This window comes from Georgenia sp. G2120 (assembly GCF_055326485.1).
In genome coordinates, this window is sequence record NZ_JBUZNL010000007.1 from 1 (window position 1) to 57,671 (window position 57,671).

Annotated in this window: 44 protein-coding genes, 1 pseudogene and 1 riboswitch (1 of these 46 running past the window's edge); of the genes and pseudogenes, 5 read left to right on the forward strand and 40 right to left on the reverse strand. The window is 72.9% G+C overall.

The features are described from left to right. A partial coding sequence (locus ACZLMO_RS09250; protein WP_463653558.1) for a PQQ-dependent sugar dehydrogenase occupies positions 1-3,619 on the reverse strand: 3,619 nt, incomplete at its 3' end. A gap of 297 nt (positions 3,620-3,916) precedes the next feature. Here ACZLMO_RS09250 and ACZLMO_RS09255 point away from each other — a divergent pair. After that, positions 3,917-4,741, forward strand: a complete 825-nt coding sequence (locus tag ACZLMO_RS09255; protein WP_463653559.1) for an aldo/keto reductase — start codon at positions 3,917-3,919, stop codon at positions 4,739-4,741. Positions 4,742-4,759: 18 nt separating this feature from the next. Here ACZLMO_RS09255 and ACZLMO_RS09260 read toward each other — a convergent pair whose 3' ends face one another. From ACZLMO_RS09260 to tatA, 11 genes are all read right to left on the reverse strand, one after another. Continuing rightward, positions 4,760-5,401: a DUF2625 family protein gene (locus ACZLMO_RS09260; RefSeq protein WP_463653560.1), complete on the reverse strand. Its 642-nt coding sequence runs from the start codon at positions 5,399-5,401 to the stop codon at positions 4,760-4,762. A gap of 10 nt (positions 5,402-5,411) precedes the next feature. Continuing rightward, on the reverse strand, positions 5,412-7,808 hold the full coding sequence (locus ACZLMO_RS09265) for an ATP-binding cassette domain-containing protein (protein WP_463653561.1): 2,397 nt from the start codon (positions 7,806-7,808) through the stop codon (positions 5,412-5,414). Between the two features lie 197 nt (positions 7,809-8,005). Next, positions 8,006-10,003: an ABC transporter ATP-binding protein gene (locus ACZLMO_RS09270; protein WP_463653562.1), complete on the reverse strand. Its 1,998-nt coding sequence runs from the start codon at positions 10,001-10,003 to the stop codon at positions 8,006-8,008. Beyond that, positions 10,000-11,757, reverse strand: a complete 1,758-nt coding sequence (locus tag ACZLMO_RS09275; RefSeq protein WP_425713459.1) for an ABC transporter ATP-binding protein — start codon at positions 11,755-11,757, stop codon at positions 10,000-10,002. The genes ACZLMO_RS09270 and ACZLMO_RS09275 overlap by 4 nt, the downstream gene beginning before the upstream one ends. 466 nt (positions 11,758-12,223) lie before the next feature. Next, positions 12,224-12,577 (reverse strand): RNA polymerase-binding protein RbpA, encoded by a 354-nt coding sequence (locus ACZLMO_RS09280; RefSeq protein WP_425713460.1) that lies wholly within the window; start codon positions 12,575-12,577, stop codon positions 12,224-12,226. A gap of 343 nt (positions 12,578-12,920) precedes the next feature. Further along, positions 12,921-13,697, reverse strand: coding sequence for a polyprenol monophosphomannose synthase (locus ACZLMO_RS09285; RefSeq protein ID WP_463653563.1), 777 nt, complete (start codon positions 13,695-13,697; stop codon positions 12,921-12,923). Positions 13,698-13,729: 32 nt separating this feature from the next. After that, a complete protein-coding gene (gene lnt / locus ACZLMO_RS09290; protein WP_463653564.1) occupies positions 13,730-15,301 on the reverse strand; it encodes an apolipoprotein N-acyltransferase in 1,572 nt (523 codons plus the stop codon). Between the two features lie 426 nt (positions 15,302-15,727). Beyond that, the gene (locus ACZLMO_RS09295) at positions 15,728-18,607 is read right to left on the reverse strand and encodes a DEAD/DEAH box helicase (RefSeq protein ID WP_463653565.1); all 2,880 of its coding nucleotides are present in this window, start codon (positions 18,605-18,607) and stop codon (positions 15,728-15,730) included. 9 nt (positions 18,608-18,616) lie between these two features. Further along, complete coding sequence (locus ACZLMO_RS09300; RefSeq protein ID WP_463653566.1) at positions 18,617-19,618, reverse strand: diacylglycerol/lipid kinase family protein; 1,002 nt, start codon at positions 19,616-19,618, stop codon at positions 18,617-18,619. Then, a complete protein-coding gene (gene tatC, locus ACZLMO_RS09305; RefSeq protein WP_425713465.1) occupies positions 19,615-20,427 on the reverse strand; it encodes a twin-arginine translocase subunit TatC in 813 nt (270 codons plus the stop codon). Before tatC ends, ACZLMO_RS09300 begins: the two co-directional genes overlap by 4 nt. Positions 20,428-20,430: 3 nt before the next feature. Beyond that, positions 20,431-20,724 carry a Sec-independent protein translocase subunit TatA gene (gene tatA, locus ACZLMO_RS09310; protein WP_463653567.1) on the reverse strand — a complete coding sequence of 98 codons (294 nt, stop codon included), beginning with the start codon at positions 20,722-20,724 and terminating at the stop codon, positions 20,431-20,433. Between the two features lie 28 nt (positions 20,725-20,752). On the opposite strand from tatA, the gene ACZLMO_RS09315 reads away from it, so the two are divergent. After that, a complete protein-coding gene (locus ACZLMO_RS09315) occupies positions 20,753-21,670 on the forward strand; it encodes a glycerophosphodiester phosphodiesterase (protein WP_463653568.1) in 918 nt (305 codons plus the stop codon). Here the strand turns inward: ACZLMO_RS09315 and ACZLMO_RS09320 are convergent. After that, on the reverse strand, positions 21,637-23,808 hold the full coding sequence (locus tag ACZLMO_RS09320; protein ID WP_463653569.1) for a helix-turn-helix transcriptional regulator: 2,172 nt from the start codon (positions 23,806-23,808) through the stop codon (positions 21,637-21,639). The two genes, ACZLMO_RS09315 and ACZLMO_RS09320, sit on opposite strands and share 34 nt — an antisense overlap. Before the next feature lie 34 nt (positions 23,809-23,842). Between ACZLMO_RS09320 and ACZLMO_RS09325 the strand changes: the two genes are divergently transcribed. After that, a complete protein-coding gene (locus ACZLMO_RS09325; RefSeq protein ID WP_425713469.1) occupies positions 23,843-24,976 on the forward strand; it encodes a DUF3866 family protein in 1,134 nt (377 codons plus the stop codon). A gap of 148 nt (positions 24,977-25,124) precedes the next feature. Here ACZLMO_RS09325 and ACZLMO_RS09330 read toward each other — a convergent pair whose 3' ends face one another. The 22 genes and pseudogenes from ACZLMO_RS09330 to pyrR all read right to left on the reverse strand — a co-directional run. Beyond that, a complete protein-coding gene (locus ACZLMO_RS09330; RefSeq protein WP_425713470.1) occupies positions 25,125-25,544 on the reverse strand; it encodes a PH domain-containing protein in 420 nt (139 codons plus the stop codon). A 143-nt stretch (positions 25,545-25,687) separates the two neighbouring features. Continuing rightward, positions 25,688-26,533 (reverse strand): ATP phosphoribosyltransferase, encoded by an 846-nt coding sequence (hisG, locus tag ACZLMO_RS09335; RefSeq protein WP_425713471.1) that lies wholly within the window; start codon positions 26,531-26,533, stop codon positions 25,688-25,690. A 35-nt stretch (positions 26,534-26,568) separates the two neighbouring features. After that, complete coding sequence (locus ACZLMO_RS09340; protein ID WP_425713472.1) at positions 26,569-26,832, reverse strand: phosphoribosyl-ATP diphosphatase; 264 nt, start codon at positions 26,830-26,832, stop codon at positions 26,569-26,571. 4 nt (positions 26,833-26,836) lie between these two features. After that, the gene (locus ACZLMO_RS09345) at positions 26,837-27,964 is read right to left on the reverse strand and encodes an ABC transporter substrate-binding protein (RefSeq protein ID WP_425713473.1); all 1,128 of its coding nucleotides are present in this window, start codon (positions 27,962-27,964) and stop codon (positions 26,837-26,839) included. Positions 27,965-27,966: 2 nt separating this feature from the next. Then, a complete protein-coding gene (locus ACZLMO_RS09350; protein WP_425713474.1) occupies positions 27,967-28,782 on the reverse strand; it encodes an ABC transporter permease in 816 nt (271 codons plus the stop codon). A gap of 77 nt (positions 28,783-28,859) precedes the next feature. Then, positions 28,860-29,000: riboswitch (FMN riboswitch) on the reverse strand. A 78-nt stretch (positions 29,001-29,078) separates the two neighbouring features. Then, the gene (locus tag ACZLMO_RS09355; RefSeq protein WP_463653570.1) at positions 29,079-31,628 is read right to left on the reverse strand and encodes a hypothetical protein; all 2,550 of its coding nucleotides are present in this window, start codon (positions 31,626-31,628) and stop codon (positions 29,079-29,081) included. A 55-nt stretch (positions 31,629-31,683) separates the two neighbouring features. After that, positions 31,684-32,010 (reverse strand): hypothetical protein, encoded by a 327-nt coding sequence (locus ACZLMO_RS09360; RefSeq protein ID WP_463653571.1) that lies wholly within the window; start codon positions 32,008-32,010, stop codon positions 31,684-31,686. Positions 32,011-32,309: 299 nt separating this feature from the next. After that, positions 32,310-32,978: a ribulose-phosphate 3-epimerase gene (gene rpe / locus ACZLMO_RS09365; protein ID WP_425713477.1), complete on the reverse strand. Its 669-nt coding sequence runs from the start codon at positions 32,976-32,978 to the stop codon at positions 32,310-32,312. Between the two features lie 106 nt (positions 32,979-33,084). After that, complete coding sequence (locus ACZLMO_RS09370; protein WP_425713478.1) at positions 33,085-34,608, reverse strand: RsmB/NOP family class I SAM-dependent RNA methyltransferase; 1,524 nt, start codon at positions 34,606-34,608, stop codon at positions 33,085-33,087. Next, the gene (fmt, locus tag ACZLMO_RS09375; protein ID WP_425713479.1) at positions 34,605-35,552 is read right to left on the reverse strand and encodes a methionyl-tRNA formyltransferase; all 948 of its coding nucleotides are present in this window, start codon (positions 35,550-35,552) and stop codon (positions 34,605-34,607) included. The genes ACZLMO_RS09370 and fmt overlap by 4 nt, the downstream gene beginning before the upstream one ends. Before the next feature lie 180 nt (positions 35,553-35,732). Further along, positions 35,733-37,919: a primosomal protein N' family DNA-binding protein gene (locus tag ACZLMO_RS09380; protein ID WP_463653572.1), complete on the reverse strand. Its 2,187-nt coding sequence runs from the start codon at positions 37,917-37,919 to the stop codon at positions 35,733-35,735. A gap of 194 nt (positions 37,920-38,113) precedes the next feature. Then, the gene (gene metK, locus ACZLMO_RS09385; protein WP_463653661.1) at positions 38,114-39,319 is read right to left on the reverse strand and encodes a methionine adenosyltransferase; all 1,206 of its coding nucleotides are present in this window, start codon (positions 39,317-39,319) and stop codon (positions 38,114-38,116) included. A gap of 5 nt (positions 39,320-39,324) precedes the next feature. Beyond that, on the reverse strand, positions 39,325-40,758 hold the full coding sequence (locus tag ACZLMO_RS09390; RefSeq protein WP_463653573.1) for a bifunctional phosphopantothenoylcysteine decarboxylase/phosphopantothenate synthase: 1,434 nt from the start codon (positions 40,756-40,758) through the stop codon (positions 39,325-39,327). Positions 40,759-40,765: 7 nt separating this feature from the next. Further along, positions 40,766-41,029, reverse strand: a complete 264-nt coding sequence (rpoZ, locus tag ACZLMO_RS09395; RefSeq protein ID WP_425709471.1) for a DNA-directed RNA polymerase subunit omega — start codon at positions 41,027-41,029, stop codon at positions 40,766-40,768. A gap of 60 nt (positions 41,030-41,089) precedes the next feature. Continuing rightward, complete coding sequence (gene gmk, locus ACZLMO_RS09400; RefSeq protein WP_425713482.1) at positions 41,090-41,719, reverse strand: guanylate kinase; 630 nt, start codon at positions 41,717-41,719, stop codon at positions 41,090-41,092. A 36-nt stretch (positions 41,720-41,755) separates the two neighbouring features. After that, complete coding sequence (mihF, locus tag ACZLMO_RS09405) at positions 41,756-42,067, reverse strand: integration host factor, actinobacterial type (RefSeq protein WP_425713483.1); 312 nt, start codon at positions 42,065-42,067, stop codon at positions 41,756-41,758. Between the two features lie 160 nt (positions 42,068-42,227). Next, entirely contained in the window at positions 42,228-43,196 is a 969-nt protein-coding gene (gene pyrF / locus ACZLMO_RS09410; protein ID WP_425713484.1) for an orotidine-5'-phosphate decarboxylase, read from the reverse strand. After that, positions 43,193-46,540, reverse strand: coding sequence for a carbamoyl-phosphate synthase large subunit (gene carB / locus ACZLMO_RS09415; RefSeq protein ID WP_425713485.1), 3,348 nt, complete (start codon positions 46,538-46,540; stop codon positions 43,193-43,195). The genes pyrF and carB overlap by 4 nt, the downstream gene beginning before the upstream one ends. After that, positions 46,540-47,745 (reverse strand): glutamine-hydrolyzing carbamoyl-phosphate synthase small subunit, encoded by a 1,206-nt coding sequence (gene carA / locus ACZLMO_RS09420; protein ID WP_463653574.1) that lies wholly within the window; start codon positions 47,743-47,745, stop codon positions 46,540-46,542. The genes carB and carA overlap by 1 nt, the downstream gene beginning before the upstream one ends. Continuing rightward, positions 47,746-49,077, reverse strand: coding sequence for a dihydroorotase (locus ACZLMO_RS09425; protein WP_425713487.1), 1,332 nt, complete (start codon positions 49,075-49,077; stop codon positions 47,746-47,748). Next, on the reverse strand, positions 49,074-50,081 hold the full coding sequence (locus ACZLMO_RS09430; protein WP_425713488.1) for an aspartate carbamoyltransferase catalytic subunit: 1,008 nt from the start codon (positions 50,079-50,081) through the stop codon (positions 49,074-49,076). The genes ACZLMO_RS09425 and ACZLMO_RS09430 overlap by 4 nt, the downstream gene beginning before the upstream one ends. 194 nt (positions 50,082-50,275) lie before the next feature. Further along, positions 50,276-50,818 (reverse strand): annotated as a pseudogene (gene pyrR / locus ACZLMO_RS09435) (bifunctional pyr operon transcriptional regulator/uracil phosphoribosyltransferase PyrR); the annotation flags it as partial. A gap of 653 nt (positions 50,819-51,471) precedes the next feature. Here pyrR and ACZLMO_RS09440 point away from each other — a divergent pair. Further along, positions 51,472-52,194, forward strand: coding sequence for an ABC transporter ATP-binding protein (locus ACZLMO_RS09440; RefSeq protein WP_425714051.1), 723 nt, complete (start codon positions 51,472-51,474; stop codon positions 52,192-52,194). Next, positions 52,191-54,482: an FtsX-like permease family protein gene (locus ACZLMO_RS09445; RefSeq protein WP_425714052.1), complete on the forward strand. Its 2,292-nt coding sequence runs from the start codon at positions 52,191-52,193 to the stop codon at positions 54,480-54,482. The genes ACZLMO_RS09440 and ACZLMO_RS09445 overlap by 4 nt, the downstream gene beginning before the upstream one ends. 44 nt (positions 54,483-54,526) lie before the next feature. On the opposite strand, the gene nusB is transcribed toward ACZLMO_RS09445, so the two are convergent. The 5 genes from nusB to ACZLMO_RS09470 all read right to left on the reverse strand — a co-directional run. Then, complete coding sequence (nusB, locus tag ACZLMO_RS09450; protein ID WP_425714053.1) at positions 54,527-55,240, reverse strand: transcription antitermination factor NusB; 714 nt, start codon at positions 55,238-55,240, stop codon at positions 54,527-54,529. Next, positions 55,241-55,798, reverse strand: coding sequence for an elongation factor P (gene efp, locus ACZLMO_RS09455; RefSeq protein WP_425714054.1), 558 nt, complete (start codon positions 55,796-55,798; stop codon positions 55,241-55,243). Positions 55,799-55,904: 106 nt separating this feature from the next. Next, positions 55,905-56,396 (reverse strand): hypothetical protein, encoded by a 492-nt coding sequence (locus ACZLMO_RS09460; protein WP_425714055.1) that lies wholly within the window; start codon positions 56,394-56,396, stop codon positions 55,905-55,907. After that, positions 56,393-57,001: a hypothetical protein gene (locus tag ACZLMO_RS09465; RefSeq protein ID WP_425714056.1), complete on the reverse strand. Its 609-nt coding sequence runs from the start codon at positions 56,999-57,001 to the stop codon at positions 56,393-56,395. The genes ACZLMO_RS09460 and ACZLMO_RS09465 overlap by 4 nt, the downstream gene beginning before the upstream one ends. 32 nt (positions 57,002-57,033) lie before the next feature. Beyond that, positions 57,034-57,671, reverse strand: the final stretch of a protein-coding gene (locus tag ACZLMO_RS09470) for an HNH endonuclease (protein WP_425714057.1). 940 nt of this gene lie beyond the right edge of the window; only the last 638 of its 1,578 coding nucleotides appear in the window; its start codon lies off the right edge, out of view; it ends in the stop codon at positions 57,034-57,036.

Sequence of the window (57,671 nt, forward strand, 5' to 3'; positions counted from 1 at the left end):
ACCCACGACCCGGGGTCGGGGGAACCGGCTCGGGGTCGGGGTCCGGCGTCGTGCTGTCGTCGAAGGTGTGGCTCCACTCGGTGGTGGCGTCCTCGGCCAGCTCGTACCCGTCGGCGGCGCGCGCCGTCACGGTCACGGTGCCCTCACCGGGGTGCGTGCCCGCCTCGACGACCTCGTCGCCGACCAGGTACTCCACGCCCTCGACCTCGGGAACCGTGAAGGTGTCCGCGTCGGTCCCGTCCTCGTCCGTGAACACCACGTCCTCAGGAGTCACCACCACCGGCGGCTCGGGGTCGTCCCCGACCACGGTGAAGCGGTCGAAGGTGACCGTGGTCGGCTCGGCCTGCTGTGCACCGAGCGCGTAGATACCCGGGCCGGCGTCGCCGACCTGGTCGTTGGTCACCGCGCTGGGCAGGTCGGTCCAGTTCTCGCCGTCCGTGGAGTAGGCACCCGTGAAGGTGTCGCCGTCCCGGGTGAGGCGGACGTGGTACTGGTCGGCCAGCGGCAGGTCGGTGAGGTCGTCCTGCGGGTTCTGCACCTCACCGCCGACCTCGCTGCGGAGCTCGACCCGCAGCGGGGTGTCGCTGCCGTTGGTGGCGTAGACGGGGTCGATCTTGACGTAGTTGTCCTCGTCCCCGTAGACGATGATCCCGCCCTGCTGATAGGCGCTGGCGAGATCCGCGCTGAACGTCGTCTCGACCGTCCACTGGTCACCCGTGACGACACGCGACCGCAGGATGTTCGGCACCGGCGAGTTGTCGGTCCCGTAGAAGTCCGTGTCGGTCGTGGTGACGTTGTAGCCGCCGTCGGAGACCTGGGCGAGCTCCGGGTCGTAGTCGATGATCTCCCACCGGCACGTGTCGACGGCCGTGCCGTCGAACTCGTCGTCGGCCGAGATCTCGGCGTCCGGGTCCTCGCAGACCGGGGGCTCCGGCTGCTCGGGCTCCTCGCCGCCGGAGGCGGTGAAGTGGAGCTGGTCGACGTCGACGCCACCGGTGGAGGTGACGTAGACGGTGCCGGACCCCTCGGGGATCGTCTCGAGGGTCGTGGCGATCTCCTGCCAGCCCTCGCCGGAGACGGCGATCTCGGCGAACGGCTCCGCCTCGACGTCGTCCCAGCGCAGCGAGAGGGTGCCCTCGCCGGACGCCGTCGTGGTGACGGTGTCGATGGCCGCGCCCGTCGCCGCGTGCGTGAACGCGATCGGCGTGAAGGCGATGTGGTCGCCCTCGTCGAGCGAGGTGATGTAGGCACCCGCCCCGGCGGCGGAGTCGTTGACCCGCTCGGTGCCGGACTGGGCGTCGAACCACTCGGCCTGCTGGACCTCGGGCTTGACGATGAGCGTCGCCTCACCCGTCGTCGACGGGACGTCGCCCTGGGGGTTGTCCGTGTAGGTGGCGACGAGGGTGCCGTAGATCTTCTCGCCCTCGCCGTGCTCGACCGCACTCTCGTTGGTCTCGATCGTGAAGTCGCACCCGCGGCCGCTGACCTCGGGGTGGGCATGCTCGTTGTGGCCCAGACCGAAGGTCCAGTTCACCCGGTTGCAGTCGATGTTCTCGCCGTCCTCGACGTCCGTCACCGTGACGTTCAGCGGGATGTCGTCGCCCCAGTCGAAGATCGCGCCGTCCGGCACGCTGAGGTCGAGCTCGGGCTGCGTGTTGCCGACCGTGATGACGGTGTTGGCGAGACCCACCTTGCCCTCGGCGTCGGTCACGCGCAGCGTGACGTGGTACTGGCCGAGCTCCTCGAAGGTGTGCGTGACCTGGGCGCCCTGCGCGTCTGACTCACCGTCGCCGTCGAAGTCCCAGTCGTACGTGAGGTCGGTGCCCTCGGGGTCGCGGGAGCGCGAACCGTCGAAGCTGACCTCGAGCGGCGCCTCGCTGCTCGCGGCGGGCTCGGCGTCGATGTACGCCTGCGGCGTCTTGTTGTCGGGCGCGTAGTCCACGCGGTACAGGCCCGCGTCGGGGTTCTGACGGAAGAAGCCGTCACCGTAGTCGAGGACGTAGAGCGAGCCGTCGGGCCCGAACTCCATGTCCATCACGTTGTCCCAGATGGGCTGGTTGGCGGTCTCGAGGTGAGCGTTCGGGAGGAAGTCCGTGATGCCCGTGACCGAGCCGTTCGAGCCCAGCTCGTCGACCCCGAAGGCGACGACGTAGTCCTGCGAGAACTCCGCCATGAGCGGCATGCCGTCCCAGATCTCCGGGAACGGGGACTGGTCCGCGATCGACTCGTCGTAGCGGTAGACCGGGCCACCCATGGGGGCCTGGCCGCCGCCGCCGAGCGTGACGAGAGCGTCCCACTCCGCGGGCTGGTCGCCCGGGTTGTCGCCGTACCAGATCTGCGGCTCGGTCACCGGGGGAAGCTGCTCGAGCCCGGTGTTCCAGGTGGAGTTGTTGACCGGACCCTCGGCGCAGTTGAAGAACTCGCCGGGGGCCGACGCGGCGAAGTCCCACTCGTTGTAGGCGCCACCGTCGTTCGGGCCGTGGCAGTAGGGCCAGCCGCCGTTGACCGGCTCGGAGGTCATCTGCCACTCGACGAAGCCCATCGGTCCACGCTCCGCGTTGGCCGCACCCGCGTCGGGGCCGTAGTCGGCCCAGATGAGGGTGTCGGTCTCCTGGTCGTAGTCGATCCGGAACGGGTTGCGCAGACCCATCGCGTAGATCTCCTCGCGCACGAGGTCCGGGTCGTACTCGTCGGAGTCGAAGAGGTTGCCGGCGGGAATCTCGTACGTGGTGCCCGGTCCGGGCTCCGCGCCGTCGGCGATCTCCTCGAGCGGGTCGATCCGGAGGATCGCGCCGCGAAGGTCGTTCGTGTTGCCGGCGCCGCGACGCGAGTCGAGGCCCGGGTTCATTCCCGGGGCGTTGTTGTTCGGCGCGTAGCCGTCCGCCCCCGGGGTGCTGGCCGGGGTGTTGTCACCCGTGGAGAGGAAGAGGTTCCCCTCGTCGTCCCATGCCATGTCCGCACCGACGTGGCAGCACTGCCCGCGCTGGGCCTCGACCCGGATGATCTCCTCCTCGGAGTCCAGGTCGAGTGTGCCGGTCTCCGGGTCGAACTCGAACCGGGACAGCACGTTGTAACCGAGCCACTCGTCCCAGTCCTCGAGGGCGTCGGTGCCCTCGACCTGCTCGGGCGCGCTGCCCTGGGGGGTGGTCTCGGGGTACGGGATGCCCGACGGCGAGACGCCGTCCATCACTCGCGGCGCGTAGACCATGTAGACGAGGTGGTTCTCCTCGAAGTTCGGGTCGAGCGAGATGCCCTGGAGCCCGTCCTCGGAGTTGATGTAGACGTCGAGCTCGGCGATCTGCTGCGTCGATCCCGTGTCCGGGTCCGTCAGCCGCACCACGCCGTCGCGTGCGGTGTGCAGGACCCGCGAGTCCGGCAGGACGGCGAGGTCGATCGGCTCGCCCGTGTCCTTCGAGAGCAGCACGCGCTCGTAGTCGTTCCAGTCGACATCCATCTCCTGGTCCGGCGCCGGCGCCGGCACCGATGGATCGTCGTCCGCCGGTGGATGATCCGGATGAGCGCTGGCCGCACTGAGCGTCAGCGGCGCCACGAGGACGCCGGCGAGCAGGGCGCCCGCTGCTCGGGGCAGCCAACGGCCGCCGGTTGATCGTCTGGTCACGATTTCCCCTCCGATATCGCACACCTGACACGTCGCCTCGGTGCGACGCGCGAACCCGGTGGCGACGGCTGCCTCGCCGTGCGCCGCCCGGGCTCCGCGGCCGACCGGGGACCTGGTCCCCGTCCGGGCGGGGTCGCCCGTCGTCCGCGGATAAGGGCAGTAGACCAGGGCGTGAGGCCGAGCACAAGGGGTTTCGATCAACTAGAAAATAAGTCGAGCGTCATTTCAGGCCGGAGGCGGGGCACGACGGCCGGGCCCGGCTCACGCGGGATGGCGGCGCTCCGTAGCGTTGTGGCCATGTCCTCTCTCCCGGACGGCAGCTCGTTCCCCGCGGTCGGTCTCGGCACCGCGTCTATCGCCGGCGAGGACGGCGTCGCCGCGATCGCCTCGGCGCTCGATGTCGGGTACCGCTACGTCGACACCGCCATCAACTACGGCAACGAGAGCGAGGTGGGCGAGGCGCTCGTGCGCAGCGGTGTCCCTCGCACCGAGGTCCTCGTGGCCAGCAAGATCCCCGGCCGCGCCCACGAGCGCGCGAAGGCGATCGCCGCAGTCGAGGGCTCGCTCGAGCGACTGGGTGTCGACCACGCCGACGTCATGCTCGTGCACTGGCCCAACCCGTCGGTCGGCCGGTACGTCGAGGCATACGAGGCACTGCTCGAGTGCCGTGAACGCGGACTGGTCGCCCATGTCGGCACGAGCAACTACACCGAGGCCCACCTGCGCGAGATCGTCGCCGCGACCGGTGTGGCCCCGGTCCTCAACCAGATCGAGTGCCACCCGCTGCTCCCCCAACGCCGGATGCTCGAGGTGCACCGCGAGCTCGGTGTGCTCACGCAGGCGTGGAGCCCGCTGGGGAAGGCGTCCGCTCCGTACGAGTCCGAGCCGGTCGCGGCGGCGGCCCGCGCGCACGGCGTCACCCCTGCCCAGGTCATCCTGCGCTGGCACCTCGAGCGCGGCATCATGCCGATCCCGAAGTCGACCCACGCCGATCGGCAGCGAGCCAACCTCGACGTGGAGGGGTTCACCCTTACCGCCGTCGAGGTGGACGAGATCTCCGCCCTCGGGGTGGCCGACGGCCGCCTCTTCGGCGGGGACCCGGAGACGCACGAGGAGATGTAGCGGTCCCGGCGGGTCCGCTCAGTACAGGTCGAAGAGCTCCGTGATCGGCACGGTGGACCGGCTCGCCGCGCCGATGTGCCGCCCCTCGGTGGTCGAGAGCCAGGGGTAGACGAGGATGCCGTCGACAGGGTGGAGCTGCTCCACCTCCGCCTCCCACCCCTGCCATCGGAGGTCGGCGAACGCGTCCCCCGCCGCACCGGAGAGCACCGACTCCACGAAGGCAGCGTGCCCGCCGCCCAACGGCTCCCAGCTCGACGTGGCGGGCGAGTAGTAGCAGACCTCTCCGGGGTCGGCGCCGAGCCCGCCCCGGTCGACGGCGAATCGTCCGCCGAGGACGTCGTGCCCGACGAGCAGTCCACCCGGTACCTGCCGGTCGCCCGTGAGATCGCCTCGGCCGTTGATCGTCGCCAGGTCCGGGAGCCCCGCGGCACCGCCGCCGTACAGTCGGAACCACCCCCGGTCGGCCACGACTCCGCCGCACTCCAGGGCCAGCGCACCGAGGACGGATCGAGCGGTCACCTGCATCCGGCACAGCACCTCGCGCCCTCGGACGGGCTCGACGGGGAGCACCCGGACCGGCCACGGGGCGGCCGCGACCATTCCCTGCACGACCGGCCAGGCCGGGTCGTCGACGTCCACCAGCTCGTCGACCGTTCGCATCGGATGCCTCTTACGCCCCCACGTACTCGGCGAGGTGTTCCCCCGTCACGGTCGACCGGCCGGCCACGAGCTCGGCCGGCGTCCCCTCGAAGACCACTCGGCCACCGTCGTGCCCGGCCCCGGGGCCGAGGTCGATGATCCAGTCGGCGTGCGCCATCACGGCCTGGTGGTGCTCGATGACGATGACCGACCGGCCCGAGTCCACGAGCGCGTCGAGCATGTCGAGCATCTGCTCGACGTCGGCGAGGTGGAGGCCGGTCGTCGGCTCGTCGAGGATGTAGACGTCCCCGGCCTCCCCCATCTGGACCGCGAGCTTGAGGCGCTGCCGCTCGCCGCCCGACAACGTCGACAGCGGCTGCCCGAGCGTGAGGTAGCCGAGTCCGACCTTGACGAGCCGGTCGAGGATCTTCGCCGCGGCCGGCACCTTGGCCTCGCCGGACGAGACGAGCTCGAGGGCGCCCGTGACCGGGAGCTCGAGGACGTCGGCGATCGAGTGCCCGCCGAGGGTGTGCTCGAGGACCTCGGGCCGGTAGCGGCGACCGCCGCACTCCTCGCAGACGGTCGACACGGTGTCCATGAAGCCGAGCTCGGTGAAGATGAGTCCCGCGCCGTTGCAGGCGGGGCACGCGCCCTCCGAGTTGGCGCTGAACAGGGCCGGCTTGACCCCGTTCGCCTTGGCGAACGCCTTCCGCAGCGGCTCGAGCGCCCCGGTGAAGGTGGCCGGGTTCGAGCGGCGCGAGCCCCGGATGGGGCTCTGGTCCACGGCGACGACGCCGTCGCGTCCGGTCAGCGCGCCGTGGATGAGCGAGCTCTTGCCCGAGCCGGCGACCCCGGTCACGGCTACGAGCACGCCGCGCGGCACGTCGACGTCGACCGAGCGCAGGTTGTGCGTGTCCGCGCCGCGGATCTCGAGGACCCCGGTGGGCTCCCGGACGGCGTCCTTGAGCCGGGCGCGGTCGTCGAGGTGCCGGCCGGTCAGCGTCCCGGACGACCGGAGCTCCTCCACCGTGCCCTCGAAGACCACCTCTCCCCCGGCGGATCCCGCACGCGGGCCGATGTCGACGACGTGGTCGGCCACGGCGATGGTCTCCGGCTTGTGCTCGACGACGAGGACCGTGTTGCCCTTGTCCCGCAGCCGTCCGAGGAGGTCGTTCATCTGCCGGATGTCGTGCGGGTGCAGCCCGATCGTCGGCTCGTCGAACACGTAGGTGGCGTCGGTGAGCGCTGAGCCCAGGTGGCGGATCATCTTCGTCCGCTGCGCCTCTCCCCCGGACAGCGTCCCGGAGGGACGGTCGAGGGAGAGGTAGCCGAGCCCGATCTCGACGAAGGCCGCGAGCGTCTCCCGCAGCCCCTCGAGCAGAGGCCCGGCGCCGGGCAGGTCGAGGCCGTCGACCCACGCGGCGAGGTCCGAGATCTGCATCGCGCATGCGTCGGCGATCGAGGTGCCGTCGATCGTCGAGGTCCGGGCGCCCTCGGCGAGCCGGGTGCCGCCGCACTCCGGGCAGGTGCCGAAGGTGACGGCCTGGTCGACGAAACGGCGCAGGTGCGGCTGCAGCGAGTCGCGATCCTTCGAGAGGATCGACTTCTCGATCTTCGGGATCAGGCCCTCGTACGTGATGTTCATGCCCTCGGCCTTGATCTTCCGGGACTCGGCGTAGAGCAGGTCGTGCCGCTGCTTCTTCGTCAGGTCCTTGACCGGGACGTCGAGCGGGATGACGGCGCCGACGAGCTTGGCGTACCACCCGTCGGCCTTGTAGCCGGGCACGAGCACCGCGCCGTCGGAGAACGAGAGCTCCTCGTCGACGACCGCGGCGAGGTCGATGTCGGAGACCGATCCCGTGCCCTCGCAGTGCGGGCACATCCCGCCGACGATCGTGAACGTGGCCTTCTGCGCCGTGGTCCGATCGCCCTTGTCGACCGTCAGCGCGCCGGACCCCGTGGCCGAGGGCACGTTGAACGAGTACGCCTGCGGCGAGCCGATGTGCGGCGTGGCGAACCGGCTGAAGAGGATCCGCAGCACGGCGTTGACGTCACTCACGGTGCCGAGCGTGGAGCGGATGTTGGCGGCCAGCCGCTCCTGGCCGACGACGATCGCGGTCGTCAGACCGTCCAGCGCGTCGACCTCGGGGCGGTCGAGACTCGGCATGAAGCCCTGGACGAACGCGGGGTAGGTCTCGTTGATCATCCGCTGGGACTCCGCGGCGATCGTGTCGAAGACGAGCGAGCTCTTGCCCGATCCCGACACCCCGGTGAAGACGGTGAGGCGCCGCTTGGGGATCTCGAGCGAGACGTCCTTAAGGTTGTTGACCCTGGCCCCGCGCACGCGGATGAGGTCGTGCCGGTCGGCGGGGTGTCCGTCGCCCGCGCGGCCGGTCGTCCTGCTCGTGCTGCTCGCCGTGGTGGCCATGCCTGTCCTCCGTCGGTCGTTCCAGGTCGGGACGCGGTCCGCCGCCGCGGCGGCGGCTCACGCTACACGCGCGGGCCGACGACGGGGCCGCCTCGTCGTCGGCCGGCAGTGCGCGTATCGGGGCCGGCGCGCGGTGCGGGCGTCGCGGTTCGCCCACCGTGCGCGATCGGAGCCGGCTCACCGGGCGCGGGTCACGGTCAGCCGGCGGCGCCCTGCCCGGCGTCGTCCGCGCTCTCGGGTGCCGGGGCACTCGACGCCGGACCCGCCGCGGGCTCGAGCACGGCGTCGTCGGCGTCGGGGTCGATCCCCTCGGAGAACTGCGAGAGGTAGAGGCGCTGGTAGGCGCCTCCGGCCTCGAGCAGCGTGGCGTGGTCGCCCTGCTCGACGATGTCGCCGTGCTCCATCACGAGGATCGTGTCTGCGTCCCTGATCGTCGAGAGCCGGTGGGCGATGACGAACGAGGTCCGGTCGGTACGGAGCGCCCCCATCGCCTCCTGGACGAGCACCTCGGTTCGCGTGTCGACCGATGAGGTCGCCTCGTCGAGGATGAGGATCGGCGGGTCGGCGAGGAACGCGCGGGCGATGGTGATGAGCTGCCGCTCGCCGGCCGAGATGTTCGCCCCCTCGTCCTCGACCACCGTGTCGTAGCCGTCCGGGAGCGTGTGGACGAAGCGGTCGACGTAGGTGGCCTGGGCGGCCGCGACCACCTCGTCGTCGGTGGCGTCGAGGCGTCCGTACCGGATGTTGTCCCGGATCGTGCCGCCGAACAGGACGGCGTCCTGGAGCACCATCCCGACCTGGCTGCGCAGCACGCTGCGCTCGAGGGTCCGGGTGTCCACGCCGTCGAGGAGGATCCGACCGGCGTCGATCTCGTAGAACCGCATGACGAGGTTGACGAGCGTGGTCTTCCCCGCGCCCGTCGGGCCGACGATCGCGACGGTCCGCCCCGGCTCGGCCGTGAGCGACAGGTCGGTGATGAGCGGCTGGTCCGCCGTGTAGGAGAACGCGACGCGCTCGAACTCGACGTGCCCGCGCACCGGCTGCACGAGCGCACCGGGCCGGAGCCCGTCGGCGTCGATCCGTCCGGCCGCGGCCTGCTCGGCGAGGTCGGGGTCCTGCTCGTCGGCGTCGAGCAGCTCGAAGATCCGCTCCGCGGACGCGACGCCGGAGATGAGCATGTTCGCCATGCCGGCCATCTCCCCCAGCGGCGCGTTGAACTCCCGCGAGTACTGGATGAACGCCGTGACCTGGCCGAGCGACATCTGGCCGTTCGCGACCCGCAGACCGCCGACGACCGCGATGCCGACGTACCCGAGGTACGTCACCCACTGCATGACCGGCATGATGACACCGGAGTAGAACTGGGCCTTGAACGAGGCGTCGAACAGGTCGGAGTTGCGCTCGTCGAACCGCTCCCGCATCGACTCCTGCCGGCCGAAGACCGTGACGAGGTCGTGGCCCGTGAAGGACTCCTCGATGTGGCCGTTGACGCGGCCCGTGTGCCGCCACTGGTCGGCGAACAGCTTCTGCGAGCGCGAGCCGACGATCCCGACGACGATCCCCGCGATCGGCAGCGCGGTGAGCGCGATGAGTGCGAGCTGCCACGACAGGACGAACATCATGATCGTGATGCCGATGATCGTCATCAGCGCGTAGAACAGCGAGGCGAACGCCTGCTGCATGGCGGCCTGGACGTTGTCGACGTCGTTGGTGGTGCGGGACAGCAGGTCGCCGCGCTGGTGGGTGTCGAAGTAGCTGAGCGGCAGCCGGTTGACCTTGGCCTCGATGTCCTCGCGGAGCCGGAAGACGACCTTCATGACGATCTCGTTGAGCAGGAAGCCCTGGAGCCAGTCGAACACGGAGGCCACCGCGTACATCCCGAGCACGATGACGAGCAGCCGGCCGAGCGCGGTGAAGTCGACCCCCGTGCCCGCGAGCACGCCGTCGAAGATGACGTCCATCGCGTCGCCGAGGATCGTCGGCGCCCACACCGTGAGGACGGTCGAGACCGCCCCGGTGAGGAGCACGGCGACGACGCCGAGCCGGTGGCCGCCGAGGGTGGCGACGAGACGGCCGAGCGAGGGCCAGAAGTTCTTCGCCTTGCGGGGCGCGGAGCCCTCGCCCCACTCGCCCGCCCCGACACTGTCCTGGAGCTCGGCGATCTCCGCCTCGGTGAGCTCGTTCTCGGCGCTCATACGAGCTCCTCCGCACTGATCTGCGAGTCGACGATCTCCCGGTAGGTCTCCGAGGTCTCGAGCAGCTCGTCGTGGGTCCCGCGGGCGACGACCCGGCCCTCGTCCATGACGAGGATCTGGTCGGCGTCCGTGATGGTCGAGATGCGCTGGGCGACGATGATCGAGGTCGCCCCGCGCGTGTAGTCCGCGAGGGCCGCGCGCAGGCGGGCGTCGGTCGTCACGTCGAGCGCGGAGAACGAGTCGTCGAAGAGGTAGACCCGCGGCCGCGCAACGAGCGCCCGCGCGATGCACAACCGCTGGCGCTGGCCGCCGGAGACGTTCGTGCCGCCCTGCGAGACGGAGGACTCGAGCCCCGTGACCGCGCTCTCCCCCTCACCCGTCGTGCGCTCGCGGACGAACTCCGCGGCCTGGGCGGTCTCGAGGGCCGCCCACAGCTCGTCGTCGGTGGCGTCGGGCTTCCCGAACCGGAGGTTCTCCGCGATCGTGCCGGAGAAGAGGTACGGCTTCTGTGGCACGAGCCCGACCGCGCGGGTGAGCTCCGCCCGCGACATCGACGCCGCGGGGACGCCGTCGACGAGAACCTCGCCCGACGTCGGGTCGTAGAGCCGCGGCACGAGGTGCACGAGCGTGGACTTGCCGGAGCCGGTGGAGCCGATGATCGCCGTCGTCGTGCCGGCGCGGGCCGTGAACGAGACGCCGTCGACGACAGGGGCGTCCGCCCCCGGGTAGGCGAACGTGACGTCACGGAGCTCGACGGTGCCGTCGGGGTCGACCGGGACCGTCGGCTCGGCCGGCTCGACGACCGATCCGGTGGTCTCCAGCACCTCCCCGATCCGGCGGGCGCTGATGACCGCGCGCGGGAACATCATGAACATGAAGGTCCCCATCATCACGGCCATGAGGATCTGGAGCAGGTACTGCATGAACGCCGTGAGCGCCCCGACCTGGACGAGCCCGTCGTCGACCCGGATGCCCCCGAACCACAGGACCGCCGCCGTGGCGAGGTGGAGCACGATCGTGATGAGCGGGCCCATGAGGACGAACAGCCGGCCGATGGACACGGACGTCGCGGTGAGCGTGGCGTTGGCGTCCGTGAAGCGCTGCGTCTCGTGCCGCTCGCGGACGAAGGCGCGGACGACCCGGATGCCCATGATCTGCTCGCGCATGACGCCGTTGACGTCGTCGATGTTGCCCTGCATGCGCTCGAAGAGCGGCATGAGGAGACGGACGAGGATCCCGACGACGATCAGCAGGATCGGCACCGAGACCCACACGAGCCAGGACAGCCCGGGGTCCTCCTGGATGGCCATGACGATCCCGCCGATCGACATGATCGGCACCATCACCATGAAGTTGAGCGCCATGAGGACGACCATCTGGACCTGCTGGACGTCGTTGGTCCCGCGGGTGATGAGCGTCGGGGCGCCGAACCGGCCCATCTCCTCGGCGGAGAAGTGGTCGACGCGGGTGTAGACCGCGCGCCGGACGTCCCGGCCGAGCGCCATCGCCATCCGCGCGCCGAACCAGACGGAGGCCACGGCGGTCACGAGCTGGACGAGCGCGACCCCGAGCATGAGGCCGCCCACCCGCCAGATGTAGTCCGTGTCCCCCGCGGCGATGCCGTGGTCGATGATGTCGGCGTTGAGGCTGGGCAGGTAGAGCGTCGCGAGGGTGGCGACGAGCTGGAGAACGAGCACCGCGGCGACGAGCCCGCCGTACGGGCGACCGTAGGTCCGGACGATCTTCCAGAGCATGGAGGCAGCTTTCGGTCAGGGACGGGCCGGGGCCGTCGGACGGCTCGGGCGGGGGACGACGACGAGGGACGGGCACTCAGGCGGCGAGGGACCTGCCCGACGACGAACTCCGTCGAGGGCCGGCCCTGTGCGAGGCGGGCTCACGATAGGGCGCCCGCCCACGCGCGGGGCCACCTGAATTCGCGTGGCGTTCGTCGCGCGGCGGCATGTGCTGCCGGCCCGGACGGCAGGCTGGAGGGGCGCGGGACGATCACGCGGCCACGCTAGGGGCGGACGGTGACAGATTCGGTCCGCGACCGGTGAACGCAGGACCGGAACAGTGGCGCCGGAAGGACCGCTGGCGCCCGAAGGACCTGTGTCGCCGGAACGACCGGCGGCACCGGACGGCTCGCGGCCCCGGTCGTCCGTGGGACGACCGGGGCCGCGGGGTGACGTGTGGCGGCGACCGGTGTGCCGCCGCATGGGCTCAGGCGCTGCGACGACGCAGCTGGCCGCTGCGCAGGAGCTCGAGCCGCTCGTCGAGCAGCACCTCGAGCTCCTCGACGGAACGACGCTCGAGGAGCATGTCCCAGTGGGTCCGCACCTTGCGGGCCGGCTTGACCGGCTCGGGGCGCTCGGTGTCCCGGCGCAGGGACTCCTTGCCGCAGGTCGGGCAGTCCCAGAGGGCCGGGATCTCGGCCTCCATCGAGAACGGGACGGTGTAGGTGTGGCCGTCGACGCAGTCGTAGGTGACGCGCTGGCGCTCGGCGAAGTCGACACCGTCCTCGGACTCCATCGAGTAGGCGCCGATCTTCATGCCACGCAGTGCTCGGTCCGCCATGGTCTCTCTCCTTACTGTGGGGCCACGGCTGCTGTCCGCCGTGCCGGTGGTCCTCCGCCCCGTCGCGACGCCGGTCGCGGGGTGCGGATCCACCTCCTGCTGATCTCGGAAACACCGGGTGGACGTCCGTTGTTCCCCTGCTGGTCGATCTTCTGTGTGATCCAGGCGACGTCCGGACCCGTGGGGGCGGACGTGCCGGGTGAGTGGTGCGCGTGCCTGCCGAGTCGTGCGCGTGACCTGAACCAGAGGCCTGCGGTCGGTGGGGCTGGTGGACGTGCTGCCAGGACCCGCGACCGGTCCCACCTGCCGGGCGGTGGTTCCGTCCGTCGGGCGTGCGTGCCGGTCAGCGCCGCCGGAGCCGACCCACGAGGCCACGCACCTGCTGCGCGCGATGCCGGGCGCCCCAGGTGGTGGTCCGCCACAGCGCCTCCCGGACGATCCCCCCGGTCATCTTCGACACGCCCTCCTCGCGCTCGACGAAGACGATCGGCACCTCGACGATGCGCATGCCCGCGCGGTGCACCCGCCACGTCATGTCGACCTGGAAGCAGTAGCCGGCGGACTCCACCTCGTCCAGCGGGAGCGCGCGCAGCGTGCTCGCCCGGAAGACGCGGAAGCCAGCGGTGGCGTCCCCGACCGACATCCCGAGGACGAGGCGCACGTAGGTGTTGCCGGTGCGCGAGATGAGCTCGCGACTGCGGGGCCAGTTCGCGACCTCGCCGCCGGGCACCCAGCGCGAGCCGATGACGAGGTCCGGCGCGTCCGAGGCCTCGGCGCGCTCGAGGAGCGCCGGGAGGTCGACCGCGCGGTGCGACCCGTCGGCGTCCATCTCGACGATCAGCTCGTAGCCCCGCTCGAGCGCGTACCCGAAGCCGGCGACGTACGCACGGCCCAGCCCCTCCTTGCCCGGGCGGTGCAGCACCCGGACCTGGTCGTCCGCCGCGGCCAGCTCGTCGGCGAGTTCGCCCGTGCCGTCGGGGCTGTTGTCGTCCGCCACGAGCACGTCGACCCAGGGAGCCGCCTCCCGGACCCGGCGCACCGCGCCGGGCAGGGACTCGAGCTCGTTGTAGGTGGGGACGATGACCAGCGTGCGGGGGTGCGCCCGGTCGGATGGGGTCACGTGTGCTCCTGGGTCGGGGGACCTATCACGGCTCACCGGGATCGCGCGGGGGCCGTGAGGCGGCCCCTGACGATACCGGCTACCCCCAGGCCGGCGGTGGCCAGCACGGCGATCAGCCCTGCGGGACGCGCCACACGGACCGCCGGGGTGATCTCCGTGCGCAGCGGCAGTTCCTCCCCCGTGTACGTCGTCACGTCGAACAGGTCCGTCCGCACCAGCAGCTCCCCGTCGGGGGCGACGACGCCGGACACCCCGGTGCGTCCCACCTGGACGGCGGCGCGGCCGAACTCGACCGCGCGGAACCTGGTCATCGCCAGCTGGTGGGCGCTGACGGCGGTGTCGCCGTGGGTGGCGTTGTTCGTCGGCACGAGGATGAGCTCCCCGCCGAGGTCGACACCCTCGGCGAGGATCGCCTCGTAGCCCACCTCGAAGCAGATGGCGGTCGCGATCGGGACCGTCCGCCCGAGGCGCTCGACGTCGACCTCGACGAGCCCGGGACGGTCGCCGGGCAGCATGTCGGTCGTCACCCGGTCCACCGCCGGGGAGAAGAACCGGAAGAAGCTCCGGTAGGGCATGTACTCGCCGAACGGCACCGGGTGCTGCTTGCTGTACGCCTCGCCCACGGGGCCCTCGCCCGGCTCCCAGACGATCACCTGGTTGTAGCGGTTGCGCGACCCGTCGTCGGACTCGATGTACTCCTGCGTCCCGAGGATCACCGGCACGCCCGCGGCGTCGGCGGCCCGGTCGACGGAGGCGGCGACGTCGGGATCGGTGCGGGGGTCGACGTCGGCGGAGGACTCCGCCCACAGGACGAGGTCGAGACGCGGGTGCTCGGCCACGAGCTCCTCGGTGAGGTCGGCGTGGTCGGCCGTCACCTGGCGTGCCTCGTCGCTGTTCGTCAGACCGCCGTTGGGTACGTGCACCTGGACGGCACCGACGCTCAGGGTGCCGGACTGTGGGCCGGTCGGCAGCGGGAGGAGGAGGCCGACGAGGAGGGCGACCACAGCCGTGGCCACGAGACGGGCGCCGCGGAACGGGCGGAGCCGGGTGGTCGCGGAGATCCCCTCGGCGAGCAGGACGGCGACGACGACGACGAGCGCCGAGACGAGCGGCTCACCGCCGAACCGGGCGAACGCGACGAGGGGGCCGTCGACCTGGCTGTGCGCGAGCACGCCCCACGGCAGGCCCCCGAAGGGCACGTTGGACCGCACGACCTCGACGCCGACCCATGCCAGGGACGCGAGCAGCGCGGCGATCAGTGGCCGCTTCTGCGCGCCGAGGGCGCGGATCGCCCAGGCGCGCAGCGGTCCGTAGAGACCGAGGATGAGGCCCTCGAGGACCGACAGGGCCACCCAGGGCAGCCACTCCCCTCCTCCGACGGCCTCGACCGCCCACGAGAGGTGGCGCAGCATGAAGACGATGCCGAACGCGCTCGCGGCGAGGTAGGCGAAGCCCGGGCGGTGGCCGCGCAGGGCGAGGTGCAGCGCCCCGACGGCGAGGATCGCCATCCACCACCAGGTGCGCGGGGCGAATGCCAGGTCGGCGGCGAGGCCCGCGACGGCGGCCAGGGCGAGCGCGAGGGGGCGGGGAAGCGTGGCGGGCACCGAGGAAGTCTACGGACGGGGCCGGGCGGGGCGCCGATCCGTGCCGGGGGAACGGGTCCCCGCCGGTGGGCCGCCACCAGATCCGGCGGGCCGTGCATCGCCCGACGGGCCGCCCACGGCGAGCGGGCGCCTCCTCGGGGGGAGGCCCGCGCACCCTTCGGACCGTGCCGATCGGGGTCGGCATCGTTTTCTACTGGGCGCGCGGGCCGTGGGACCTACGGCGTCCGGCCCGGGCCGGTCCGCCGGAAGGCGTTGAGAGAACATAGCCCGTACCCGAGGTACCACGTGGACGATCCTTGTCACACGCCTTTTGCGTCGTCGCAGGTCAACGGCCTGACGGCAGGTTGAGGCGTCATGGAGTCCCCGGCGTGTCGTGCCTCGGCGTGTCCTCCACGGGCTGTGGACAACTCGTGCCGAGAGGCGCCGTCAGACGCTCGACCACGCGACGACGCCGCGTCGCACGAGGCCGACGGCCTCCCACGCGGCGTGGGCGAGCTCCGGCGACGGCGCGGCCGAGGCCACCTGGTCGAGGACGTCGAGGAGCTGCTTGCACTGACGCACGAGGTCGCCGGCACCGATCCCGGCGATGTCGAGGACGTCGACGAGGTACCCGCCCTGGGCCCACTCGAGGACGGCGCGCACGAGCGCGTCGTCGACCGGCTCGGTCGGCGGCAGGCGGTGTCCACGCTCGAGGTCCGCGAGCCGGGCCGCGTGCCGGTGAGTGCGGCGCACGGCCTCGCCGAGCGCGCCGGACGGTCGGCCGGCGCCCGCGGCGGCGAGATCGGCGGTGCGGTTGGACGAGACGACCATCGAGGCGACGGCGGCCAGCTCGGCGGGGGCGAGTCCGTCCCAGTCCCCCGACCGGAGGCACTCGGCGAGCAGCAGGTCCCGCTCGGCGTAGATGCGGGCGAGCCAGCGGCCGTCCTCGGTGACCGATCCGCCGTCGAGGTACCCGAGCTCGCCGAGGACGTCGCACACGCGCACGAGGTCCTGCGCGACCGAACCGGTGCGCTGCTCGATCCGCCCGGTGAGCTCCGCGAGCTCGGACTTCGCCCGGGACCAGCGCCGCGCGACCCGGGCGTGGGTCTCCCGGTCCGAGCACCCGTGGCAGGGGTGGTCGCGCAGGGCGGCTCGCAGCGCCTCGGCCTCGGCGCGCGGCCCCCCGGCGCGGGCGCCCTGCTCGCCGCTGCCCGTGCCACGACCTGCGTCACCGTGCGCACCACGTCCCGCGCCGTGGCCCGCCCCGGCGGCCGCGTCCTCGTCGTCCACCGGTCGCGGGGCGTCGGCACGCGGCCGGGTGCCCTGGGCGAGCGCGTTGCGCAGCGAGGAGCCGAGGTCGCGTCGCTCGGTCGCGTTGCGCGGGTTGAACCGCCGGGGGATCTGCACCTTCGAGACCACCTCGAGCCCGTGCGGGACCTCGGTGGCGGTGAGCCGTCGGACCCGTCGGTCGTCGCCGAGGACCTGGATGCCGGCCCGGTCCATCGCGGACTCCGCGGCCTCGAGGACCACCGCATGCTCGGTGCGACGCCCCCGGCCGAAGGCGACGACGTCCCCGCGCCGCACCGCGAGGAACGAGGCCTCCGTCTCGCGCCTGCGGGCCGCGGACCGCGCCTTCGACTCCTGCCCCTCGACACCGGCGAGCCGCTCCCGCAGCTCTTGGTAGCCGGCGAAGTCACCGAGGTGGCAGGTCATCTGCTCGGCGAGCTCGGCCACTGAGCGTTCGTGCCGGCGCACCTGCTTGGCGAGGCCGACCGCCGAGCGGTCGGCCTGGAACTGCGCGAACGACTGCTCGAGGACGTGCCGGGCACTCGTGAGGTCGAGCCGTTGGAGCAGGTTGACCGCCATGTTGTACGTGGGCCGGAAGGCCGACCGCAGCGGGTAGGTCCGGCGCGACGCCAGGCCGGCCACGTGGGCGGGGTCCACGCCGTCGGCGTAGAGCACGACGGCGTGACCCTCGACGTCGATCCCCCTCCGCCCGGCCCGCCCGGTCAGCTGGGTGTACTCCCCCGGCGTGAGCGCCGTGTGGGCGGAGCCGTCCCACTTGTCGAGCCGCTCGACCACCACGGAGCGCGCGGGCATGTTGATGCCGAGCGCCAGGGTCTCCGTGGCGTAGACGACCTTGACGAGTCCCGCGGCGAACAGATCCTCGACGACCTCCTTGAAGACCGGGAGCATGCCCGCGTGGTGGGCGGCCACCCCCTGCTCGAGCGCGTGCGCCCAGCGGTCGTAGCCCAGCACGCCGAGGTCGGCGGGCGGCAGGGCGGCGGTGGCGGCCTCGTGGTGCCGGCGGATCTCGGCGGCCTCCTGCGCCGTCGTCAGTCGGACCCCCGAGCCCACCGTCTGGCGCACGGCGTCCTCGCAGCCCGCGCGGGAGAAGATGAAGACGATCGCCGGCAGCAGCGCCTGCGCCTCGAGCGCCTGCACCACGTCGGCGCGCGCGGGCCGACGGACCGCCCGGGCGTCGTCGCGCCGACCCTCGTTCCCCCGCTTCCTGCCCCGGGGCCGGCTGCGAGGCTGCGGGCGGCCGTGGTGACCGCGGGTCGAGCGTGAGACACGCCGGATCGCCTCGAGCAGCTCCGGGCTCAGCGGCGGGTCCGCACCGACGTCGGTGGGATCGACGTCGTGGGAGTAGAGGTCGTGGATGCGCCGGCCCACCATGAGGTGCTGCCACAGCGGGACCGGCCGCCGCTCGGAGACGACGACGGCGGTGTCGCCGCGGACCTCGGTGAGCCAGTGGCCGAACTCCTCCGCGTTGGACACGGTCGCCGAGAGCGACACGATGCGCACCCGCTCGTCGAGGTGGAGGATGACCTCCTCCCACACCGGTCCGCGGAACCGGTCGGCGAGGTAGTGGACCTCGTCCATGACGACGAAGCCGAGATTCCTCAGTGCCGGCGACCCGGAGTACAGCATGTTCCGCAGGACCTCGGTGGTCATGACGACGACGTCGGCGTCGCCGTCGATCGAGGTGTCGCCCGTCAGCAGGCCGACCCGGCCGGCCCCGTAGCGCTCGCGGAGCTCGGTGAACTTCTGGTTGCTCAGGGCCTTGATCGGCGTGGTGTAGAAGGCCTTCTGCCCGCGCTGCAGCGCGAGGTGGACGGCGAACTCCCCCACCACCGTCTTGCCGGCACCGGTCGGCGCCGCGACGAGCACGCTGCGGTCGGACGCGACGGCACGGCACCCCTCGACCTGGAACGGGTCGAGCGAGAAGGACAGTCCCGCGCGGAACTCGTCGAGCTCGAGCTCGGGGTCGGTGCCGGCCGGGCGCCGGCGGGACGCGGCGTACCGCTCGGCGGGGGTCGTCATGCTCCCAGGCTATGTCGCCGGGGTCACGGGGGCGCAGACGCGCCACGCGCCGGGCACGACCTCGGCGACCAGCGGGACCCGGCCGACCACCTCGCCGTCGGCCATCGCGACCGGGAGCGGACGGCCGTGCTCCGGGGCGTCGTGGATCTCGACCCGCCGCGCTCTCGTCACGTGCACCTGCCGGAGGTCGACGTGGGACCCGTCGGCGAACCGTGGGAAGAGGGTGGCGATCGTCGGGCGGCTCACGGTGTCGATGTGGACGACGTCGAGCAGGCCGTCCGTCGGGTCCGCGTCGGGCGCCACGGCGAGGCCGCCGCCGATGAGCGGCGTCCCGGAGACGGAGACGAGCGTGGCGGGCCCCTCGCGGGTCTCGCCGTCGACGTCGACGCGCACGCCGTACGGACTGAACCTGACAGCCTCCGCGGCCGTGGCTCGCACGTACTTCGCGCCGCCGCGGGGCCACCGGTACCGGTTCGCGGTGAGGTTGATCTGGGCCGCGAACCCCACGACGAGCGAGGACGCGCACCACCGCACGTCCTCGCCCCCGGGGACGAGCCCGAGGTCGGCGACAGCGCTGTGCCGCCCGCGCGGCGGGCCCGGGCGGCTCACCCGGATCGCGTCGAGCGCGCGCGGCTCGGCGGAGGGCTCGTGCGGATCGAGGGCGGCGTGGATGATGCGCAGCGAGTCGACGTGCTTCCCGACCGGGAGGCCGAGCGCGCGGGCGACGTCGTTGCCCGAGCCGACCGAGACCAGGCCGAGGGGCACGTCCGTCCCGGCCACCGCATTGAGGCCGAGGTGGGCCATGCCGTCGCCGCCGACCACGACGAGCGTGTCGATCGACCCGTCACGTGCCGCCGCGTGGGCGCGGGCCAGCGCGTGCAGTGCGTCGTGGGAGGTGAGGTCCTCGGTCTCCGCGACGTCGGAGAGGACGGCACGGACCTCCGCAGCGACGCGGGCGCCGTTGCCGGCGCCCGCGGACGGATTGATGACGAGTCCGACGCGCACGGTCATGCAGGGTCCTTCGTCGATGGAGTGGCCACAGCGGCGTCCGGGCCCGCCGACGTCCTCTCCCGGCGCGCACGTGCCCGCTCGAGGAGCGCGCAGATGCCGATCGCACCGAAGTACAGCACGAGGATGGGCAGCGCCATGCCGATCATCGACCAGGCGTCGGGCAGCGGGTTGGCGAAGGCTGCGAACACGAACGCGCCGATGATCGCCCAGCGCCATCCGCGCAGGAACGTGCGCGCGCTGACGAGGCGCGCGGCACCGAGCCCGACCATGACGACCGGGACGAGGAAGGCCACGCCGAACACGACGAGGACGCGCAGGACGAACACGAGGTACGAGCGGGCGTCCACCAGGCTCGTGCCGTCCTCGGGGACGAACGACGTAAGGATCTCGACCACGTGGGGCACGAGGAACCAGGCGAACGCGCCGCCGGCGAGGAACAGGGCGGCGCCGGCGAGCGCGAACGCGGCGGCACGCACCTTCTCCCCCCGGTGCATCGCGGGCGCGAGGAAGAGCCAGAGCTGCCCGACCCACCATGGTGAGGTGAGGAAGAGGCCGATGACGACGGAGACCTGGACCCGGAGGTCGAACGCGGACCCGAGCGTCGTGAAGTTGAGTCCGGCGAGGGCGCCCTCGGCCCGGGCGACGTTGAGCGGGGCCGTGACGGACTCGAGAACCGGGTCGTAGAGGAACCAGCCGACCGCGGTGCCGACGGCGATCCCGGCCAGGGCGAGCAGAAGTCGGCGGCGGAGCTCACCGAGGTGCTCGCGCAGCGGCATCCGTCCCTCGGGGTCGCGCCTGCGGCGCGCCACCGGCTATCCGACGGAGGTCGGCGGCGACTGCCCGGCGTCGAACTGGTTGCTGGTGCTCTGTCCACCACCGTCCTGGCCGGTCCTGCTCTGTCCCCCACCGTTCTGGCCGGACCCGTTCTGGCCGGACCCGTTCGGCGTGTCGTCGTCCTCGCGCAGCTCGCGGACCTCCTTCTTGAAGACCTTGAGCGACTTGCCGATCGATGCGGCGATGTCGGGCAGGCGGGAGGCGCCGAAGACGAGCAGGATCACCACCACGAGCACGAGGATGTGCATCGGCTGAAGGCCGTTGCGGAACATGAGGTCACCTTCGTCGGGAGGATGGAACATGCCCAGGATAGACGCCGGGGACGGCACCCGCGCCGACCAAGGTCCCGTGAGGCGGGAGCGGGTCGAGGTGCTCGGGCATCGGGGCGCGTCCGCCGTGCTCCCGGAGAACACGCCGGCCGCGTTCGCGCGTGCGGTGCTCGACGGCGCGCACGGCGTCGAGCTGGACACCCACCTGTCCGCGGACGGCGTGCCCGTGGTCCGGCACGACCTCGTGCTCGACGTCCCCGGCCGCGGCCCGTGCGCGACGCGGGACCTCACGGCTGCGGAGCTCGCGCGACTCGGCGTCCCCACCCTGCGCGAGTCGCTCGAGGCGATCCGGGAGGCGGGTCGCGCGGCCGGCCAGGTGGCGGTCCCGGATGCCGCTCGGCCCCCGGAGCGGCGGTCAGGGACCGATGATCCGTGGGTGCTCGTCGAGATCAAGTCGGCCCCGGACGGCTCGGTGGCATGCGCCGCGCCGTACGAGGTCGTGGCCACGGTGGGAGAGGTCCTCGACGACGACGGGCCGCCGTGCGTGCTCGAGTCGTTCGACCGCGCCGTGGTCGCCGCCGCCGCCGACCTGCTGCCGCACGTGCCGCGGGCCGTCCTCGCCGACGCGGACTCGACGCGCCCCGGCTCCCCCTCCCTCGGCCCGCCCGGCGAGCGGTGGTCCGCGCCCGACCCGGTGGCCGCGGCGGTCGAGCTCGGGGCCGTCGCCGTCGCGCCGCGGCACACCTGGCTCGGCGCCGATCTCGCGGGGCGCGCCCGCGCGGCCGGTCTGGGGATCTGGGCGTGGACGGTCAACTCCGACGAGGACGCCGAACGGGCGACCGCTCTCGGCGCGACCGTCCTCATCACCGACGACCCGGCTGCGCTCCTCGACGGCCGCGGCGGGCGGCCGGGCGTTCACGCCGAGGTGACGGGGTCCCCGTCGTCGTAGCGGTCGAGCGCGGCCCGTGCGGCGGCGCGCACCCGCTGCGCCCACGCGGCGGGACCGATCGCGGTGACGTCGTCGCCGAGATCGAGCATCGCGCCGACGAACCACGCCTCGTCGGCGACCCGCAGGCGGACCCGGACCCCGCCGTCGTCGAGGTCCTTCGTGCTGATCGACGGCACCGTCTCCGCGAACGGGCGCGCGATCGACGCGAGCTCGACGACGACCTCGTCCCCGCTGTCCCCGACCTGATCGGTCCGTGCGGGCCATGGGTGCTCCTCGACCGGCACCGGCAGCACCGTGGCCGACACGATGCGGTCGACCCGGAAGGTCCGCGGCGCCCCCGCCCTCAGGCACCAGGCGGAGACGCGCCAGTCGCCGGCGTCGTTGACGATCGACCGGACGTCGACGTCGCGCTCGGTGCGCACGTCACCGGCCGACACGTACTCGAGGTGCAGGCGCCGACCCTGCTCGAGCGCCGACCGGACGGTCGACAGCGCGGCGACCTCGTCGGCGTCGGGCACCGGCACGTCGATCGAGCGGGCGACGCTCGACGCCTCCCCCGCCGCCTCCTCGAGCTTGGCGACCAGCTGGTCGATGAGCGCGGTGGACAGGTCGCCGCTCTCCGCCACCGCGCGCATCGGTCCGAGCGCGACGAGCAGGAGCACCGCCTCGTCCGTCGTCAGTCGCATGGGGCGCGCGAGCCCCTGGTCGTTGGCCAGCGAGACGACACCCGACTCGAACGCGTCGACGGAGAAGTCGATGAGGTCGTCGTGCTGGTAGCCGGGAAGCCCCGTCACCCAGAGCAGCTCGATGTCCTTGATGATCTGCTTCTCGCCGACCCCGAAGAGCTCCGCGAGCCCGGCGACGGTCTGGTCGCCGTGCTCGTGGAGCCGCAGCACGATGGCCAGGAGGCGGGCGAGCCGGACCTCGGCACCGTCGCGCTGGATCTTGGCGGCGGGTGCGGCCGTCGTGCCCGGTGTGTCGAGGGCGCGGGACTCGGCGACCTCGGCAGCGCGGGAGAGCCGACGACGCACGGAGGCGACGAGATCGTCCGGGCCGAGGGCCAGCGCGCCGTCCCCGAGCGCGGCGATCTCCCCCGCGAGGTCATCGAGGTCCGCCGTGGTCAGCTCCACCGTGTCCCAGTCGTCCGGGACACGCTGGTGCGCCTCTCGGGTGTCCGACGTCGGGCCCTGGTGATTGTCGTCCGGCGTCGTGCTCCGACGGTTGTCGTCCGGCGCCCAGCCGGCCTGCGTGCGCAGGGCGCCGCCCCGCCCCGGGGCGAGCGCGACGCGCGCCTGCCCGCCACGCCCGCTCGAGGCCATGAGGACGGCGGACAGGTCGAGGTCGGCCGGCGGCTGGACGCGATCCTCGGTCTCGACCGCGCGCACCTTCCCGCGCACCCGGGAGAGGTGGAAGACGCGGACGGCGCCGCGGTCGTGGTCGTGCCCCACGAGGTACCAGGACCGACCGCGGGTCGCCAGGCGCCACGGGTCGACCAGGCGGTTGCTCAGCTCGCCCGTGGAGGCGGCGCGGTAGTCGAATCGGACCGCACGGCCGTGCTCGAGCGCCTCGAGGATGACGGTGAATGCGGGCCCCGCGTCGGCGAGGCCGACCCCGGGAGCGGTGCGCAGGGCTGCCGCTTCCGTCGTGGTGTCGTCCTCCGTGGAGGGGCCGGACGAGGTCCTGCCGGAGGCCCCGACGTCGGCGTCCCCGTCCTCGTCGTCGTGCGGGCCGGCTGCCGTGCCCGGCTCGACGGTCCGGCCGCGCAGCTTGGTCAGCCCCCTGCGGGCCGAGGCGCTCGTGGCGGCGTCGCGCCACACGCCGGCCGCCGTCGCGAGCACGGCGGCCTCCTGGGCGGTCAGGCTCAGCTCGGTGACGCCCGTGTCGTCGCCGTCGACCCGGTAGACGATGTCCGACTGGTGCACCGGGGAGACGAGCGTGAGCAGCGGGGCCCCGATCGACCGCAGCGAGTCCTTGTCGCGCTCGAACATGCGCTCGAACGCGTCGTCCTTCTGGCCGGCGTACCCGTGGACGAGGCGGCGGACGTCCGACTTCGACAGGCCGCGCGAGGTGGACCTCAGCGCGGCGAGGAGGTTGAGGAGCCGCTCCTCCTTCGTCACCTTCGTCGTCTGCGCGTTCACCCCTGCACGCTACCGGTGGCGGTAGCGTGACGGCGTGATTCTGTGGCGCGCCGGGACGGTGCTGGGCACGCGGCGGGAGTGGGCCGGATCGGTCGAGCTCGACGTCGAGGTCGACGGGCGCGAGCTGCGGGCCCTCGCCCATCCGGCCATGGTCGGCCGGCCCGAGCACGGCGACCGGGTCCTGCTCAACGTCACGGCGCTCGAGAAGGGGCTGGGCACCGGTGGCTACGCGCTGGTCGTCGCGCTGCCGGACCGACTGCCGGCGGATCCACCGCCCGGGCCCGGACACCTCGTCAAGGCCAGGTACACGCCCGGCCAGGTCATGGTCCTCGGCATCGACGAGCAGGAGTCGCCGCACCACGAGGACCTGCGCGAGGCCGACGACCTCGGCGGGTTGCCGGTCGTCGTCGCCGACCTGCACTCCGCGCTGCCCGCGGTGGTGGCCGGGGTGCACGCGCGACGGCCGGGCGCACGGGTGGTCTCGCTCATGACCGACGGTGGCGCCCTGCCGGCCTGGTTCTCCCGCACCACCGCCGGGCTCGCGGAGTCCGGGCGGATCGCCGGCACCGTGACCGTGGGCCAGGCATTCGGCGGCGACGTCGAGGCCGTCACCGTCCACACGGGGCTCCTCGGTGCGCGGATCGTGCTCGAGGCGGACGTCGTGGTCGTCGCCCAGGGGCCGGGCAACCTCGGGACCGGGACGCGGTGGGGTTTCTCGGGAGTCGCGGCCGGCGAGGCGCTCAACGCGGCGGCGACCCTCGGGGGACGCGGGATCGGAGTCCTGCGGATGTCCGGGACGGATCCGCGCGAGCGGCACCGGGGCCTGTCCCACCACTCGGTGACCGCGCTCGGTCGGGTGGCGCTCGCGCCGAGCGACGTCGTGGTGCCGACCGGTCTCGAGTGGCCCGACGGCGACTGCGACGACGTGGTCGAGGAACGCCTCGTGCACGCGCTGGCGGGGCGGCACCGGCGGGTCGACGTCGACGTGCGCGCGGGTCGTCGGGGTGATCAGGATGGCGGACCTGATCTGCTCGCGGCGCTGCGGGAGATCGAGCAGGCGGCCGGCCTCCGGCTCTCGACGATGGGGCGCGACCTCGACGCCGACCCCGTGCCGTTCCTTGCCGCCGCCGCGGCGGGGGTCCATGCGGCGAACCTGCTGCCCGACTGACCGTCCCACTTTCCGTCGAGAGTGCGGTTGGGGCTCGACGAACCGCAATCTCGACGACGACGAACCGCAGTCTCGACGAACCGCAATCTCGACGAACCGCAATCTCGACGACGACGAACCGCAATCTCGATGAATCACGGCGGGCGGGTCAGCCGCGGGGGCCGGCCTCGCGGGCGTGGAGCTCGATGAGGGTCGACAGGCGCTGGGCATCGGCAGCCGCCCGGGAGCCGTCGCTGCGCTGGACGGCCATGACTGCCAGGGTCGTCGAGTCGGTGAGGTCGAGGTTCGCCCACGGGCGGTGCTCGCCGTACTCCACCCCGAGGATCTCGGCCCACTCCACCCGCCGACCGGCGAGGAAGTTCCGCACGGTGAGGCCGTCCTCGTCGGGCAGGGCGGCGACCCGTGCCTGACGCTCGAGGATCGCGACGATGACGAGCGCGAGCAGCGCGGTCAGCAGCTGGTCGGTCAGGCCCCAGTGGTCGACACCGGGGATGCGGCCCGTGAACACGATGATCGCCGCGGCGCCGACCACGACCGCCACCTGCAGCACGCGCGCGACGAGCCGCACGAGCCGAGGCCTGATCGGCGCGTGCAGCCGGGCCCGGACCTGCTCGCCCGACGGCGACCTACCGTCGTCGGACGTTGCCCCAGAATCCCCGGAACCTCCGGAGTCGCCGAAACCTCCGCGGCCCCCGGCATCCCCGCCGACGGTCACAGGCGGCTCGCGAGGATCGAGGTGACGAGGATCGCGCGCGCACCGGCGGCGTACAGCTCGTCCATCACGCGGTTGACCGATGCCCGCTCGACCATGACGCGGACGGCGACCCAGCCGTCGTCGCGCAGCGGCGAGATCGTCGGGGACTCCTGGCCGGGCGCGAGGGCGACCGTCGCGTCGAGGTGCTCCTTGGGCACGTCGTAGTCGACGAGCACGAACTGGCGCGCGACGAGCACGCCCTGCACGCGCCGGTCGAGGACCTCGAGCCCCTCGGGCTCCTCGCTCGTGGCCCGGCGGATGAGGACGGCCTCGGACTTGAGGAGGGGCTCGCCGAAGGTCGACAGGCCGGCGGCGGCGAGCGTGGAGCCGGTCTCGACGACGTCCGCCACGACGTCGGCGATCCCGAGGCGCACGGCGGACTCGACCGCGCCGTCGAGGTGGACGGTGCTGGCGTCGACGCCGCGCTGGGCGAGGAACCCGCGGACCACCGTGTCGTAGGACGTGGCGACCCGCAGGCCGCCGAGGTCCTCGATCCGGCGGGGACCGTCCTCGGGGGCGGCGAACCGGAAGGTGGACCGGGCGAACCCGAGCGCGCGGTGCTCGACCGCGTCGGCGCCCGAGTCGACGAGCAGGTCGCGGCCGGTGATCCCGCAGTCCACGGTGCCGGCGCCGACGTACACGGCGACGTCCCGGGGGCGCAGGAAGAACAGTTCGACGTCGTTGTCCGGGTCGGCGACGACGAGCTGGCGGGTGTCCCGTCGTCGGCGGTATCCGGCCTCGGACAGGAGGTCGGACGCGGGCTCGGACAGCGCGCCCTTGTTGGGCACGGCGATACGCAGCATGTGGCGGTCTCTTCCTAGGGGCGGGCGGGTCGCGCTCAGAGGTGGCGGTAGACGTCGTCGAGGGTGAGACCGCGCGCGATCATCATCACCTGGACGTGGTAGAGCAGCTGGCTGATCTCCTCGGCCGCCGCGTCGTCGCTCTCGTGCTCGGCGGCCATCCACACCTCGGCGGCCTCCTCGACGATCTTCTTGCCGATGGCATGGATCCCGGCGTCGAGCTGGGCGACGGTCCCCGATCCCTCGGGGCGCTCCTCGGCCTTGGCGGTCAGCTCCGCGAACAGCTGGTCGAACGTCTTCACGCGGTCAGCCTACGGCGCGGTCCGCGACGAGGACGGGAGTGTCCGGGAGCGCGCGCACCGCGGCCTCGGCGTCGACCTCGCCCTCGAGCAGGCCGGCACCGGACATGAACTCCGCCATCGACCGCCACCTCGCGACGTCGATCTCCCCACGCTGCTCCTCCGCCCCGTACAGCTCGGCGGTCGCGGTCGCGACCGCGAGGGCGCTCTCGCGCGCCTCGGGCTCGGTGAGGTCGGGGACGTGCGTCGCGCTGACGTCGACGGCCGCCTCCGGGTCGGCGACGACGTCGTCCATCGCCCGCAGGACCGCGCGGACGACGGCCGCGACCTCCTCCTCGCGCTCGGAGAGCGCGGCGTCCGTGGCGACGAGCCCGACGCCGACGAGCGGGACGTCGTCGCCGAGCGGGATCTCGGTCACCGGCGTGCCTGCGCGCTCGAGGCTGACCGCGTCGTTGTTGACGTACCCGACGACGGCGTCGACGTGTCCCGCGGTGAGAGCCGAGACCTGGGTGAACCCGATGGTCTCGACCTCGACGGACTCCCCGCCGTCGGGCATCGACGCGAGCGCGGCCTGGAGGCCGAACCACGTCTCGCCGAACTCCCCGGGGACGCCGACGCTGCTGCCGGACAGGTCCTCGAGGCTCGCGAGCCCGGAGTCCTGCGGCGCGAGGATCGCGACCGGGTACTCCTGGTACATCGTGGCGACGGTGGTCAGGCCCGCTCCCTGGGCGACGGCCTGAAGCATCTCGTCGCCGCCCGCGACGACGACGTCCTCCTCCCCCGCCTCGGCGGCCGTGAACAGGCCCTCCGACGCGCCGTGGTGCCGCAGCTCGACCTCGACACCCTCGTCCTCGAAGTACCCGCGTTCCTCGGCGACGTAGAACGGGGCGAACTGGACGTCGGGCACGTAGGTGAGGCCGATCGTCAGGGTGTCGCCGTCGGCGCCGTCCTCTCCCCCGCCACCGGAGTCTCCGCAGGCCGCGAGCAGGGCGGCGGCGAGGAGGGCGGCGTGAGGTGCACGGCGCCCGGACCGACGGTCCCCGGCCGGTACTGAGCGGCGGCGCGCGAACCACGCGTCGGGCCGGCTCTCGGTCGGTGCGGAGCGGCGGGGGGCGGGCCGCGGGGTGGTGGTCATGGTCAGGCTCCTTGCCGGTGGCGGAGGTGGTGCTGGAGGGCGCCGACCGCGGCGAAGAGCGCGGCGGCGAGGACGCAGAGGATCGTGAGGATCGAGAACAGGCCGACGGTGTCGGCGGACGCGCCGCGCGAGGACAGGAGCATCCCCAGACCGCGGCCGCCGGTGACGATCTCGCCGACGATGGCGCCGGTGAGACTGAGGGTGACGCCGTTGCGCACGCCCGTGAGGATCGCCGGGAGCGCGAGCGGCAGGAGGATGCGCGCGAGGAGGACGGGGCCGCCGGCGCCGTCGAGCCGGGCGGCCTCGATGACGTCGGTGTCGATGTGCGTGAGCCCGTAGACGGTGCCGAGCAGCATCGGGAAGAACACCATGAGTGCGCACAGCACGACGACGGGCAGGACCCCGTAGCCGAGCCACAGCGCGAGCAGCGGCGCGACGGCCACGGCGGGCAGCGCCTGGGAGGCTGCGACATAGGGCTCGAGGACGCGCCGCGCGAGCGTGGAGGAGGCGATGGCGATGCCGAGCGGGAGGGCGACCGCCGCGCCGAGGAGCGAGCCCCAGCCGGCGGCGTACAGCGTCGGCCAGAGGTAGCTGCGGGCGGGGCCGGTCAGGTCGTCGAGCACGCGGGAGAGGACGTCGCTCGGGGCGGGGAGGAAGTACGGGTCGACGAGCCCCGCGCGGCAGGCGAGCTCCCAGGCGAGAAGCACGACGACGCCGAACACCACGGGCGCGACGGCGCTGACGGCCCCTGCTCGCGCGGGCGGTCGAGGCCGGCCGCCGACGCCTGCGGCGTCGACGTGCTCGAGGGGCTGTGCCACCCGTTCCTCCTCCCGGCCTGCGTGCGACCGGGGCGAGGGGACGCGGGCGTCCCGAGAGGGTGGACCGGGTGGCCCACCGCGTGCGTCCTCTCATCCGGACTTTGACCGTCGGTCCCGGAGTTCCACCGGATCGGCCCTCGCCGCGCAGCTTCCTGCGTGGCCTCGGGTTCGCGGACTGTTACCGCCGGTTCGGATTTTCACCGACCCCGGAGCACGTGCTCGAGGGACGAGTGTACGACGTCGGGGCCGGGACCCACGAGAGGGTCCCGGCCCCGACGGTCGGCGGGTCGGTCGGCTCAGCCGCCGTCCGCCTGGTTGTCGTTGGCGGCGCGGGTGCGCGCGTCGTTCATGCGCCCCTCGGCATCGTTGGTCATCGAGCCGTACTGTCCACCGGCGCCGTTCTCGGAGTCGTTGAGATAGTCGACGAACTGGTCGCGCTGCTCCGGCGTCATCTGGTCGTAGGGGATGACCGAGCCGTCCTCGTTCCAGAACTGCTCGTCGGGTCCGAGGTCGCGCTCACTTGCGGTCTCCCACTCGGTGAACGACGGCGAGCCCTCGTAGGTGCCGGCTGCGGCGACCGCGGAGTAGAAGCGGTCGTTGACCATCTCGTTCTGTGCCTGCTGCCACTCGGCGGACTGCACGCGCGACGCGTCCTCGTTGCCGGTGTCGAACATGGCCTCGAGCACGGGGTCCTTCGCCCAGTCGATGCCCTTGTCGACCGCACCACCGACGACGGGAATGTCGTCGAACGGGACGAGACCGAGCCCCTCGTTCGCGAGGTCCTGCATGTACTGGTTGTACTGGTCGAGCGCGCCTGCGTTGTCACCGTTCTCGTTCGAGAGCGACTCCATGACGAAGGCGTCGAAGTAGCTGCCGTTGCCGAAGGCGTCCTGGGCGGCGTCCATGTTGCCGTCGCTGAGCGCCTCGTACATGCCGTTGTTCGTGTGGGCGTAGCTCGCGTTGAGGATGCGCTGCAGCGCCGGCGGGTTGTCCGGATCCCCGACGACCGATCCGTCGTCGCCGGGTCGGACGATCTGGTCGGGCCGGTCGTAGCCGAGGTCGCCGAACGTGTGATGGAGGTTGTTGAGGGTGCCGTTGCTGAAGGTGATGTCGTAGGTCCCGCCATCCCCCTGGCCCACCCCGTCGCCCGTGGCCTGCCCGTCGAACGCGGTGTGCAGGTCGTCGATGTAGGTGGCCATCACCGTGCCCATCGCGGGCCGCAGAGCCGACATGCTGAGTCCTGCGCGCGTCTGCGCGGTACTCCCGTCGAGCGGCTCGGAGCCGGCGATCGCGTCGTTGTACCCCACGATCGCCTGCTGGGCGAGCTCGACCGACTCCTCGTCGGTGGTGTCCAGCGAGTAGCTCTCGAGGACGTCGCCCATGGTGGTGCCGAAGTCCGTCATGCCCATGACCATGCCGTTCGACGCGTCGCTCCGGCCGTGCAGGTAGTACTCCATGATCGACTGCGTCTGGCCGTCGCCCGCCGGGATGTCCTCGAGCAGCAGCCCGTAGGTCGCTTCCTCGCTCCTGCCCGCGGCCTGCAGCAGGTTGTGCAACGGGTCTCGACGCGGGTCGGTCGGGTGGAGATCGCCGAGCGGAGACTCACCGAAGTCGTACATCGAGTTACCCATGTGCGAGTAGTTCGACCTGTGCGGGTACGTCTCCGTGAGCCACTGGTCCCACTCGACCATGTCCACGCCGACCGTCTCCATGTAGTCGCGGGCGACGGACGCGTTCGGGTCACCCGCAAGGCCGGCGGCGAGGAGCTGGCTCTGGATGTCGTACCCGTACATCACGGTGCCGTCCATCCCCTCCTCGTACGGCTCGCCGGTCACGGGGTTGTACCCCTCCCGCCCGCTGGTCTGCAGGTCCTCCAGCCACTGATCGCGCCAGGTCTCGGTGTCCTCACGGGTCGACGGGTCCATCCCCGACAGATCGCCCGCTGACGTGGTGTAGGCGCCACCCAGCACGCCGAACAGATCCCGGTACTGCTGCTGGAGCTCGGGATACCCCTCGCCTGTGTCGATGAACTCCATGATCTGCATCGAGGCCTGGTTGAGGCCGTCCGTCCCGAGCCGCTCCATGAGGGCGGTGGCGAAGTAGGGGTCGTCGACGAGGTCGCCGTAGGTGTCGACGAACTCCTGCGCAGCCTCCTGGTCGCCGTTCTCGGCCTGCTCGAGGAGCTCCTCCGCGTCCTCGGCCTGTTCGTCCGCCACGTGATCGCGCCGGCTGCCGTCCGAGATCGTCGTCCCCGCCGTCATCGCCGCGGCGATGTCGGTCGCGCTGCCCTGCTGGGCGGCGGGCACGAACCCGTCGGTCAGCTCCGTCAGCTTCGACGCGGCCGTGCTCATGGACTCGCCGAGGGTGTCGAGGGCCGTGTCGTACCGGTCCTTCATGTCCTCGCGGCGGCTCTCGCGCTGGAGGTCGATCGACTCGATCGCCTCCGCCTTGTCCCGCTGGTTCGCGGGGTCCGTGTAGTACGGGTCGGTGTTGATCTGATCGAGAGAGTTGGTGAACCAGGTGTCGACCTCGTCCCACTCCGTCTGCAGCCCCTCGATCGTCGACTCGCAGGTCTCGAACGCAGCGCCCACGTCCCAGATGTGCGTGCCTGCACCCCCCATGTTCTCGGCCGCGGTCTGCACGTGGCCGGACAGGATCGACAGCTCGGTGTCGATCGCGTCCGAGCTCAGGCCCTCCGGAAACGCGCTGCGCAGACGCTGCGAGGCCGATCCGTCGGAGAGCAGGGTCTGCTGGAGCCGACCCTGGATGCGGGAGACGTTGGTGCCCTGCACCATGAAGGTCGTCGCGGAGCCGTCGGGCAGGGGGAGCTGATCTGCACCGGCCATCGGTGGTCCTCTCGGGTCATGGTCGGGCGGCGCCCGACCGATCGGTGCGGGGCCGTCAGACCTCGAGGAAGTCGAAGCCCGATCCGGCGTCGGTGTCGACCTCCTCGAAGCCCTCGGTCATGCTGACGGTGGACGAGCCACAGGCCTCGGTGGCGGCGGCCAGGGCGAGCAGACCCGTGTCGTGCGTCGAGATGAAGTCGGCCATGGCGGACTTGAGCGCGGAGATGTCCCCCGCGATGCGGTCGGGACCGGTCCCGGCAGCACGGTTGAGCGTCGCCTCCTCCGGCAGCTCGCCGGCGCCGTCGCGCAGGAGCATCCCGTCCACCCAGACGTCGTCACCGACTGCGGCGGTCGAGTACGGGTCGATCTCGATGGACATCATGCGCTCCTTGTCGGCCTGCCAGTTCCGAGCGCTTGCCACCGGCAACGCCTCTGGCGGAGCGTGTCCCGTCAATCTGACCGCCAGGTGAACACCGGTCGAATCGGCGGTGCTGCGGAGCATGCAGGGGGCGGGCAGAACCACCCGGTCGAGGCAGGTGCACCTCGTCACGCGAGTGCTTGTGGCACGGGAACGACGTGCACGACGACGAGGCGCGAGAGGGATCCGGCCCGCTCAGGTGCCCGAGGGGTCCATACCCGTGCGCCGGCGGCCGGCGCACGTCATCCCGCCGAGCGCCGCCGTCAGTGCGCGTGCGCCCCGGCGGCCAGCTCCCGCAGCGCGGCGATCTCGGCGTTGGCGTCCTCCGCGTTGTAGACGGCCGAGCCGGCGACGAACGTGTCGGCACCGGCGTCGGCGGCGCGCTCGATCGTCTTCCGGGAGACGCCGCCGTCGACCTGGAGCCTGATGTCGAGCCCGGCGGCGGACACGGCCTCGCGGGCGCGGCGGATCTTCGGCAGCACGGACTCGATGAACGACTGCCCGCCGAAGCCGGGCTCGACGGTCATCAGCAGGATCATGTCGAACTCGGCGAGGTGGTCGATCAGCGGCTCGAACGGCGTGCCGGGGCGGATGGCGATCGACGCCTTCGCCCCGGCGGCCCGCAGCTCGCGGGCGAGCTTGACCGGCGCCATCGCGGCCTCGGCGTGGAACGTCACCGACGCGCAGCCGGCCTCCGCGTAGCCGACGGCCCAGCGGTCCGGGGCCTCGATCATGAGGTGGGCGTCGATCGGGACCGGGCTCACCCGGACGCAGGCCTCGACGACGGGCAGACCCCAGCTGAGGTTGGGCACGAAGTGGTTGTCCATGACGTCGACGTGCGCGTAGTCGGCGCCCGAGATGCGCTCGAGCTCGCCACGCAGGTCGGAGAGGTCGCTGGTGAGGATCGACGGAGAGATCACGACGGAGGCCATGGACCGAGGCTAGCCGCCGTCCGTGGACGGGGCCGCCGCGGACCGAGGGCGCGTTGCGCAGCACGGTGCTGCGCGGACCGGGCCCGGGGGTCCCTCGGGTCGCCCCTCAGCCCTCGCGCCGCAGGAGCGCGAGGAACATCGCGTCCGTGCCGTGCACGTGGGGCCACAGCTGGACCACCGTGCCCTCCGCCCCCTCGACCGGGCTCCCCGTGACGAGGTCGGCGAGCCCGCCGGCGACCGACCGGGTGATCGCACCCGTGTCGAGGAGCGCGAGCCCGGGCGAGCCGCGCAGCAGACGGGTCACCTGGGCGCGCGTCTCGGTCACGTGGGGCGAGCAGGTCACGTAGGCGAGGACGCCTCCGACGGCGAGTGCGCCGGCCGCGGCCTCGAACAGCTCGTGCTGGAGCTCCGCGAGCTGGGCGAGGTCGTCGGTGCTGCGGCGCCAGCGCGCCTCCGGGCGTCGGCGGAGCGCCCCGAGCCCGGTGCAGGGCGCGTCGAGGAGAATGCGCGTCGCACCGTCCGGTCCCCCGTCCGGCCCGTCGGCAGGCATCAGCTCACCGGCCCGGCGCCCGTCCCCGACCGTCACCCGGACCGACTCCCCCGCCCGCTCGACGGCGCGGCGCACGAGGTCGGCGCGGTGCGGCTGCACCTCGTTGGCCACGAGCAACGCCCCGCGCTCCTGCGCGCGCGCCGCCAGCAGCGCGGCCTTGCCGCCGGGGCCGGCGCACAGGTCGAGCCAGGTTCCGCCGTCGTCGGTCCGTCCGTCCGTGAGGTCGGCGGCAAGCAGGGCGTGGGCGACGAGCTGCGAGCCGGCGTCCTGGACCGCCGCGCGTCCGGTCGCGACGTCGGCGAGCTCGCCCGGGGCGATCCCGACGAGGTCGACGGCGCCGGGCAGCGGGTGCTGCTCGACGTCCGCTCCGAGGTCGCGGGCCTGGCGGCCGAGCTCCCCCACGGACGACCAGCCGGGGCGGGCGACGAGGGTGACGCGGGCGGGGGTGTTGTCGGCGTCGAGCAGGTCGCCGAGCTCACGCGGGTCACGGCCGTCGGCGACAAGGGCCTGGCGGAGCGCGCGGACCACCCACGCGGGGTGGGACTCGACGGCCGCCGCGACGTCGAACCACTCGCCGCCGCTGTCGCGCACCGCGTCGGCCACGTCGTCCAGCCAGTCCTCGACGTCCCGGCCGGCCACCTTGCGCAGCACCGCGTTGACGAGTCCTGTGGGCGCCGGGCCCGCGACCTCGCGGGCGAGGGAGACGGACTCGGCCACGGCGGCGTGGGACGGGACGCGCATGCCGAGCAGCTGGTGCGCGCCGAGCCGGAGCACGTCGCGTACGGGCGGGTCGAGCGAGTCGACGTCGCGGCCCGACGCAAGGGCGAGGATCGCGTCATAGCGTCCCCGCAGGCGCAGGGTGCCGTAGGCGAGCTCGGTGGCGAACGCGGCGTCGCGACCCGTGATGCCCCGCTCGCGCAGGAGGCCCGGGAGCACGAGGTTGGCGTAGGCGTCCTCTGCGTGGACCTGGTGGAGGACCTGGTAGGCGGCCCGACGCGCGGGATCGGTGCGCGGGGCGCGGGTCTGCTTCCCGGATCCACGGCCGGTGCCACCCCGGCGGGGGCCGCGATCGTCGCTCATGCGTCGGGCTTCTCCGCACCGAGGCGGTCGTCGTCGGCGATGCGCGCACCTCGGGCCCAGGCGTCGGCGGCCATCCAGCTCTTCCCCGCGGGCGCCACCTCCGTCAGGCGGACGGCGTAAGTCGCCGTACCGACGAGAACCTCGCGACGTCCGGCGCGCACCTCGCCAGGAGCGAGGTCGGTGGTCCCCTGCACCTGATCGACGGGACGCAGCTTGAGGCGGTCACCGCCGGGCAGGGTGGTCCACGGCCCGGGCGCGGGCGTCGTGGCCCGGATGATGCGGTCGACCTGCTGGGCGGGCTGGTCGAGGTCGACGAAGGCGTCGGAGGTCGTCAGCTTCGGCGCGAGCGAGACGCCGTGCGTGCTCTGCGGGGCCGGGTCGATGAGGCCGGAGACCAGGGTCTCGAGCGACCGGGTGAGGAGCGGCGCGCCGGCCACGGAGAGCCGGTCGAGCAGTGCGCCGGAGGTGTCCGTGGCCTGGATCGTCTCGGTCATCGTGGCCAGGACCGGGCCGGTGTCGAGCCCCTCGTCGAGCAGGAACGTCGTCGCACCGGTGACGTCCTCGCCGGCGAGGAGCGCGCGCTGGACCGGCGCCGCGCCGCGGTAGGCGGGCAGCAGCGAGAAGTGCAGGTTGACCCACCCGTGGGTGGTGGCCGCCAGCGCGGGCGGCGGGATGAGCAGGCCGTAGGCGACGACGGCGGCGACGTCCGCCCCCAGCTCGCGGATCTCCTCGACGGCGGCCTCGTCCCGCAGTGTCCGCGGGGTGAGGACGGGCAGGTCCGCCTCGGCCGCGGCCTCACCGACGGGAGAGGGATGGAGCGTCCGGCCCCGACCTCGCGCGGCGGGCGCACGCGTGAGGACCCCGACCACCTCGTGCTCCGACTGGAGCAGGTGGTGCAGGGCCGGAAGCGCAACGACCGGGGTGCCGGCGAACAGGACTCGCACGCCTTCGATGGTAGATGCCTCGCCGAGGTGCCGCCGACGAAGGCCCTCCACGGCGCACGACGACGACACCCGGACGCGCACGTGCCCGACGAACGGGCGAACGCCCGTCACGGCGCACGACGACGACCACCGCGCTCGCCCACCACCTGGTCCTGGCGGGCCTCCTGGCGCCCGCCCGCCCTACAGCATGTCGGTGGGCGCGACCTGGACCCGGACCGCCCCCGGCTCCTTGCGCGCCGAGCGGGCGGCCGCCGCGGCGGCGAGCAGCGGACCGGGCTCGGTGCCGGCGGGGGCACGGACGACGGCCCGGACCTCCGGCGCGCCCGATCCCGAGGAACCACCCGTGCTCCCGCCCGAACGTCCAGCCGATCGTCCACCCGGTCCCGCTCCCCCGTCGTCCCGCGCTCCCGCGCTCCCGCGAGTGAACGGCTCGACCGGCACGGGCCCCAGCACGTCGATCCCGGTCGCTCGGTCGTCGGCCATGAGGTGGTCGAGGAATGCGCGCACGGGACCGGACTCCCCCGTCACGACGGCGACGTCAGCCGCCGGCGGCAGACCCAGCTCGGCCCGCTCCGCGAGCTCCCGTTCGGCCAGCCCGACCGGGTCCCAGCGGACGAACGCCTGCGCCACCTGCGGCGCCGGTCCGCCGAGCAGCAGCACGCGGCCACCCTCGGGGGCGGCACGGACGAGCGCGGCGGCGCTCACCCACCGGCGCATGGCCTCCTCGGCCGCCGCGAGGCCGGGGCGCGCCGTCGCGACACCGCCGTCGAGGAGGACAGCCGCGACGTACCCACCGTCGGCGGTGGGTTCCGCCCCTGGGGTGGCCACGACGAGTCGGGGCTGGTCGTCGACCGTCCGCGCGACCCCGGTCTCCTGCCCGCCGCCCGACGCCAGCACCGGGACGCCGGGGAAGGCACGCCCCAGCTCGTGGGAGGTCCGACCGGCGCCCACCCGGATCGCCCGTAGCGCGGTCGAACCGCACGTGGGGCAGCGGAAGTCGGCGGCGCTGCGCGCGCACCACCGGCACGACGGAGGCGCGCCCGTCGCCGTCGCCTGCAACGGACCCGAGCAGTGCCGGCAGCGAGCAGGCTCCCGGCACCTCGCGCACGCGAGCGCGGGCACGTAGCCGGCGCGGGCGACCTGGACGAGGACCGGCCCGTCGGCGAGCGAGTCGCGGACGAGTCGCCAGGCCTCGTGCGGGATCCGCGCGTGCGCGGCGGGGCCCTCGGCGGCGAGGGCGAGGTCGCTGGGTGCGATGACCCGTGGGGTGCGCGCGCGCACGAGCGCCCGGTCCGCGGCGAGCGACGCCGCCGTCCCGGTGGCGACGAGGTGCTGGGCGGCCACGGAGCGTCCGACGGCGATGATCGCGAGGGCCGCCCGCTCCCCCGACGCCCGGGGGCGGTCGGCCGTCCCGTCGTCGGGCAGGTGCCGCGCGAGCAGGACGTCGCGGGCGTGCGGGTACGGGGCGCGCGGCTCCTCCAGCCGGTCGTCCCCGTCCTCGACGAGCACGACGAGCCCGAGGTTCGTGACCGGCGCGAACGCGGCGGCCCGCGTGCCGACGACCACGCGTGCCTCCCCCGTCAGGGCACGCAGGAAGGTCCGGTACCGGCGCGCGGTCCCGTCCTCGGCGGACAGGCGCACGACGGCGGGGATCCCCGCGTCCTCGAGCGCCGCGAGGACCTCCTCGACGTGACGCGCGGTCGGCGCGACGACAAGTGCGCCGCGGCCGGAGTCGTGCCCCGCACGCACGGCACGGGCGACGAGGGCCGCGGTGGTGCCCGGCAGCGCCGTGACGACCGCGGCGGGCGAGTGTCCTGCGGCCACATGGGAGAGGAAGGCCGGACCTGCCGCGAGCTCGCCCCAGGGACCGGGATCGGACGGTGCCTCCTCCTCCGACGCGTCGGAGCGGGCAGCGGGAGGATCCACCGCCCAACCGCCCCGCGCCTGGGCGACCGAGTCCTCCGTGCCCGCGTGACGTGGGGGCACGGCGAGGCGCACGACGTCGGCAGTCGTCCCACCGTGCGCGCGTGCGACGGCGCGGCACAGCCGCGCGATCTCCGGGGCGAGCACGGGTGCGGCGCTCACCGCGCGACGGAGCGGCGCGAGGTCGGAGCGGTCGGTCCCCCGCGTGCGCGCCGTGACGTATCCGCCGAGCTCGCGCCCGGCGAACCGCACGCGGACGCGCGATCCGATCGCCACGCGCTCCGCCATGGCCGGCGGCACAACGTAGTCGAAGGGGCGGTCGAGGTGCGCGAGCGGGGTCTCGACAAGTACCGACACGACGTCCGCGTCCGGGTCCCCCGCGGCGCCGGGCGGCGCAAGGTCGACGAGGTCGCCCAGGGAGGGCTGCTCGGCGCGGGGGGTCATCGCCACATCACATCACGCGGGCCGGACACCCGGCGTCGTCGTCGGCCCGCCCTGTGCACGAGGCTGTGTCTCGGACACCTGTGGGACCGGGTGACGACCCCGCGCGCCGGAGGTGCCTGACCCCGTCGCGTCTCGGACCCTGGGAACGCCCGGCCCCCGGCCCGACCGGCCGGCAGACGGTCGAGGCAGCGGTCTCAGACCCCCGCGGCGGACCGCAGGGCGTCGACGCGGTCGAGGCGCTCCCAGGGCAGGTCGAGGCTCGGCCGGCCGAAGTGGCCGTACGCCGCGAGCGGCCGGTAGATCGGCCGCAACAGCTCGAGGTCGCGGATGACGGCGAGCGGACGCAGGTCGAAGACCTCGCGCACGGCCCGCTCGATCGCCTCCTCGGGGACAGCAGCGGTGCCGAAGGTCTCGACGTAGATCGACACCGGGGCCGCCTGCCCGATCGCGTACGCGACCTGGACCTCGCATCGCCGCGCGAGACCGGCAGCCACGACGTTCTTCGCCACCCACCGCATGGCGTACGCGGCGGAGCGGTCGACCTTGCTCGGGTCCTTGCCCGAGAAGGCGCCGCCGCCGTGCCGGGCCATGCCCCCGTACGTGTCGACGATGATCTTGCGTCCGGTGAGCCCCGCGTCCCCCATGGGGCCGCCGAGGACGAACCTGCCGGTCGGGTTGACGAGCACGGCCAGGCCGCCGGCGTCGACACCGGACGCCGCGCCGGTGAGCTCGGCGTCGAGGACCGGGTCGACCACGAGCGAGCGCACGGCGTCGTCGAGCATGCCCTGGGTGACGTCCTCGTCGTGCTGCGTGGAGACGACGATGCCGGTGACCGCCTCGGGGCCGGCGTCCCCGTAGCCGACCGTCACCTGGGTCTTCCCGTCGGGGCGCAGCCACGCGACGGTCCCCTCGCGGCGCACCTGGGCGAGGCGCTCGGCGAGGCGGTGCGAGAGGTGGATCGGCAACGGCATGTAGCTGTCGGTCTCGTCCGTCGCGTACCCGAACATCAGGCCCTGGTCGCCGGCGCCCTGCACGTCGAGCGGGTCGATCTCGCCCGTGTCGTCGCGGGTCTCGAGGGACTTGTCGACGCCGGCCGCGATGTCGGCCGACTGCTCCCCCACGCTCACGGACACGCCGCACGACCGGCCGTCGAACCCGACCTCGGAGGACGTGTACCCGATCGCGCTGATCTCGCGCCGCACGATCGTGGGGATGTCGACGTACCCCTCCGTGCGGATCTCGCCGGCCACGTGGACCTGACCGGTCGTGACGAGACACTCGACGGCGACCCTCGCCTCCGGGTCCTCCCGCAGCAGCTCGTCGAGGATCGCGTCGGAGATGCGGTCGCAGATCTTGTCCGGGTGCCCCTCGGTGACGGACTCGGACGTGAAGGTGCGCAGCTGGGTCACTGCCCAATCGTAGGCGCGGCCAGGCGGTCGACGACGACGTCGAGCAGGGCGTCCGCCATCTGGTCCTTGCTGCCGGCACTGGTGGCCACGACCTCGCCCGCGGCGTCGAGGATCGTCAGCTCCGTGTCGACGTCCCCGAACCCGACGCCTACGCCGACGGCGTTGACGGCCAGCAGGTCGGCGCGCTTCCGGATCGCCTTGGCGCGGCCGTGCTCGAGCACGCTGCCGCTCTCGTCACCCGTCTCCGCCGCGAAACCGACGACGAGCTGGTCCGCCCGGGGACGGTCCGCCGCGAGGCCGGCGAGGATGTCCGGGTTCTCGACCAGCTCGATCGTGCGCCTGCCGCTGCCGTCCTTCTTCGCCTTCGACGTGCCCGCCTCCGCCGGGCGGAAGTCCGCCACGGCGGCGGCCATGACGACGACGTCGGCCTCGGCGGCGGCCGCGGTCACGGCGTCGGCGAGCTCGAGCGCAGAACCCACGGGCACGACGTCGATCGCCAGCTCGTCGGGCAGCAGCGCCGCCTCGACGTTGGCGGCGAGCAGGGTGACCCGGGCGCCACGGTCGGCGGCCGCGCGGGCGATGGCGATCCCCTGGCGTCCCGTCGATCGGTTGCCGATGAACCGCACCGGGTCCAGCGGCTCGTGGGTACCGCCGGCGGAGACGACGACGCGGCGGCCCGCAAGGTCCTGCCGCCTCGGCGGGCAGGCGCCCGACGCCATCGGGCCGGGACCGCCGCCGGCGTCGACGTCGGGCAGCCCGTGGATGGTCGCGCCGGCACCGCTCGTGCCGGAGGGGGTGGCAACGGCGTCGGTCCCGGCCGACGTGAGGTCGGCGCGGGCGATCTCGCGGCCCTCGGGCGAGAGGCCGACGAGGGCGAGCGCGGCGGCGACGATGCGCTCGGGCTCGGGCAGGCGGCCGGGACCGGTGTCGGCGCCCGTGAGGCGGCCGGAGTCCGGGTCGAGGACGGCGACGCCGCGGGACCGCAGGGTGGCCACGTTGGCGCAGGTCGCGGGGTGCTGCCACATCTCGGTGTGCATCGCCGGTGCGAGGAGCACGGGGCACGTGGCGGTCAGCAGCGTGGCCGTCAGCAGGTCGTCCGCGAGTCCGGCGGCGGCCCGGGCCATGGTGTTCGCCGTCGTGGGGACGACGAGGACGAGGTCGGCGTGCCGGCCGAGGTCGACGTGGTCGACCGCCGTGGCGCCGTCGAGAACCTCCGCGCGCACGGGCTGGCCGGACAGGGCCTCGAAGGTGGGGGCGCCGACCATCGCGAGGGCGGTGGTCGTGGGCACGACGCGGACGCGGTGCCCGGCCTCGGTGAGCAGGCGCAGGACGAGGGGCGCCTTGTAGGCCGCGATGCCGCCGGTGACGCCGAGGACGACGTTCAGACGGCGGGGGGCGCGGTCGCCCTCACGCTGCTCCCCCGCCGTCACGACCGGGTCAGTCCTCGGTGCGCGTGAGCGTGAGCTGGCCGGCGTTGATCTCGCGCAGCGCGATGGAGAGCGACTTCTCCTCGGGCGCCGACGGCACGAGCGGGCCGACGAACTCCAGCAGGCCGTCCTGCAGCTGCTGGTTGTAGGTGTTGATCTGACGCGCGCGCTTGGCGGCGTAGATGACGAGTGCGTACTTCGAGTCGACGGTCGTCAGGAGCTCGTCGATCGGCGGGTCCGTGATGCCGATGGGCTCGGCGACTGTTCCAGCCATGGGTCCTCCTCGGTGGTGGGCGCACCGCCGCGGCTGGCGGCGGGCGCACGGCCTCCCATGCTACCGCGCGGGCGCCCGGACCAGGCCCATGAGTGACGCGAGCGCCTGTGCGGCCTCGGTCACGTCGGAGTTGACGATGATCTCGTCGAACTCCGCCACGGACGCGAGCTCGACGTCGGCCGTGGCGAGCCGGCGTGCCCGTTCCTCCTCGGTCTCGGTCCCCCGGCCGACGAGCCGGCGCACGAGCTCGGCGCGGTCGGGCGGCGCGAGGAACACGTGGCGCGCCCCCGGCATGGCGGCACGCACCTGTCGATGCCCCTGGAGGTCGAGCTCGAGGAGCACCGGACGCCCCGTGGCGAGCTGGTCGACCACGGCGCGCCGCGGCGTCCCGTACCGGTGGACCCCGTGCACGACCGCCCACTCGAGCATGCCCCCGGAGTCGACGGCCTCGTCGAACTGGGCGGGCGTGAGGAAGTGGTAGTGCACCCCGTCGATCTCGCCGGGACGGATCGGCCGGGTCGTCGCCGAGACCGAGTACCAGAGGTCCGGGTAGAGCCTGCGCAGCTCGTTGACGACCGTGCCCTTCCCGACCGCTGTCGGTCCCGAGAGCACCGTCAGGCGCGCGGTGTCGACGGGCGCCTGCGGCGTCACGGGATCGGTGTCGGCTCCAGGGGTCGTCTCGTCGGGCACCGCCTCATTGTGGCAGCCCACGCCGAGCGCGTCCGCCTACCCGAACCGGTCGACCAGCTTCGAGCGCTGGTGCGGCCCGAGCCCGCGCACGCGGCGCGACTCGGCGATGTTGAACTCGGCCATGATCGCCCGCGCCGTCGACGAACCGACGCCGGGCATCGCCTCGAGCAGCGCGACGACCTTGAGCTTGTTGAGCGCCTCGTCGTCTGCCGCGCGGTCGAGCACGTCGGAGAGCTGCAGGGCGCCGGCCTTGAGCTTGGACTTGACCTCGGCGCGCACGCGACGCGCCTCGGCGGCCTTGGCCAGGGCCGCAGCCCGTTCGTCGGCCGTGAGCGGGGGGACTGTCACAACGACCACCTCGTCAGTTGGTGAGCACGGGTCCGGGGTAGAGGCTGACACTAGCCTCTGGGACGCAGATCACGCCAGATGAACACGCAGGTCCGTGCAGGGAGACAGCGGGCGCCTGGCGGGTGGCGGGGCGGTGAACGTCTCGCGACGACCGCCCGCCTCAGCTCTCGCGCAGCGCGGAGGTCACGAGGCCCGCGGTCTCGCGGGCAGCGCGCGCGACGGCGCCCCGGTCCGGCCCCGCGGCGAGGACCGACCGGGAGACGGCGGCGAGCACCCGGTGGCGCGCCGGGCCGAAGACGGCCCGCAGCTCCTCGGCCCCGGCGCCCTGCGCGCCCACGCCCGGGGCCAGGAGGATCCCGCCCGTGCCGGTGAGGTCGAGCCCGAGGTCGGCGACGGCGGTGCCCGTCGTCGCCCCGACGACCAGGCCTACATGGCCGGGCACGTCGTCGTCGGTCCGCGCCTCGGCGTTGCGGGCCGCGGCCCAACGAGCGACCTCGCCGGCGACCGAGCCGCCCGCACCACTCCCCCGGACGCTCGCGTGCTGAACGGCCGCGCCCTCGGGGTTCGACGTGAGCGCGAGGGCGAAGACTCCCCGTCCGTTGGCGTGCGCGAGGGCCGCGGTCTCCGTGAGCGAGTCCGGGCCCAGGTAGGGAGAGACCGTGATCGCGTCGGCGGGCATGGGCGCGTCGTCGCCGAGGTGGGCTGCCGCGTAGGCGGCCATCGTCGAGCCGATGTCCCCGCGCTTGACGTCGAGGACGGTGAGGAGACCGGCGGACGTCGCCGCCGCGAGCACCTCCTGCAGCGCCGCCCAGCCGGCGGGACCGAAGCGCTCGAAGAACGCCGACTGCGGCTTGAGAGCCGCCACGCGGCCCGCCACCTCGTCGACGACCCGCAGGCCGAGCTCCCGGGCGCCGTCGGCGCTGTCCGGCAGCCCCCACGCCGCCAGCAGGGGCGCGTGCGGGTCGACCCCGACGCACAGCGGGCCGTGCTCGTCCATCGCGCGGGCGAGCCGCGCGCCGAACCCGGGTCGGTCCCCGGCGCCGACGTGGCCCGCCGCCGACGGGTTCGCCGCGCCCGGGGCACCGGCAGATCCCACCGGGCCCGCAGCGCCGCCGGACGGACCGGTCACGCCGTGGCTCCGGCCGTCGTCGGGCCGGATCCCGCCCCGGCGAGCCGGGCGTCCCGGGCGGCGTCGAGCTCCTGGAGCGGGGCCACGTCGAAGGCCCCGGCCCGCTCGGCCTCGATCGCGCGCACGGCGACGCTCAGCTGCGCCGTCGTCGTGATGATCGCGCGGTCCACGGCGGTGGTCGCCGTCCGGATCTCGTACCCGTCGGCGCGGGCGCCCTGACCGCTCGGGGTGTTGATGACCATGTCCACCTCGCCCTCGGTGATGAGGTCGATGATGGTCGGCTCGCCGTTCGGACCGCGCCCGGCGGAGTGCTTGCGCACGGTCGTGGACGGGATGCCGTGCCGGTGGAGGACCGCCGCCGTGCCCTCGGTGGCGAGGAGCTCGAACCCGAGGTCGACGAGGCGGGCGGCCGGCCCGGCGATGTCCCGCTTGTCCCGGTCGGCGACCGAGACGAACACCTTGCCGCCGCTGGGCAGCCCGCCGAACGCCGCGGTCTGGGACTTCGCGAACGCGACCGGCAGGGTCGGGCCGATGCCCATGACCTCGCCCGTCGAGCGCATCTCCGGCCCGAGGATCGAGTCGACGACCTGCCCCTCCCGGGTGGCGAACCGCTTGAAGGGCAGCACGGCCTCCTTGACCGCGATCGCGGAGCCGAGGTCGACCACGGAGGCGTCGACGCCGGGCAGGAGCCCGGAGTCCCTGAGGTCGGCGATCGACTCCCCCGCCATCACGCGGGCCGCGGCGCGCGCGAGCGGCACGCCGGTGGCCTTGGCGACGAACGGGACGGTGCGCGAGGCGCGCGGGTTGGCCTCGATGACGTAGAGGACGTCGGAGACGAGCGCGAACTGGATGTTGATGAGCCCGTGCACGCCGACCCCGGCGGCGATCGCCTCGGTCGACTCCCGGATCCTGCTCAGCTCGCCGGCGGACAGCGAGACCGGGGGCAGGACGCACGAGGAGTCGCCGGAGTGGATGCCGGCCTCCTCGATGTGCTCCATGACGCCCGCGAGGTAGAGCTCGGTGCCGTCGTACAGGGCGTCGACGTCGATCTCCACGGCGTCGTCGAGGAACCGGTCGACGAGCAGCGGGGCGGCCCGACGGGTCGCGTCGCCGGCGTGGACCGTCGCGTCGGCGAGGTAGTCGCCGAGGTCGGCCTCGTCGTAGACGATCTGCATCCCACGCCCGCCGAGGACGTAGCTCGGCCGCACGAGCACCGGGTAGCCGATCTCGGCCGCGACGGCGAGCGTCTCGGCCGGCGAGGTCGCGGTGCCGTGGGCGGGCGAGGGCAGGCCCGCCTCGTCGAGGACGCGGCCGAAGATCTCGCGGTCCTCCGCGGCGTCGATCGCCTCGGGCGAGGTGCCGAGGATCGGGACGCCGGCGTCGGCGAGGCGCTGGGCGAGCGAGAGGGGCGTCTGCCCGCCGAGCTGGACGATGACGCCCTCGACCGGGCCGGCCGCGACCTCGGCCCGGTAGACCTCCATGACGTCCTCGAACGTCAGCGGCTCGAAGTAGAGCCGGTCGGAGATGTCGTAGTCGGTCGAGACCGTCTCGGGGTTGCAGTTGACCATGACGGTGGTGAACCGGTCGGCCAGCTCGAGGGTGGCGTGCACGCACGAGTAGTCGAACTCGATGCCCTGGCCGATCCGGTTGGGGCCCGAGCCGAGGATGATGACGGCCGGCTTCTCGCGCGGGGCCACCTCGGTCTCGGTGTCGTAGGCCGAGTAGTGGTACGGCGTCTCGGAGGCGAACTCGGCGGCGCACGTGTCCACGGTCTTGTAGACCGGGTGCAGGTCGAACGCCCGCCGCACCTCGCGCACGGCGTCCTCGGACAGGCCGCGCAGCTCCCCGATCTGGACGTCGGAGAGCCCGTGCCGCTTGGCGCGCCGCAGGACGTCGGCCGTGAGCGCGTGCGAGTCGGCGACCTCGCGGGCCACCTCCTCCATCAGCACCATCTGGTCGAGGAACCACGGGTCGATCCACGTGGCCTCGAACAGCTCCTCGACGCTCGCGCCACCACGGATGGCCTGCTGGACGTCGACGAGGCGGTGCTCGGTCGGGGTGGCGGTGGAGGCGACGAGCCGGGCGAGCTCCTCACCGGCGGGCGCCTCGCCGCGCCAGTGCAGCTGCTGGCCGGACTGGTCGAGCGAGCGCAGCGCCTTGCCGAGGGCCTCGGTGAAGTTGCGGCCGAGGGCCATGGCCTCGCCCACGGACTTCATCGTCGTCGTCAGCGTGGGGTCGGCGGCGGGGAACTTCTCGAACGCGAACCTCGGGACCTTGACCACGACGTAGTCGAGCGAGGGCTCGAAGCTCGCCGGCGTGGAGCCGGTGATGTCGTTGGGGATCTCCGGAAGCGTGTAGCCGATGGCCAGGCGCGCCGCGATCTTGGCGATCGGGAACCCGGTGGCCTTCGAGGCCAGCGCGGAGGAGCGCGAGACGCGGGGGTTCATCTCGATGACGACGATCCGGCCCGTGCTCGGCTCGACCGCGAACTGGACGTTGCAGCCGCCCGTGTCGACCCCGACCTCGCGCAGCACGGCGATGCCGATGTCCCGCATCCGCTGGTACTCGCGGTCGGTGAGCGTCATCGCGGGCGCCACCGTGATCGAGTCGCCCGTGTGGACGCCGACGGGGTCAACGTTCTCGATCGAGCACACGACGACGACGTTGTCCGCCTTGTCGCGCATGAGCTCGAGCTCGAACTCCTTCCAGCCGAGGATCGACTCCTCGAGGAGCACCTCGGTGGTCGGCGAGAAGTGCAGACCGGCACCCGCGATGCGGTCGAGGTCCTCGCGCGTGTAGGCGAGGCCGGAGCCGAGGCCGCCCATCGTGAAGCTCGGCCGGACCACGAGGGGCAGGCCGAGCTCGTCGGCCGCCGCGTGCACCTCGTCGAGGGAGTGCGCGATGACCGAGCGGGCGGACTCGCCGCCGGCGCGCTCGACGACCTCCTTGAATGCATAGCGGTCCTCGGCCTTGTTGATGGCGTCGACGGACGCGCCGATGAGCTCGATGCCGAGGCGGTCGAGCACCCCGGAGTCGTGCAGCGCGATCGCCGTGTTGAGGGCGGTCTGGCCGCCGAGGGTCGGCAGGATCGCGTCGGGGCGCTCCTTGAGCAGGATGGCCTCGACGACCTCGGGGGTGATCGGCTCGACGTAGGTCGCGTCGGCCACCTCGGGGTCGGTCATGATCGTCGCGGGGTTGGAGTTGACGAGGACGACCCGCAGGCCCTCCTCGCGCAGCACCCGGCACGCCTGGGTGCCGGAGTAGTCGAACTCGGCGGCCTGGCCGATGACGATCGGGCCCGAGCCGATGACGAGGACGGAGCTGAGGTCGGTCCGGCGGGGCATCAGTTCTCCTGCGAGGTGGTCGGGGTCGCGTCCTCGGCGCCGCGGGGGGCGGCCATGAGCGCGAGGAAGCGGTCGAAGAGGTGCTCGCCGTCGTGCGGTCCGGCGGCGGCCTCGGGGTGGTACTGGACGGAGAACGCCGGGACGTCGAGGGCGCGCAGGCCCTCGACCACCTGGTCGTTGAGTCCGACGTGGCTGACCTCGACCCGGCCGTAGCGGCCGTCGTCGAACGGGGCGACCGACTCCCCCTCGACCGGGGCGTCGACGGCGAACCCGTGGTTGTGCGCCGTGATCTCCACGCGGCCGGTCTCCTTGTCGAGGACCGGCTGGTTGACGCCGCGGTGGCCGTAGGCGAGCTTGAACGTGCCGTACCCGAGGGCCCGCCCGAGGAGCTGGTTGCCGAAGCAGATGCCGAAGAACGGCAGCTTCTCATCGAGGATGCCGCGCAGCAGCTCGACCTCGTGCTCGGCGGCCGCCGGGTCGCCGGGGCCGTTGGAGAAGAAGACGCCGTCGGGCGACAGGGCGAGAACCTCCGCGAGCGTGGTGTCGCGGGGGACGACGTGGACGCGGGCGCCGCGCTCGGCGAGCTGGGCGGGCGTGCGCGCCTTGATCCCCAGGTCGACGGCGACCACGGTGGCGACCGGGTCGCCGTCGGGCTCGATCGTGTACCGCTCTCCGGTCGAGACCTCGCCCGCGAGGTCGGAGCCGGACATCGCCGGGGCGTCCCGCACCACCTCGACGAGCACCTCGACGGCCTGCGGGTGCAGGTCGGCGGCGCCCGCGGGCAGGGCCGAGCCGGAGAAGATGCCGGCGCGCATGACGCCCTGGTCGCGCAGGCGGCGGGTGAGCGCGCGGGTGTCGACCTCGCAGATGCCGACGACGCCCTCGGCCGCGAGGCGCTCCTCGAGCCCGCCCGTCGCGCGCCAGCTGGAGGCCCGGCGGGCGGCGTCGCGCAGGACGTAGCCGGCGACCCACACCTGGCCGGACTCGTCGTCCTCGTCGTTGACGCCGGTGTTGCCGATGTGCGGCGCCGTCATCACGACGATCTGGCGGTGGTAGCTCGGGTCGGTGAGCGTCTCCTGGTAGCCGGTCATGCCGGTGGAGAAGACGATCTCGCCCAGGGTGCGTCCCTCGGCGGCGTAGCCGGACCCTTGGTAGGTCGTGCCGTCCTCGAGGACGAGCAGGGCGGGTGTGCGCGCGGCGCTCACTCAGGACTCCTTCTTCGTAGGCAGCGGGGCGAGGTCCTCGACCAGGCGACCGTCGGTGACGGTCGCGCGTCCCGCGTAGAACGTGTGGACGACGGCGCCGGCGAGCTCCCGCCCGGCGAACGGCGAGTTGCGGGACCGCGAGGCGTGCGTGCCCGGGTCGACGGTACGCCGGGCCGCGGGGTCGACGAGCGTGAGGTGCGCGGGGGCACCCACCTCGAGGGGCCGACCCTGGTCCGCCACGCGCCCGATCGCCGCGGGGGCGGTCGACATCACGCGGGCGACCCCGGCCCAGTCGAGCAGGCCGGTCTCGACCATGGTGGTGGTGACGACGGCGAGCGCGGTCTCGAGCCCGGTCATGCCCATGGCCCCGGCGGCCCACTCGGTGTCCTTGTCCTCGGCGGCGTGCGGGGCGTGGTCGGTGGCGACGATGTCGATCGTCCCGTCGGCCAGGCCGGCGCGCACGGCCTCGACGTCGGCCGCCGTCCGCAGGGGCGGGTTGACCTTGTACAGCGGGTCGTAGTCGCGCACGAGGTCGTCGGTGAGCAGGAGGTGGTGCGGCGTCACCTCGGCGGTGACGGCGATCCCGCGGGCCTTCGCCCAGCGGATGATGTCGACCGACCCGGCGGTCGAGAGGTGGCACACGTGCAGCCGCGAGCCGACGTGCTCGGCCAGCAGGACGTCGCGGGCGATGATCGACTCCTCCGCGACGGCCGGCCAGCCGGTCATGCCGAGCTCGGCGGAGACGACGCCCTCGTGCATCTGGGCGCCCTCGGTGAGGCGGGGGTCCTGGGCGTGCTGGGCGATGACGCCGTCGACGGTGCGGACGTACTCGAGCGCGCGGCGCATGAGGACGGGGTCGGACACGCAGCGACCGTCGTCGGAGAAGACGGTGACTCCGGCCGCGGAGCGGTGCATGGCGCCGAGCTCGGCGAGCTGGGCGCCGGCCAGACCGACGGAGACGGCGCCGACGGGGCGGACGTCGACGTAGCCCGCCTCGCGCCCCAGGCGCCACACCTGCTCGACGACGCCCGCGGTGTCGGCCACCGGCATCGTGTTGGCCATCGCATGGACGGCCGTGAACCCGCCGGCCGCGGCGGCCCGCGAACCGGTCGCGACCGTCTCGGTATCCTCCCGGCCGGGCTCGCGCAGGTGGGTGTGCAGGTCGACGAGGCCGGGGAGCGCGACGAGGCCGTCGGCGTCGGTCCGGGTGGCGTCCGCGGGCGCCTGGTCGGCCGCGTCCTCGCCCACGGCGGCGATGACGCCGTCGACGAGCAGCAGGTCGGCGCGGTCGGCGCCGAGGAGTCGGGCGCCGGTGATGAGGTGGCTGGTCATGACGTGGTCCCTTCGGAGCCGGCGAGCAGGAGGTAGAGCACGGCCATGCGCACGGCGACCCCGTTGCGGACCTGCTCGAGGACGACGCTGCGCGAGGAGTCCGCGGCCTCGGCCGAGATCTCCAGGCCACGGTTCATCGGCCCGGGGTGCATGACGATCGCGTGCGGTTGCAGGACGGCGAGCCGGTCGGCGTCGAGCCCGTAGAGGCGGTGGTACTCCAGCGGGGACGGGAAGAATCCCCCGCCGCCGGCGGACATCCGCTCGGCCTGGACGCGGAGCATCATCACCGCGTCGGGACCGGTGGCCAGGGCCGCGTCGAGGTGGTGCTCGACCCGGGCGTGCCAGGCGTGCACCCCGACGGGCAGCAGGGTCGGCGGCGCCACGAGCGTGACGTCCGCGCCGAGCGTGGTGAGCAGGTCGACGTTCGACCGGGCCACCCGCGAGTGCAGGACGTCCCCGACGACGACGACGCGCGCACCGTCCAGGTCGCTGCCCGGCGGCGCGGGGGTGTCCGTCGTCGTGGGCTCCCCGGGGGCCGGGTCCTCGGCGCGCGCGTGGAGGTGGCGCCGCAGGGTGAAGGCGTCGAGCAGGGCCTGGGTGGGGTGCTGGTGCGTGCCGTCGCCGGCGTTGAGGATCGGGACGTCCGTCCACCCGGCGTGGGCGAGGCGGTGCGGGGCGCCGGAGGACGGGTGGCGGACGACGACGCCGTCGGCGCCCATCGCGCGCAGCGTGAGCGCGGTGTCCTTGAGGGACTCCCCCTTCGACACCGAGGAGCCCTTGGCGGAGAAGTTGATGACGTCGGCGCTCAGGCGCTTGGCGGCTGCCTCGAACGAGATGCGGGTGCGCGTGGAGTCCTCGAAGAAGAGGTTGACGACCGTGCGGCCGCGCAGGGTGGGGAGCTTCTTCATCTCCCGCTGCTGCGTGGCGGCCATCTGCTCGGCGGTGTCGAGGACGCGGACGGCCTCGGCCCGGTCGAGGTCGGCGGCGGACAGCAGGTGCCTCATCGGGTGGCCTCCCCCGTGTCGGTGGTGACGGCGGGTGTGGTGCCTGTGCCGGTGCTCGCGCGGCTGCCGAGGTCGGTCCGCGGCTCGGCACCGGGGACGGTGTGTTCCTCGGTCCCGCCGACGATCCACACCGAGTCGGCCTCGCCGGACGTCTCGTCCGGGGACCCCGCCGTGCCGGCGCCACCGACGGTCCGGTCCGTCTCCGCGAGGCTCACCCGCACGCTCTCCTCGCGGGAGGTCGGCAGGTTCTTCCCGACGAAGTCGGCCCGGATCGGCAGCTCGCGGTGGCCGCGGTCGACGAGGACGGCGAGCTGGACCCGGCGCGGGCGGCCGAGGTCGCTGAGCGCGTCGAGCGCGGCGCGGATCGTGCGGCCGGAGTAGAGGACGTCGTCGACGAGGACCACGGTGCGGCCGGTGAGGTCGACCGGGACGTCGGTGCGCTCGAGCCCGCGGACCGGGTGGTCGCGCAGGTCGTCGCGGTACATCGTCGTGTCGAGCGAGCCGTGCGGGACCGGGTCCGTCAGGTCCGCGGCCCGGGCGACGCGGGCGGCGATGCGCTGCGCGAGCGGGACGCCGCGGGTGGGGATACCGAGCAGGACGAGGTCGTCCGTGCCCTGGTTGCGCTCGACGATCTCGTGCGCGATGCGGGTGAGCGAGCGGTCGATGTCGCTCGCGGTGAGGACCTCGCGGCCGGCGGGAGCGCCGGCGGGTCCGGGTACTGCTGGGTCGGGGCACATGGTGCCGTGACCTCCTTCCCTGCCTCGCTGGACAGATCGTTAAAGGATGTCGGTACAGCGATGGTACCCCTCGGCCGGGACGTGCCACCCCGCAGTTCGCCGGTGGACAGCAGTCCTCGCGATCGCCCGGAACTCTCGACCTGAAGGTGTGGTGCGCGCTACGATACGACCGTTGTCGGGTAGTGTCTGACGCCTCCTTCAGGGTGGGAGTTGGTGGCGCCTTCGCAGACTTCTGCATCTCCGATGTGTCCCACCGGGATCGGGTCATCCTGTGACAATTCGAAAGATTCTGGCGACCGTTGCACTTGTCGCCGCAGCGACACTTGTACCGAGCATGGCAACCGCGAGTCCCCTTCCAGAAGATCCGCCGACCGAACTCGCGCCCTATCAGATACCACCACCTCCGCCGGCTGGGCGGTGTGGCGCCTACTACGTCATCCAAACCAGCGGCGCGCAGGCCAGCGTCCGTGAGTGCCGAAATACGGCCGGAACCCAGATCCGTGTCAACGGCACCGTCACGGACACGGACAACGACGGACAGTGCGCCCAGGTTTACGCCTCGTACAATGTCTCAACCGCGACGGATTACGGTCCACGCGCATGCCCAAGTGGAACGCGTGTAGCATTTACGCTGCCGTGGCGAAACGGGTCGAATGCGTACATCTACCTCCGAGAGTTTGACGTCTAGATTGCTCGGAGCACCCTCCTCGGGAATCGTCTGCCGCGGAATATCCAAGGCGTATGGTCCCGACCTCGTTCTCTCCTCCGTCGACCTTGCTGTCGACGGAGGAGAGGTCGTTGCTGTCACAGGCTCCAGTGGATCGGGCAAGACGACGCTACTGCTCACTCTCGCAGGCTTGCTGCTTCCCGATTCCGGCGAGGTCGAGATTTCGGGGCGATCACTATTCATGCTCGACGATGACGCTCGAACGACGCTCCGGCGGCAGCACATCGGGCTGATCTTCCAGTTCGGCCAGCTCGTTGCCGAACTTACGGCTACGGAGAACGTCATGCTTCCGCTGCTCCTCGACGGCGCAACCAAGATCGACGCTCGGAGGCGCGCGAGAAAGCTGTTCGACGAACTTGGCATCGGCGACGTCACCAACCATTATCCGCACCAGCTCTCCGGCGGACAGCAGCAGCGCGTGGCGATCGGCAGGGCGCTGATTACGAACCCTTCCGTGGTACTCGCCGACGAACCCACCGGTTCGCTCGACTCCGGGGCCTCCGAGGCCGTCCTCGACCTCCTGATCTTGTCCGCCTCGACGCGCGGGGCGGCAGTTGTCCTCGTGACGCACGACGCTAGTGTGGCCGCGCGTACGTCTCGGCAGGTACACGTCCGGGACGGTCGGGTCACGTCGACCACCGCCCCATGACCGCCTGGCTTCTCGCGCGGCTGTGGCGCGGCGCCGGCGGCCTGCAATGGTTGTTGGCCGGCGCTCTCGTTTCCACCGTGGCTCTGGCGACCGTCGTCGTGCTGCTGGTAGGCAGCCTGCCTGCGGCGCTCGACCGTCAGGACGAGCGCACCTACTGGACCCGGCCGTCCGACTTCTCGCTGCTGGCCGACCCGGAGCTGAACCAGGACTACGCCTACATCGGCACCGTCAACGATCGGGTCGGGGAACTCGCCGTCACCGTGGTCAACGTAGCTCAGCACGGAGAGGGCATCGAACCTCCGCCGGGGATAGACGCGTTCCCCGAAGCAGGGGAGGTCCTGCTGTCACCAGCTCTGGAACGCGCAGTGGGCGACGCGGCGCTCGCGCGCTACGGCCTGCCCGCGGGAATGGTGGACGAGAGCGCCCTCGCCGGACCTGGGCACATGGTGGCAGTCCGCGGCGTGGCGGTCGAGGATCTCGCTCCGGTCGAGCTCCCGCTGCTCGACCTCGGGGAACCGCGGCCGCAGAATGGCGACCCATCGCTCGCGCTGCTACTCGCACTTGCGGGGGCCGCGATGGTGATCCCACCTCTGCTCCTCGCTCACGTCGCCACCCGCGCCGCCGCGCGAACCCGGGCTCGACGGACCGCGACTCTCGTCGTCGCCGGCGCCCCGCGTTCGCTGCTCAGGCGAGCGGTGCTGTGGGAGTCGTGCATCGGCGCCGTTCTCGGCGTCGCGGCTGGCACTCTCCTGTTTGCCGCGTTGCGCAGAATGCTGGCGCCGATCCTCGTCGAGGATCCCGCGCCGTTTCCGTCGGACCTCGTCCCGCCGGTCGGGATCGTGTTGCTCCTGGTCGTCGCCCTGCCTGTCGGAGTCGCGGTCATCGCAGTTCGCCAGGCGGATCATGCGACTCGCGACCCACTGGGAACCGGGGTGAGCAGCCATGAGGAGCCGGGGATGCATCGCACCGTGATTGCCGGCGCCCTGCTCCTGGCAGCCACTGCCGCTGTCATGCTGACCAACCTCCTCGCGGAGCGGCAGCGTCTTCTCCTCGCGGTCGCGCTGGGAGCGGGCGGTCTGCTCCTGCTCGCTCCGTGGGTGAGCCGGACCGTAGGGCGAGTTCTACGCCGTTCTCGGCGGCCGGCCGCCATGCTCGCGGGCGGAACGATTACGGCCGCTCCCCGCGCAACCGCGCGCGGCGTGACGACAGCGGGCCTCGCGGTCTTCGTCGCCACGATCTTCGTGGTCACCTTTCCTGGCGCGGTAGGTGCCGTCCAGGACGACGCGGTGATCGATCAGGCTGACGACGTCGTCCAGATCACGAGCATGGCGACCAACCAGGCGGAGCTGACACGGCTCGCCGACGACATCGGTGCGCTCGATGGTGTCGGCGACGTGGCGAGCGTCGTGACGGGGACCGCGGCCGGAGAGGGGAGCGCGTCCAGCTCTGTCTTCCCGGTCTGGATAGGGGACTGCGCGCGCATCGTCGCCGCTGCCCACCTGGACCTGACGTCATGTGCCGTCGACGGGGGTGTGTTGCTCAACGCGGCCGCGGCCGCTGTGCTCGGCCCCGCCGGACAGGTCGACGTCTATGACCTCGCCCAGCGGGACGTCGTCACAACGTTGGAGGTGCCGGACGAGAGCACGCCGTCCATGCTCACTGTCCAGACCGACGCTGCTGGAACCCTTGCGACGTCGGCGCGCGCCGTCGACGCACCCAGCGTCCTTGTCGACGAGCGGGAAGCGGGGCTGGATATGACGCACTTCCGACCCACTTTGCTGATCGCCGGGATCGACGACCCGGCCGCCCTCGACCGCGTCCGCACCCTTGTGCTCACGGCAGACCCGAGCGCGCAGGTCGCCACCCGCGAGTCCTCCCAGGAGGGATTCGACGGACAGCTGCGCCGCTACTACAGCATCATGCTGTGGGGCGGCGGCGCCGTGCTCGGGACGTCCGCTGTCGCACTCCTCCTCGCAAACCTGACCACAGCGATCGAGAGTGCACGAACGCTAGCCGTCCTGCACGCCGTCGGGACGCCGCACCGGAGCCTGCGCCGGGTCGTCCTGCTCGTCACCGTAGTCCCACTGCTGCTGTTCTCGTTCGTCGCCGCCGGGCTCGGACTCATGGTGGCGGCGCTTGCCCCAGGAAGCCTGGGCGCAACGGGATGGAGCGCCCTCGTCAGTCTGTGGCCCGTGGCAGTAGGCGTCGCGGGGGCCGCCGCGATTGGCAGCGTGGCTGCCCTGATCGTGCCCAGGGCCACCGCGGTCGATCACCTGCATGGTGCCTGAGAAGTGATCGCCTCACCGACTGGCCGGTACCGTCGCGCCTTCCTTCAGACCCGGTAGAGGTCCTTGTTCCTGGACACCTCGCCGAGGACGCCGCTGACGAACCGCGGGGAGTCGTCGGTGGAGAGCTGTCCGGCCAGGTGGGCGGCCTGCTCGATGGCGACCCCGTCCTCGACGTCGTCGAGGAAGACGACCTCGAACACGCCGAGCCGCAGCAGGCCCCGGTCGACGGCGGGCATCCGCCGCAGGGACCAGCCGTGGGACGTGGCCGTGAGGATCTCGTCGATGACCGTGAGGTGGTCGGCCACCCCCTCGACGAGCTCGACCGCGTAGGCGGGCAGCCCGTCCTGGGCGATAGTCCGGCCCGTGCGCTCGGCGAGGACGGCCAATAGGCGGTCACCCGTGGTCACCAGGCCCTTGGCGTCGGCCTCGAACAGGACGTCGAGCGCGCGGTGGCGGGCCTTGGTCCGGGCGGTCGCGTGGAAGGTGCGGCGGGCACCGCGGGCACCCGCACGTTCCGCGGACGGGACGTCCGCGCTCACGCGCACCGCGCCGGCCGGCACCTCGTCCTCCGTCGCGACCTCGATCGGGGTCGGTTCGTCGCCTGTCGACGTCGGCTCGGAGTCGGCCGCTGCGACGACCTGGTCGACGGCGGGGCGCACAGGCGCATGCGTGTCGCTGTCGGGCCCGGCCGGTGCCGGGTGGTCGACGTCGTGCCCGTCCGTGCCGGGCTCGCCCGGCGCGGGACTCTCTCCGCCCATTCAGGCGCGTCCGAGGTAGTCGCCGGAGCGGGTGTCGACCTTGACCTTGACGCCCTGCTCGAGGAAGAGCGGGACCTGGATCTGGTAGCCGGTCTCGAGGGTGGCGGGCTTGGTGCCGGCCGAGGAGCGGTCGCCCTGCAGGCCCGGCTCGGTCTCGGTGACCTCGAGCACGACGGACGTGGGCAGCTCGACGAAGAGCACCTGGTCCTCGTGCGTGGCGACGACGACGTCGGTGTTCTCGAGCATGAAGTTCGAGGCGTCGCCGACGACCTCGGGACGGACCGGGATCTGCTCGTAGTTCTCGGAGTCCATGAAGATGAAGTCGGTGCCGTCGTTGTACAGGTACTGCATGTCGCGGCGGTCGACCGTGGCGGTCTCGACCTTGACGCCGGCGTTGAAGGTCTTGTCCACGCCCTTGCCGGACAGGACGTTCTTCAGCTTGGTGCGCACGAACGCGGGCCCCTTGCCCGGCTTGACGTGCTGGAACTCGACGACCGACCAGAGCTGGTTGTCGATCTTCAGCACCATGCCGTTCTTGAGGTCGTTCGTCGAAGCCATGTGTAAGCCGTCCTGTCGGGTGGGAGTCGTTCGGTCGGGCCGGAGGGAGCGGCGGAGCACGGCCGCGCGGTCCCGGCACGGGGCACGGGTGCCCCTCGTCGGCGGTTCAGGATATCGCGGCGAGCACGGCCCGGCCGAGGAGACCCCATGACGCCGCCCACAGGTAGGAGGCGAGCGTGCCGATGATGAACCGTTCGGCGGTCAGGCCGGCGGCGACGACCCGGGGCGGGACGCGGCGCTCGTCGTCGGGCTGGAGAACGATCGCGGTGTCGTCGTCGCGGGAACCGGCCCCGTGGTCGGCGCGCAGCTCGGGATACCGGCCCAGTCCCTTGAGGGCGAGGACGACCGCGACGACCTCGGGGAACCCGGTGACCAGCCCGCCGGCGATCGCGGCCCGTTCGAGGTAGCCGATCCACTGCCCGCCCCGGTCGAGGCCCACCGGATGGGTGATGAGCTCGGGCGCGTCGTCCCCGCTCGCGCCGGCCACGGTGAACCGGCGCAGCAGCCGGGCGACGACGGGGCTGCCGGTGACGGCGGCGAGAAGAGCGGCGACGACGACGAAGAGCGAGGTGAGCAGCCCGAGCAGCCAGTCGTTCACGAGATCTCCTCCGCGGCGGCGACCATCGCGGCGACGTGCGGGAGCGCGGCGAGCTCCTCGCGCACGCCGGCGACGCGGACCCGGTCGTGGACCGCCTGGTAGGTGATGCCGAGCTCCTCGGCGACGGCCCGCTGGGTCACCCCGGTGACGAGGCGGTCGGAGACCTCCCAGCCGGCGTCGGAGCGGGTGCGGCGCAGGGCCCCGACGAGATGGAGGACGGCCGTGGCGGACTCGGCGGCGTCCTCGTCCGCTCCCCGCACGACGATCGGGTAGCTCGACGCCTTGCTCCGCGCCGTCTCGACCGCGTCCCGCGCGAGGACGAAGGCGGTGCCCGACGACGCGCTCGCGCTCGCGGCCAGCGGCGTGTCGACGGGGCCCGCGCCGATGCCGACCGCCCAGTCGAGCCGGGCCAGGCGCAGGGCGACGTCGACCGCGGCCGGCGCGCTGGTGAGGACGCCCTGGATCTCGTCCCCGACCGTCCGCTCGAACGGGAGCGCGACCACCCGGCCGGCGCGCTCGTGCCACGGGGCGAGCTCGGCGAGGATCTCGTCCACGAGGACGCCGCGCTGGGTCGACCGGTTCTGGTCGGCGGTGACGACAAACATGCCATCAAGGCTATGTTCTTGATTGCTGCCGATCAAGGCGATGAGTCCGGTATGTCGGGCGGGTGGTCCGACCCGGGGCCCGCGCGTTCGTGGCCCACCGAGTCGCGTTCCGGGGACCGGCCGGCCCGATCGCGGGTCGCTCCGGCGAGCTCCCGGCGGCCCCTCATCGGTCCCCGGGCGCCGCCGGCTCGATCCGGGTCGGGCTCGTCGTCGCGCACACGTCGTGCCTCCCGGTTCGCCGCGACGCGTGCCCGAAGGTCGTCGATGCGGCGGTCGGTGACGTTCTGGGCGAGCGTGGAGCGGCTCGCGGCGTATCGGTGCCCGGTCGGCGTCGTGACGGTCAGGCCGGTCGCCGTCGACTCGTGGGTCCAGCCGGGGTTCTCCTTGGCGAGGTTGCACCGCTGGCACAGCCCCGAGGCGTTGGCGAGGCTCGTCGCGCCGCCGGCGGCCCACGGCGTGGCGTGGTCGACCTGCCGGAGGTCTGCGCCGCAGAACGGGTTGCGGCAGATGTCGTCGCGCAGGCTGACGATGTGGCGCAGGGAGGCGGGGAACGTGCGGGCGCGCGAGTCGAGGCCCTCGATCTGTCCGGTCCCGGGCCGGAGCCACAGCCGGCGGAGCGACACGTCCGACGCCTGCTCCTCGGAGAGGTACCCGCGGGCGACCGCCGCGG

Excerpts from the sequence above, each read along its gene's own strand:
- ACZLMO_RS09255 (WP_463653559.1), top strand. The coding sequence starts at position 3,917 with ATGTCCTCTCTCCCGGACGGCAGCTCGTTCCCCGCGGTCGGTCTCGGC.
- ACZLMO_RS09260 (WP_463653560.1), bottom strand. The coding sequence starts at position 5,401 with ATGCGAACGGTCGACGAGCTGGTGGACGTCGACGACCCGGCCTGGCCG.
- ACZLMO_RS09265 (WP_463653561.1), bottom strand. The coding sequence starts at position 7,808 with ATGGCCACCACGGCGAGCAGCACGAGCAGGACGACCGGCCGCGCGGGC.
- ACZLMO_RS09270 (WP_463653562.1), bottom strand. The coding sequence starts at position 10,003 with ATGAGCGCCGAGAACGAGCTCACCGAGGCGGAGATCGCCGAGCTCCAG.
- ACZLMO_RS09275 (WP_425713459.1), bottom strand. The coding sequence starts at position 11,757 with ATGCTCTGGAAGATCGTCCGGACCTACGGTCGCCCGTACGGCGGGCTC.
- ACZLMO_RS09280 (WP_425713460.1), bottom strand. The coding sequence starts at position 12,577 with ATGGCGGACCGAGCACTGCGTGGCATGAAGATCGGCGCCTACTCGATG.
- ACZLMO_RS09295 (WP_463653565.1), bottom strand. The coding sequence starts at position 18,607 with ATGACGACCCCCGCCGAGCGGTACGCCGCGTCCCGCCGGCGCCCGGCC.
- ACZLMO_RS09300 (WP_463653566.1), bottom strand. The coding sequence starts at position 19,618 with ATGACCGTGCGCGTCGGACTCGTCATCAATCCGTCCGCGGGCGCCGGC.
- tatA (WP_463653567.1), bottom strand. The coding sequence starts at position 20,724 with ATGTTCCGCAACGGCCTTCAGCCGATGCACATCCTCGTGCTCGTGGTG.
- ACZLMO_RS09315 (WP_463653568.1), top strand. The coding sequence starts at position 20,753 with ATGCCCAGGATAGACGCCGGGGACGGCACCCGCGCCGACCAAGGTCCC.
- hisG (WP_425713471.1), bottom strand. The coding sequence starts at position 26,533 with ATGCTGCGTATCGCCGTGCCCAACAAGGGCGCGCTGTCCGAGCCCGCG.
- ACZLMO_RS09345 (WP_425713473.1), bottom strand. The coding sequence starts at position 27,964 with ATGACCACCACCCCGCGGCCCGCCCCCCGCCGCTCCGCACCGACCGAG.
- ACZLMO_RS09355 (WP_463653570.1), bottom strand. The coding sequence starts at position 31,628 with ATGGCCGGTGCAGATCAGCTCCCCCTGCCCGACGGCTCCGCGACGACC.
- ACZLMO_RS09360 (WP_463653571.1), bottom strand. The coding sequence starts at position 32,010 with ATGATGTCCATCGAGATCGACCCGTACTCGACCGCCGCAGTCGGTGAC.
- rpe (WP_425713477.1), bottom strand. The coding sequence starts at position 32,978 with ATGGCCTCCGTCGTGATCTCTCCGTCGATCCTCACCAGCGACCTCTCC.
- ACZLMO_RS09370 (WP_425713478.1), bottom strand. The coding sequence starts at position 34,608 with ATGAGCGACGATCGCGGCCCCCGCCGGGGTGGCACCGGCCGTGGATCC.
- ACZLMO_RS09380 (WP_463653572.1), bottom strand. The coding sequence starts at position 37,919 with ATGACCCCCCGCGCCGAGCAGCCCTCCCTGGGCGACCTCGTCGACCTT.
- rpoZ (WP_425709471.1), bottom strand. The coding sequence starts at position 41,029 with ATGGCTGGAACAGTCGCCGAGCCCATCGGCATCACGGACCCGCCGATC.
- carB (WP_425713485.1), bottom strand. The coding sequence starts at position 46,540 with ATGCCCCGCCGGACCGACCTCAGCTCCGTCCTCGTCATCGGCTCGGGC.
- ACZLMO_RS09425 (WP_425713487.1), bottom strand. The coding sequence starts at position 49,077 with ATGACCAGCCACCTCATCACCGGCGCCCGACTCCTCGGCGCCGACCGC.
- ACZLMO_RS09430 (WP_425713488.1), bottom strand. The coding sequence starts at position 50,081 with ATGAGGCACCTGCTGTCCGCCGCCGACCTCGACCGGGCCGAGGCCGTC.
- ACZLMO_RS09440 (WP_425714051.1), top strand. The coding sequence starts at position 51,472 with ATGCGTACATCTACCTCCGAGAGTTTGACGTCTAGATTGCTCGGAGCA.
- ACZLMO_RS09445 (WP_425714052.1), top strand. The coding sequence starts at position 52,191 with ATGACCGCCTGGCTTCTCGCGCGGCTGTGGCGCGGCGCCGGCGGCCTG.
- nusB (WP_425714053.1), bottom strand. The coding sequence starts at position 55,240 with ATGGGCGGAGAGAGTCCCGCGCCGGGCGAGCCCGGCACGGACGGGCAC.
- efp (WP_425714054.1), bottom strand. The coding sequence starts at position 55,798 with ATGGCTTCGACGAACGACCTCAAGAACGGCATGGTGCTGAAGATCGAC.
- ACZLMO_RS09465 (WP_425714056.1), bottom strand. The coding sequence starts at position 57,001 with ATGTTTGTCGTCACCGCCGACCAGAACCGGTCGACCCAGCGCGGCGTC.